Consider the following 57,543-nt stretch of genomic DNA (forward strand, 5'->3'; position numbering starts at 1 on the left):
TTGAGCGCAAACAGGCGGGGCCTACCTGGACACCGACGGCCAACACCCGTAAAGCGTACGCCGATGAGGGCAAAACCCTGCCAGCCTTTGTGCCAGCCGGGCCGGATAACCCGATGGGGCTGTACGCCATCTATATCGGTAAGCTGTATGCCATACATGGCACCAATGCGGATTTCGGCATCGGCCTGCGCGTTAGCCAGGGCTGCATCCGCCTGCGCAATCAGGATATTAAATATCTGTTCGATAACGTGCCGGTCGGCACCCGCGTGCAGATTATCGATGAGCCGGTGAAAGTAAGCCGCGAGCCGGACGGCAGCAGCTGGGTCGAAGTGCACGAGCCGCTGTCGCGCAACCGCGCAGAGTTTGAATCGACAGCAAAAGTGCCTCTGCCCGCCACGCCGGTACTCAACAGAATCGTAAAAGAGGCGGGCGCAGATGCAGGCCAGGTGGCGATGGCGCTGGAGAGACGTTCAGGTATGCCGGTAAAAATCGGCGCGCCAGCTGTGAACAACAGCGAAATGCGAGGTATTGAGCGGATGTAAAAGCGGGCAGCGCAATTGCTCAATTAATTTGAATGTTATTGTTAAATCAATGTTATTTCTTCTTATGGCGTAAAGCGTAGAGTAGGGGGCACTTACGATTTGCTGAACGAAGGACGACGCCATGAAGAAGATCGGCTTTTTATCATTTGGTCACTGGACCCCCTCGCCGCAGTCCGGCACCCGCTCCGGGGCTGACGCGCTGCTGCAATCTATCGATCTGGCGGTCGCCGCAGAAGAGCTGGGTGCAGATGGCGCTTACTTCCGGGTGCACCATTTCGCCCGCCAGCTCGCCTCGCCGTTCCCGCTGCTCGCCGCCGTCGGCGCCAAAACCAGCCGCATTGAGATTGGTACTGGCGTGATCGATATGCGTTATGAAAACCCGCTCTATATGGCGGAGAGCGCCAGCGCGGCGGATTTAATTTCCGGTGGTCGTTTGCAGCTTGGCATCAGCCGTGGTTCGCCGGAGCAGGTGATTGATGGCTGGCGCTATTTCGGCTATCAGCCCGCCGAGGGCGAAAATGAGTCCGATATGGCGCGACGTCACACCGAAGTGCTGCTCGATGCGCTGCGCGGTGAAGGGTTTGCTAAGCCCAACCCGCAACCGATGTTCCCCAATCCGCCGGGTTTGCTGCGCCTCGAGCCTTACGCAGAAGGCTTGCGCGAGCGCATCTGGTGGGGCGCAGGCTCCAATGCCACCGCGGTATGGGCGGCGAAACTGGGGATGAATCTGCAAAGTTCGACGCTGAAAGATGACGAAACGGGCGAGCCGTTCCACATTCAGCAGGCGCAGCAGATCCGCGCTTATCGGGAAGCGTGGAAAGCCGCCGGTCATACGCGCACACCGCGCGTCTCCGTTAGCCGCAGCATCTTTGCCCTGATGAACGATCGCGACCGTGCCTACTTTGGCGGCAGCCGCGACGACGATGACAAAATTGGTTTTCTTGATGAGAAGACGCGGGCGATTTTCGGGCGCAGCTATGCCGCAGAGCCGGACAAATTGATTGAACAACTTAAGCGAGACGAAGCGATTGCCGAAGCCGACACGCTGTTACTGACGGTGCCGAACCAGCTTGGCGTTGACTATAACGCCCACGTTATTGAGTCAATTTTGAAACACGTTGCGCCCGCAATGGGCTGGCGCAGCTAATCAGGACGCTCTGCCGCGCGTGTGCCGGCAGGGCGGTTTTTATCGCGTGACAGAAAGATGTAAAGCGGTAAATGCTTTCCTATTTCATTGATTTAAATATAGATATAACGCCTTCTCGCTCTTCGCTTTTCATGCCAGTTAAAAAGCAGCGTATTACGCGATTAGTCGCCGGTAAGACACCATATTCCTCCCCGCTTCGCTTGAAATGCTTACCACTCAAACTGTTACTCAGGGTTATCTCCCTTGCGATTTTGTGACGGCTGCTACACTTATTGGCGTTATCGGTAACGACATAACGTCATTTCCGCGCGGTGAAACGCTTCGTTTTTTGCAGGCGATTTCGCCCCCACACAAGGAGATAAGGTATGACAGACCGTCCACAAAATCCTCAACACGCGCAACAACAACAGTGGCCCGGCAGTTTTTTAAAGATGGAACCGAAACCCGATCACGGTGAAGCGGATTATCAGGGCTCGGGTCGCCTGAAAGGCAAAACCGCCATTATCACCGGCGGTGACTCTGGTATTGGCCGGGCGGTTGCCATCGCCTATGCCCGCGAGGGCGCAGACGTGGTGATCTCCTATCTTGATGAGCATGATGATGCGAAAGACACCGCACAGTGGGTTGAAAAGGCAGGGCAGAAAGCCGTGCTGATTGCGGGCGATATCACGAATGCGGAACATTGCCGCAATATTGTGGCGCAGACGGTGGAGCATTTCGGCAAGATCGACATTGTGGTGAATAACGCTGCCTACCAGATGACGCGCGAGTCGCTTGATGAGATAAGCGACGACGAATTCGACCGCACCATGAAAACTAATCTCTACGCCATGTTCTATATCTGCAAGGCGGCGGTACCGCATATGCCGGCCGGTGGGTCGATCATCAATACGGCCTCGGTAAATGCCGATCAGCCGAAGCCGAAACTGATTGCTTACTCGGCGACCAAAGCGGCGATTATTAACTTCTCCGGCAGCCTCGCTGCGCTGCTGGCTGAAAAGGGCATTCGTTCTAACGCCGTTGCGCCAGGCCCTATCTGGACGCCGCTTATCCCGGCGACCATGCCACCTGAGCAGGTTGAAAGCTTTGGTAGTGAAGTCCCGCTTGAGCGTATGGGGCAGCCTGCTGAACTCGCCTCATCCTACGTGATGTTAGCCAGCGATGAAGCGAGCTATATCTCTGGTGCGACCATTGCCGTCACTGGTGGCGTTGCAGTTATCTGACAGGCAAGGAGACGTGATGAAGGCTTATCCTCTGGCGCTCAGTGTGCCAGTTGCCACGCATATCTTCGGTGGGCAACGCATTAAGCAGCAGTTGGGCAAAGCGGATCTGCCCGATTCACGCATCGCGGAAACCTGGGAGATCAGCGACGTTGACGGCATGATCGCCTCGGTGGTTAACGGTGAATATGCAGGTTGCAGCCTGCGTGAACTGGTGGAGCGCTATCCCGATGAGATGGTGGCAGCTGGCTGGCGCGGCCCGTATTTTCCGCTGCTGAGCAAGTTCATCGACGGCAGCGGGATGCTGCCGGTGCATCTGCATGCCAACGATAAAGTCGCGCAGGCCCTTGAGCAGCAGCCGAACGGTAAAACCGAAGCCTGGTACATTCTGTGGGCGGCGGAAAACGCGACCTGTCTGCTCGGCGTGCGCGAGGGCGTTGATAATGCGCGCCTGAAAGCGGCGCTGCTGGCTGAGGATTACGATGCGGTGATGCACCGCGTGCCGGTGAAAACGGGTGATACCTTTTACGTGCCCGGCGGCATGCTGCACAGTTTCGGTCCCGATACGCTGATTTATGAAATCGAGCAGACGTCGGATATCCAGCAGCACGCCATGCCGTGGCGCATGGAGGATGGCTCGCGCCTGAGCCTGCAGGAGTGGGAGCGCAATATCGATGCGCTGTTACAGGAGCTGCGCCCGGAACTGCGCTGCCAGCCGCAGCCTGGGCTGGTGCTCGACGCGCCAGATCTGACGCGGCTCTTCTGCTGCGCCGGGCCCTATTTTGCGCTGGAGCGCTGGTCGTTCAGTCAGACGCAACGTTTTCATTTCAACAGCGCGCGTATTCTCACTAACCTTGGTGCGCCGTTAACCGTTGAGGCAAACGGCGTCAGCGTCCCGGTTGGCAGGGCGGCATCGCTGCTGCTGCCCGCGGCACTGGATGAGGTCACTCTGCATGATGCGGGTGATGTGCTAATCGGATATGTGCCGGATCTGATGGCTGATGTGCTGCAACCGCTGCGCGATGCAGGTTACCGCGAAGATCAGATTGCGGCGCTCGGCGATATAGATGGGCATCTGCGTTAACCTGACTGCGCAGAATGCAAAAAGCCCGCTCGGGTTTCCCTGAGCGGGCTTCTTAAATGTGGCTCCTCTGACTGGACTCGAACCAGTGACATACGGATTAACAGTCCGCCGTTCTACCGACTGAACTACAGAGGAATCGTGTGGAGGCTTATCTTAGCGGCGAAAAATCTTTTGTCAAACCCCATTTCAGGGGAGGGGAGTCAACTGCTGATTCCATCAGCGATTTGCATGTATTGACACCAATTTATGCTGAATTGCTTTGCAGGATCACCATTTCTCCCCCATCATTTGAAATGTAATTTCATCTTTTGCGGCAAGGACTATTTTGAACGTCGTCACCCCCCTTCGCCAGGCCGTCATGCGTACCCCCTGGTATAGAAAGCGTAAAAGCTATCGTGTGCTGTTCTGGCGGGAAATCACCCCGCTTGCGGTGCCGATCTTCCTCGAAAACACCTGTGTGCTGATGATGGGCGTGCTCAGCACCTTCCTCGTGAGCTGGCTGGGCAAAGAGGCGATGGCGGGCGTGGGCCTTGCCGATAGCTTTAACATGGTGGTAATGGCCTTTTTTGCCGCTATCGATCTCGGTACCACAGTGGTGGTGGCCTTCAGCCTCGGCAAACTCGACGCCGAGCGGGCGAGGTCAGCAACGCGGCAGTCTCTGATGATCATGACGCTATTCGCCATCGTGCTGGCAGCGGTGATCCACTACTTCGGCCGTGAAATCATTGATGTGATTGCCGGAGCGGCAACCCAGCCGGTGAAAGATCTGGCGCTCACTTACCTTGAGCTAACGGTGCTGAGCTACCCGGCGGCGGCGATTGCGCTGATTGGCAGCGGCGCGCTGCGCGGCGCAGGGAACACCAAAATCCCGCTGCTGATTAATGGCGGCATGAACATTCTCAATATCATCATCAGTAGCGCGCTGATCTACGGTGCTTTTGGCTGGCAGGGAATGGGCTTTGCGGGTGCGGGGCTCGGGTTAACCATTTCGCGTTATATCGGCGCGGTGGCGATTATCTGGGTGCTGATGATTGGCTTTAACCCGTCGCTACGTATCCCGCTCAAAAGCTATTTCGAGAAGCTGAACTTCAATATTATCTGGGAAGTGATGGGCATCGGCATTCCCGCCAGTATCGAATCGGTACTGTTTAACGGCGGTAAACTGTTGACGCAGATGTTCGTCGCCGGCATGGGCACCAATGTGATTGCCGGGAACTTTATCGCTTTCTCCGTGGCGGCGTTGATTAACCTGCCCGGTAATGCGCTCGGCTCAGCCTCGACGATCATTACCGGTAAACGGCTTGGCAAAGGGCAGATAGCCCAGGCCGAACGCCAGCTGCGCCATGTCTTCTGGCTCTCGACGCTGTTACTGACAGCGATTGCCTGGGGAACCGCGCCGTTTGCTGGCTGGTTCGCCGCGTTTTACACCCATGAAGAGGATGTAAAAGAGGTCGTTAAGGTGCTTTTATGGCTTAACGCCGCATTTATGCCAATCTGGGCGGCCTCGTGGGTGTTGCCCGCGGGGCTGAAAGGCGCGCGCGATGCCCGTTTCGCGATGTGGGTGTCGATGCTCGGCATGTGGGGCTGTCGCGTCGTGGCGGGGTATACGCTCGGTATCGTGTTAGGTATGGGCGTGGTCGGCGTCTGGCTGGGGATGTTCCTTGACTGGGCGGTGCGTGGCGCGTTCTTCTACTGGCGAATGGTCAGCGGCCGCTGGCTGTGGAAGTATCCGAAGCCGCAGAAAACGCCGACGGAACGGGCCATTTCTGCGCAAAATGGAGAATAATTCGGCAAACGCGCCAAAATGTGAAATCAGGCTTTGACATAGCGCGGGGGCACCGCTAATATTCGCCCCGTTCACACGATTCCTCTGTAGTTCAGTCGGTAGAACGGCGGACTGTTAATCCGTATGTCACTGGTTCGAGTCCAGTCAGAGGAGCCAAATTTAAGAAGCCTGCTTACGAGCAGGCTTTTTGCTTTTTATATTTCGGTCATCTCGCCGTCTCAGTTTTTGCCCTTCACCAATCACAACCCGCTTTATAGGCTCACTGTCGATATAACCTTTTGTCGCGCTCCGCGCGGGCGAATGGCTTGTGTATTCTCTCAAACGAGCTGTTCACCGCCAGCCGAAACCGGCGGTGAGAGAGGCAGGTTTATCGGAAAGGGGGTTCGTTAAAGGTGCGCAGCTTACGCGAATGGAGACGATCGCCTTCGGCGCGCAGCAGGTCGATGGCGCGAATACCGATTTGCAGATGCTCGGAAATCGCCCCTTCGTAGAAGCGGTTCGCCTGGCCGGGAAGCTTGATCTCACCGTGCAGCGGCTTGTCCGAAACGCAGAGCAGCGTACCGTAAGGCACACGAAAGCGATAACCCTGTGCGGCGATGGTGGCGCTCTCCATATCAATTGCTACCGCGCGGCTCAGATTAAAGCGCAGCGCCGAAGCGGAGTAGCGCAGCTCCCAGTTGCGATCGTCGGTGGTAACCACCGTGCCGGTGCGCAGGCGCTGTTTCACCTCTTCGCCGGGCATCTCGCTCACCTCTTTGGTGGCGTCATACAGCGCGCGCTGCACTTCAGCGATGCTCGGAATCGGGATGTCCGGCGGCAGGACTGCATCAAGAACATGATCATCACGCAGGTAGGCGTGCGCCAGCACATAATCACCAATCTGCTGGCTCTCGCGCAGGCCGCCGCAGTGACCAATCATCAGCCACACATCCGGGCGCAGCACCGCCAGGTGATCGCAGATAGTTTTCGCATTCGACGGGCCAACGCCAATATTGATAAGCGTAATGCCCTGACCGTCTGCCGTGACTAAGTGCCAGGCGGGCATTTGGTGCTTCTTCCACGCCAGATCGGAAATGGCCTGTTCCGGTGCTTCGGTGTCGGCGGTGATCCAGTGGCCGCCCGCGCAGGAGAGGGCGATATAGGGGCTATCGGGATCGAGGATCTGGCTGCAACCCCAGCGCACAAACTCATCCACATAGCGGGTGTAGTTGGTAAACAGCACAAACGGCTGGAAATGTTCGACCTGCGTACCGGTGTAGTGGCGCAGGCGCGCCAGCGAGAAGTCGACGCGGCGGGCGTCGAAGTGCGACAGCGGGTAGAGCTCGGTCGGATGGAATAGGCCATCTGCCGTCTCATCGCCAATCTGCGCCAGCTCAGTGGTCGGGAAAAAGCGTGTCAGGCCAGCACTCATTGAGCGATCCAGCGTCAGCTCTGAACCGTCTATCACATAAGGATAAGGGATCTCGTGGGCCGACAGGCCAACCTCGATCTGCGCGCCATAATCCTGGCACAGCAGCGTGAGCTGCTCGATAAGATAGGCGCGAAACAGCGACGGGCGGGTAATGGTGGTGGAGTAGCGGCCCGCATGGGTAAAGCGTGCATAAGCGCGGGTTTTTGACGGCTTGCTCGCACTGCCGTTCCAGCTCACCGACAACTGCGGGTAGACGAACAGCCCGTTTTCACGCGCTTCAACGTCAGGAAGCTCACCTTTCTCAATATAGACACCAATCGCCTCGCGAAGGGCATTGACGGAGCGGTCATACAGCGCTTCCAGCTGATCCAGCGCCTGTTCCGGGGTCAGATTTGCACCCTCGTTGGTCATTTTTATCTCCTTATCTGCGTTACGGCTCTACCGATAATATGTCACGACTTTGTGAAACGAAAGTTGCCGGACAGTGATTCGGAAGAAACGGGGGGAGAAAAGATCCGGCGTGCCAGCGCACGCCGGAAGCGGGTTATGCGTGGATGTTGACCAGCGTGCGGCCATGAATATTGTTGTTGAGGAATTCGGCGGCGGTGGCAGGGACCTGTTCGAGCGCGATCTCTGTTGCGGCCTGCTGGTAATAGCTCTCCGGCAGCGTGCTCGCCAGCTTCTCCCAGACGGCGCTGCGCTGTTCAGTTGGCACCATCACAGAGTCAACCCCTTGCAGACGCACATTGCGCAGAATAAACGGCATTACGCTGGTCGGCAGATCGAAACCGCCCGCCAGACCGCAGGCCGCCACGCAGCCGCCATAGTTGGTCTGCGCCAGCACTTTTGCCAGCACCTTGCTGCCAACCGTATCGACCGCGCCTGCCCAGAGCTGCTTCTCCAGCGGGCGCGTCTCATCAAACTCACTCCGTGGCAGGATCTCATCGGCGCCAAGCTGGCGCAGAAACGCATGGGTTGATTCGCGACCCGTCACCGCCGCAACGCGGTAGCCCAGCGCTTTCAGCAAGACAACTGCTGTGCTGCCGACGCCACCGCTGGCACCGGTAACCAGCACCGTGCCATCCTGCGGTTTTACGCCCGCCTCTTGCAGGGCGTTAACGCAGAGCATGGCGGTAAAACCGGCGGTGCCGATGATCATCGCATTGCGCGCGCTCAGGCTCTGCGGCAGCGGTACCAGCCAGTCGCCCTTCACGCAGGCCTGGGTTGCCAGGCCGCCCCAGTGGTTTTCCCCCACGCCCCAGCCGGTGAGGATCACTGCCTGGCCTGGCGTGTAGCGCGCATCGCGGCTTTCACTGACGCGACCGGCGAAATCGATGCCCGGCACCATCGGGAACTGACGCACGATTTTGCCTTTGCCGGTGATCGCCAGCGCATCTTTGTAGTTGAGGCAGGACCAGTCGATATCGACTTTTACCTCGCCCTCGGCAAGATCCGGCAGGGCGATCTCTTGCACCGCGGCGAGGGTCTGTTTCTCAGGTTGTTCCAGAACTAATGCTTTCATAACTGCGTTTTCCTCGTCATGAGGGGTGGATTTCGGCGTAATGCCGGCTCTGCAGGTGTTATTTGAATATGTTGGCGGAAGAATGCCCAGAAGTGGTCGAGCGGCTCTGCGCTGCGAAAGAGTTTGGCGCGCATCACCGCGCCCTCCCAGCCGGACCAGAAGAGGCTGGCCAGCGCCCCGGGCGATGCCTGTTGCGGCAGTTCGCCGCAGGCTTGCGCCTCGCGCAGGCACGCTGCCACGCGGCACTCCCAGTCGCTCAGAATGGTTTTTAGCTGCTCTGGAAAGGCATCGGGTAACAGCGGCGACTCTTGCAACAGGTTGCCGACAAGGCATCCGCGGCGGAAATCATACTTCGCCATTCCTTCACCAGCGTGATGGACAAAGGCGTCCAGCCGTTGAAGAGGCGTATGTGACGTATTAAGCAGAAACGTGTCGAGTTTGTGGGCGAAGAAGGCCCCGTAGGCCTCAAGCACCGCCATACCAAACGCCTCTTTGCTCTTAAAGCAGTGGTAAAACGATCCCTTAGGTACGGCGATATTTTTGATTACCGCATCGATCCCGGCGGCGAGATAGCCGGTTTCTGTCAGCACCTCCAGACCCGAGCGGATCAGCGCCTGGCGAGTGTCGGTAAAGTCGCGTGCCTTTTGCGGCGGGCGGCCACGACGCGGCTTTTGCGTCAATGTATTATCGCCATCCATAATTTAGACCGATTGGTTTTAATTGGCTTAAGCCTACGCCGGACGGGGAGAAGAGGCAAGGGATGAGGGGAGAGAAAAATGCCCGCACAAGGCGGGCAAATCCGTCAGGCAGTCGTATTAATGGTACGACCGATAGCCGGATTAGAAGGCAACTGCGGGATCTGTTTGATCAGATCCGTTGCAATAGTTTGTTGCGTATCCAGCGCCTTTTTCAGCACCAGGGTGTTCACCTGGTTATCGAGCTGATAAGAATCAAGGCTGCTGGCTAATGATGCGATCTGAATTGGATCCATGTCGATCATCCTTTTGTTGTCGAGCAACATCGCTCAGCACGGCGAAATAAACGCCGCACTGAGTTATCGGCAAAGTGGCGCAAAACTTTACCCTAAGCCTGCCCGCTACACAGCTTTCGCTGCGGCAGCCCACTGTGCAGGAAAATCTACTGAGCGCAGCCCCGGCTCAACTGCGACCCGCTCTACCGAGACGAGGGCATTGATAATAAAGGGATCGCGCTGGAGATAAGCCTCAATCTGTTTCTCATCCTGCGCCTGCATAAGGATAAAGCCGCCGGCGTTGTCGCTTAGCGGGCCGGCGACAATCACCATCCCTTGCTGAAGCCCTTCCACCAGCCATGTTTTATGCCCCTCGCGCCACAGCTCCAGCCGCTCAGGCGAGGTTATCCAGCGTAATGTCACTGCGTATAACATTTTCGGCTCCTTACAGGTTAATGACATCTGCCACTGAGGCGATAGCGCGCTGAATTTCACGCTCTTTCACTGCATCTCCTTTCGAGATCCCCTCCGCCCGCACAAACGCGACGTTGGTGATGCCGAGGAAACCAAAAAAGGCGTTGAGGTAGCGCTCCTGAAAATCCATCTCCGCCAGTGGCGTATCGTGGTAAAAGCCGCCGCGCGAAGAGGCGATAATCACCCGTTTATCACCGGCGAGCCCGACCGGGCCCTGCGCGGTGTAGCTGAAGGTTTTGCCCGGCTGGGCAAGGCGATCCAGCCACGCTTTCAACTGGCTCGGAATGGAGAAGTTGTACATCGGCGCGCCGATAACAATCAGGTCGCTTGCCAGAAACTCTGCGACCAACGCCTCGGAGAGACGGTGCTCGACGGCGACATCGGCCGAGAGATCGCGCTCTGCCACCGGCCGGAAGCCTGCGGCGATGGGCGCGGTGAGATGGCTTATCTCGTCGTCAACAACATCACGATAAACCACCTCGTCATAGCGTCCGCTTTGCATCAGCCGGTCGACAATCTCCCGGGAGAGCAGGCGCGAGACGGAGTGCGCGTGATTAAAGCTCGAATCAATGTGCAGGATGTTCATACCAATAGCCTCTGGTTCAGGGAAGAGAGCGGGCAGCCCGATCGATAAACTCAGCCACGCGATCGGCATGAGAGATCATCGACAGATGGCTGGAGTAGAGTGAAACGCGCGTCGCGCCGATCGCTTTTGCCAGTGCGTTTTGCACCGTTGGGTTGAGGGCGGCGTCATTTTCGGTCACCAGATACCATGACGGTTTATCGTGCCAGGCAGCATGGGTGAGGGTGTCGGTAAAGGCACGTGCGGCAATTGGTTGCTGTGCGGCGGCAAGCAGTTGCGCCCGCTGGCGGGAGAGGTCGTTTGCCATCACCTGATGAAACAGTGCCGGGTCGTCGAGCCAGATCAGCCCATGCTCGTCGGCAGATAAGCCCGTCATCGGCGCGTGTAAACGCGTCAGCAAGTCCGCGACAGACTCGTGGCTGTCCGGCACTAGTGCCGAGAGGTAGACCAGCCCTTTGACACGCGGATCGTTACCCGCTTCGCTAATCACCGCGCCCGCCCACGAGTGGCCGACCAGCAAAACATCACCATGCTGGCGGGCAATAACTGCGCGCGTGGCGTTAACATCATCCTTTAGCGAGGTAAGAGGGTTTTGCACCGCCGTCACGTGATAGCCCATCGCCTGTAGCCGCGCCATCACTGCCGACCAACTGGAGCCGTCCGTAAACGCGCCGTGTACCAGAACAATATCAGGCATAGTCTGTTCCTTTGCCTGGGCGGCAAAAATGGTCATCACTAGCAGGAGAAAAACCCGCGTGGTTAACAGCATGAAGTTGCGCCACATGGCCAGCCCTTAATCAGTGGAGGAGAAGTTGGGAAGAGTGTGAAAGAATCTGCGGCGGGCGAGTAGTGTCTTATTTGACATCTATAATGCAAAATCGGACAGAGTGATGAGGTAACGTATGCGCGTTGCGCTTCTGGCATTACCCGGCAGTATGCGTTCAGCACTGGCGGGGTTAACGGATATGTTCTGGCTGGCAAATCAGGTTATCGGGCAAAATCAGCACGCCACCGCGCCTTTTGAAACGCAGATCGTAACAGCCACAGGCAAAGCCGTACCGGATGCGCAGGGGCGAATGATTGAGAGCGATGGTGGGTTTGACGAGCGCCCGGATCTGATTATTGCCAGCGGCATGAAGCTGAATGAGGATAAGCACCCCATTGATGCAGAAGCGGTTGCGCAGGCCGCGCAGTGGGTTAAAGGCTGCCATGCCAAGGGAAGTGTGGTGGCGGGGGCCTGTGCGGGCGGCTTTGTGCTTGGCGAGGCGGGGTTATTGACCGACAGGATCTGCACCACCACCTGGTGGCTGTTTCATACGTTTCGCGAACGCTACCCGCGGGCAAAACCGGTGTGGGGAAAAGCGCTGGCTGAAGATCGCAATGTCATCACCACCGGCGGGCCACTGTCGTGGGTGGATTTAACGCTGCATATTGTCGCTAACCACGCCGGAAAAGAGATTGCCCGCCTGATGGCGGATATGGCCGTTGCCGACAGCCAGCCACTCTCCCAGCAGCTCTATGCGCCTAAAGGCTTTCTCAACTCCGTCGACCCGTTATTAACCAAAGCCGAAAATCTGGTGCGCTACCAGAACCCGGCGATCACCGTTGAGCAACTTGCCGCCGCGCTCAATATGACGCCGCGTACGCTGCACCGGAAAATGCGCGATCTGCTGCAGGAGAGCCCGAAAAGTTTCATCACCCGTGTGCGCATTGAGAGCGCGATTACGCTGCTTGAGGTGCCCGGCAATAGCGTCAGCCAGGTGGCCTTTGCCTGCGGATATCAGGATGAGACGGTTTTCAGACGGGCGTTCAGCGCCGTGACCGGTATGTCACCTGCGCGCTATAAAGCGTGGAGCAGAAGCCGACAGAACCTGCCGATGGAGCAGGGCGGCTGATGCAGAAAAGCAAAAAGCCCGCTTAAAAGCGGGCTTTTCTAAATCTGGCTCCTCTGACTGGGATCGCCTTTGCCAGCAACTGGCTAATAAGTAAGCTAAACCTGAATCTTCATCCTGTCAAGACCACCAAAATGACCACCATTAGTTGTGGATTATATCAATCTGGTTATAAGCATTCAATATCCCCTAATTGTGTCGCTGGGAAGCCTACTTGTGCGGTCGTAGCTGCTATAAAAATAGTGCTGACTAAGGCCCAAATGACTCGTTAGCAAAAAGCGGTTTGTTCGCTTTTTGCTCGTAGAGGATTTGTTGCCTGGCTTGCCCACTGCGAGTCAAAACGGCTGGTATTGTAACCGATACATCATGACCGTTCAGAAAAATCGGTGGTCATGACAAGCCTAACTAAAAGCAGCTCTTAACTGAGTGCTTACATTGCAAAATCACAGCGTATGAGTAGAACGTCAATAGGTTGCGAAAGTAGTGTATACAATGATAGAGCAAGTTATAACATAATAAAATTAGTTAACTATATGATATGAAAGGATTTTATTGTATTTAAAATGTATTATTAGTCGTTTCATAGCATTTCGACGTCAATTGCTGAGTCAGGAAAAAAAGATCACGTCTATGAGATTATTCACATTCTGACACATAAAATTGTGTGATATTATTAGCCAAAATTTAATCATCTCAAGAGTAGTAGAACTTGAAAACGTTAGATGGCGTCCAAATTTTGCTCAAAAGTGGCTATGGTTTATGTCACATATCGAATTTTTCTGATGAGCTCAAGCAAGCACTTAAGAATCATCTTACACGGATTTGCCATGGAGAAACTCACTCTAGGAGCGGATATGCAATGTATCGGTATAAACCAACAGTTGAAGCTTTTTTAGAGAGGTATGAAAAAAAACCTGCAAAAACTCAAAAGGGAATGATTGGTGAATTTCTTTCACATATCATTATCAATGAGCTTTTAGATAATTTCGAAACCGCTTCGCCTTTTTTTAATCTTGAAGAGAAAAGTATTAAGAAAGGATTTGATTTGCTTTTATATTCAACATCAGATCATAAAGTCTGGATTACTGAAGTTAAATCTGGTGAGTTACGGAAAGGGAAGGATGTTAATGAGACTTCTCAACTTCTTTTGAGTACAGCGTATAACGATCTAAAAACTAGATTAAATGAAAATGAAATCAATCATTGGGCTAATGCGATGAATGCGGCTAGCATTGCTATTTCTCAGCATAGAAATTATAAGGATGTAGTACTAGATCTTCTTGCCATTGAAGGTGAAAAAACATCTGAAAAGAAATCAACTAGCACTGATAATTATGTATTTTTTATTTCTAGTTTATTCCACGACATAAAATTTAAAACTATCGAAAAAACTGTTATGGATTTTCAAAAAAGTATGGTCGAAAAAGCTGAATTTGCAGATGTTTTTTGTTTTTCTATTCAAAAAAGTACTTTAAATAAGGTTGTCGATTTCTTGATTGAGGAAAGTAAAAAGTGAACAAAAAAAAACCTCAGCCTCTAACTTTACTTCAATTAAAGAAAACAGGAATTTATAACTATTATTCCAAGTTGTTTCTCAGAAAAGAATTAACTATGAGAGAGATACAAACATTACTGTCATTGACGATTGTTTTTGTAAATCAGGAGGATATTCACATAAGAAGGTTTGGTTATAGGATAGCTTTGCTTTATGCCAATAAGACAAAGGATTATATTCCGTTATATGAGATTGCCATTAACCAAGGCCTAATTCCTGTAGCTAAACATCTTAGTGATGATTATTTAACATCTGATAACGATACATTCATTAAAACTTTATCTGATAGTTTCGCTGATAACTTTTTTGAGAATGGAATCACATTGACTCAACAGCAAAGTGATATGAACTTTTTCCTTCAAGAAAGTCCAGATAATAATGTTGCTATTGTAGCGCCTACATCGTATGGGAAATCTAATATTCTTATTGAAGAAATAAAGAAAACCCTTGGTGGAAATAGATGTGTTATCGTACCGTCTAAAGCATTAATCTCACAAACAAAAAATAACATTATAAAATCATATAATACAAAAGTGAAAGTAATAACTCATCCTGAGATGTACAAAAAAGGAGAGGATAATATTTTTGTTTTAACTCAGGAGCGAGCTTCTAAGTTATTATCAAAAAATAAAGATTTTTACTTCGATCTTCTATTAATAGATGAAGCTCATAATCTTCTGGAAAATACAAATAGAAGTAAATTATTAGCTAATGTAATCTGCCGAGCAATTTTTCGTAAAAAAAATCTTAAAATTAAATATTTCACGCCGTTTTTGAATGATGCTAATAATCTTGCATTAAAAAAGATAGACCAAAAAATTGCAGACTATAAAGTAAATGAATATGTTAAAAGTGAGATTATCTATCTTTATGATTACAGAACTCAACATGAAAATTTTCAACGATATGATCAATTCTTAGATAAGTGGAGCAGCATAAAGAAAACTTCAGATAATCATATTGAGCTCATTAAAAATAAGTCGTTAGATAAAAACATTATATACTTTAATAGCCCCAAAAAATTAGAAAATTTTTCTAGAGAACTTTCTCAATCCCTTCAGGATATTACCTGTGCTGTTGTAGATAAAGCTTGTATGGAGTTATCAGAAAACATTGATGAAAACTACCTTATTATAAAATGTCTGAAAAAGGGGATTGTGTATCATCACGGATCAATGACAGATAATGTGCGGCTATATATTGAAACGATATTTAAAAAATCTCGGTATGTTAAATATCTTGTAACTAACTCAACTCTTCTTGAAGGCGTTAATTTACCAGTAGAAAGGTTATTTATTTTAGAAAATAAAAAAGGCCGGACCTCATTAAACCATTCCCAATTCAATAATCTTGCGGGCAGAATCAACCGATTTGGTGATATTTTTAATAATGATAAGCCAATCCAAATTAAAAAACTATTGCCAGCCATATTTATAATCGGAACTGAACAATATACTGGGAAAAAAACGAATTTAGCTGATTTTATTAAAAAGGTTTCTAAAGTTGATAGCAAAAGATTTGATCAGGTAAATAATGTTTTATTAAATGAAACCACAATAAATGAATATAATATAGATGAATTTAACAGATCTATTGATGATTTAGAAAATCTCGAGCAAGGAATAGTTCCGGATTATAAAGGTAAATATGTGGAAACGGAAATTGGGAAAATATTATACGAAAATAATATATCTGAACTAAATATACATGATTGTGAACATATTATTCAGGAAGAGATTGATCATTACCGTCAGAATCAGGATTTAATATCTGATGAGGAATCATTAATATCTTTGATTTCATCATTATTCATTAACAAGATAATTGATGATGGAAAATACAATGACTTAACCAGGTTGAAAAATTTGGATGCACAAAAATTTTACGCGATGTTTTTAACTTGGAAGGTAAAAAACACACCTTTCAAATTAATTATTAGAAACTTTTTAAGTTATTGGAATAGTATTCCAAAAGATACGCAGAAAGAATTCGTATTTGTTGGAAAATGGGGTGATGAAACATACGGGAATGGATATCGTGAACACTGGGTTAACATTAATAAAAAAACAAATGCTGAAAAAATAAATCTAGCTATAGTGAGAATTAAAGAAGAAGATGATTTTTTAGATTATCAAATATTTAAATTTATTGAGGTGATTAATGAGGTTGGTCTTATTGAGGAAACCTTTTATCTCAAGATAAAGTATGGCACTAAAGATAAAAGAATAATTTCATTAATAAATGATGGGTTTAGCCGAGGCTTATCTGATCTACTTGTTAATAAATATGACAGGCATCTAATCATATCTAAAAATGGCGACGTCACTATCGATAAAGAAATGATGAAAGCAATGGTGAAAAATAAAGAGAGTGAAATGTTGTTGCTAGAGGCGAAGTTAAATATTGGAAATTAAAAATTATGATTTTTGGATGTCGTTTTAAAAATCTTCCCAGTACTCAAAGAATAAAAAAACTGGGAATAGTATCCGAAGAGATGGTTAATTAGATTGTATTCTTTATAATAATGGTGGTACTGAAAGTGTTGTGGAATATATAACTCTGGAGGCTGAAAGTAGAAGATTTAATTGCATTAATTCATGAGGGACGGCTATTTATTCCGCGCTTTCTGAAAGTGAATGGTTCTGTAATGGTGGTTTTAGATATTAATTATTCGATAGCTTTGATTTTTCATTTGAAAATTTTTTAATTATAAGCTTAAGGTTAATTTTACGTCGTAATGTAGTTTGTAGTCAAAGGAATTATAATGGAAATGATCCAGTACAAAAACTACTGCTGAGTAGCGAGGGGCTACATATTAGCATTTGGATTTTTTACTCCCGCCGGATTTCTGTCGGTCTTTTCGTGAATTTTGTTTCCATAAAGACCTCTCCGTGCAAGGGCAAAGTACACGTATTCTTTACATTTACGAGACACTACGTATCCGTGAAAAATGACTGTCAGGTGACCTGAAAAGAAATATTATGCTACTGATAAAATAGCTAGATGAAGACCTCTGATTTTACAGTGTACTTATTTTTGGCTAGGGTAAAAAATGGAAATCTCAAAAACGGCATGGAGATAAAATGGATATTCTTACAGTAGGGTCCCAAATCAGCATTAAAAGAGCTTCTTGATGACAACACCATTGTCTGAAACTTATATGCAGGTGTTCCAACATTTATTAACATGCTATAATAAGGTATGTTACATGTTAATCTACTCGAGAAAGATAGAAATTTGTTATCATAATACTATACTACCCCTTCAAAAATAGATATTTAAAATCAATGGATTATATAATGGGTCGCTAATGAACATAACAAAAATTGCAGAGTTTTCCTATGATTTACATAGCGCTTTAGGTGAGTATGAAACACCTGAATTTGATTATCTAAAGAAACTTGGAATGGCAGCAACTCTCGCGGTTCATATTAGAGGGCTTGGCACTATACCATACGATGTTTTAAAGCAGGTTTCGTACCATTATTTTAAAATTCCATCAATGGCTTTGGATCAAGTTTTAAAAATTCTAGATGATCTTGAGTTCATTGAGCTTATAGGTACACGTTCCAAAACAACTGCTGTAATTCCTAAGATTCCACATTTTAAAAGTGTTTATGATGTGATTGGTAATTATGCAGAGGAAAGTGACCTGAGCGAGACAGAATCTGTAATGCTCGCAATTCTGAGTGAGGTTTATAATAAACCTGAGAATAAACAGAAGCTTATAAATACGCTGGGCGCCGATAGTAATACATTCGATATGTGTATGAGGTATAGTGAGGAAGGGGGCTTGCTACGAACTCACAAAGCAAGAGGTAAAGATATTATCCTTAGTCCGTACTATTTTGCAGATAACCTTGATGGATTAGCTGATTTAACAGCGAAATCCGGCTCTTCGAATATAAGCCGCGTTTTGAATAAACTAAAAGCTAACCAAGGATGGCCTCTTTCAATGGTTGTCAATAACCAGGAAATTGGAGGGAATAAGATGGATCCCGTTGAACTTTCTCTTGTACAGGTAATGGCTTCTGAAGGTATATTAAAACCTCCGTCCATACGATTTGGTAATGGGGTGTTAGAGCAATTTGTTTTTACTCCAAATCCTGGGGCTATGCGCTTAAACTCGGCTAATAGAGAGATATATGAACGTGCAATGGCTTTAGTATCTTGTGTACGGAAAGGACAACTTATGCCCGCTCAGTATAGAATAAGATATCCTTTGGCAATTTTACGGGCTCTTCGGGATAAGGGATATCTTAATAGTAATTCTGAGGCAAGCGATCAATATAAAAATCTCGTTTTTATGAAGGTTGCATATCTCAAACCCATATCTGGGGACAGATGCGAATTAGTATTGATAAAAACCGAAGAGAATTTTAATGCTTTAGATATAGCAATTAAGCTACTGTCTACTGGAGAATTGGCTAATTTGGAAGTCAACGTTGAGGCGAGACTATCTTTTTCTAGAGATGAATCTTACATTCAGTCTATTATCTCATCTTCAGATATGAGAAAAAGAAAGCAAGTTCAAATAGTGGCTGAAGCTAAACATGAAATGGATCAGTTACTACTAAATTTGAATATTTAAGGGTTATTTATGGCTGCTTTGGATAAAGATACATCTCAAAAAGAGAAAGCTATACGTTATTGCATATCGAACGGAATTCTTCCTTATCTTGAGGTTGTTGTTAATAACGTCAGAGAGATTTCAGACATTCGTACAGTAATTACTGATCTTGACGTTTTAGGATTGGAGGTTTCTAGGCGGGGGGGAATCCAAAAAACCCTGTTTGATTGTAAAACCGTTGGTAAGATGAGTGCAATTAACAGAGCGTTCTGGGCCGCTGGTGTAATGGCATATATTGGTTGCAACGAGTCGTATGTCATTTTAGCAAAGAAAGCAACTGAAGCGCATCGTGTTAGTGCAAAGACATTAAATGTCCATCTTTTTCAGGAAAGTGATTTTGAAAAATATGCTGAATCTGCAAATATAAATTATTTGGATAGGAAAAATTACTCCACACATATTTCATCTTGGCATTCCTATTATTTGATTTTTGAAAAAAATGATCATCTTAAAAGTTTAGGAGAGTACGTTAATACTCGCATTCCACTCGAAGTTGATTTTGCAAAATCTCTTAGAGAGTTATTGGGTATTGTTAGGCTAAATAAAGGAGAGCTGAATCCTGAGAAAGATGAACACATGTCGGTTTACAGCTCTATCGTTCTAAGTTTTTTATTAGTTATGATTCCAATTACTTCTCAATTAGCTGATGTTTTTGATGTTCAAATGAATCAGTCTGAGTATGAGAAAGTTTTGCGCTATTATGTTTGGGGCGGCCGTGATAGTTATATTCAGCGCAGAGACCTTAAAAATGCAGTTCAGGAAGTTTCTGGAGGAAAAAAAGGGGAGCTTGAGTTACCAGGTTGGGAAAGATTTGTTGATGTTTCCAGAAGCTTGTTAGAGGCACCTGTAGACATAAAAGAGGCACTAATACCATGCCGAGAGCTTTCATTAAGATATGTGTCTGAGAGTGACGGATATAAAGATTTTCAGCTATCCATCTTATTGAGAAGATCAAATAGGATTGTTCAATTTATGATAGCAGCGTCAGGATATTTATACTCATCTGCCGGTTTACCCAAAGACTTTCATGATAAATTTAAACAGGATGTATCCTTACTTTTGGACTTAAAAACCCCCAACACTCTTTAACGTAACGTATTGGGAGGGATTCACCTCCCATTATCGCTATCTAATTTTTTCAAAATACCCTTGAGTTGGGTAACATTATGCGCAATAGTCTTAGACTACTTAACAAATACCTCAACAATTTGCCCATATATTCATTTCTCGTTGCGTAACGTTGCCCCCACATACTATGAGCCCAATGATCGCATCTTTGGGGAGGTTGGGGATTACAGCGACAGCTGCGGGAATAAGCGTCCCGGCTGCTGGCTCAACCCACTGCCTGGCTTGCTCGCCGAATGAAATCATGCCTTGTATGGCGTCGCTATCCGATACGGTGATGACCTTTTCAATGTAGCGCTGCGCGTGTTCAAGCATAAGGCGGTCAATCACAGGGACGCCAAGGGTTGAAATGGAAGAAGTGATATCCACGTTGACGGGGTTTCCTGCCCTCAATGCTTGGTACATCGAACTGGCTCCCTCCGTTTCCACTCCCCATATCCGGATGTCTGGGTTACGGGATTTGAGTACCGTCGCAATGCCTGCCAGCATTGCACCGTCACCCACCGCAACAAATAAATCGGTCAGTGTAGGGCAATCTTCCATCAGTTCGAGTGCAAGGGTTCCGTATCCTTCCGCAACCAGTGTATCGATACAGTCATCAATTATGTGGTATCCCTGCTCTGCAAGCGTCCTTGCCCGTTCAAACGCGGAGCTGACATCTTTTTCAAGAATAACAGTGCTGCCGGAATGGCGTATTTTTTCAATGGATGAGGCCGGGGCGTTTTCTGGCATAATCACGGTCACGTTTATATCAAACGCTTTGGCCGCTTCTGCCACTGCGATACCAAAGTTACCGCGACTGACGGCAGCGAAACGGTAATCTCTCAGATTACCGGAAAAAGCGGAAAGCAGGTTCAGTACTCCCCTGGCTTTAAAAGAGCCACCCGTCTGCAAATTCTCCAGTTTGAGAAACACCTTTCTTCCCAGCATATCCGACAATCCCGGAGACAAAACCGTGGGGGTCCGAATGACCGATTTTTTAATCCTTTCAGCAGCGGTGATAATCGAAGACAGAGTAATGTAAGTGCTCATCAGTATGTCTCTTATTGAAAGCGAACGGGTAAAAAGACCATAAGAAAATGAGGAGGACAATGTCCCCCTGCATGCCATACGTGATAGTAGACTTTTTCTGTTTACGCCCCAAATGCTAACCGATTCGGATGACGATTTTCCCGAATGGTCCTTCTTCCAGATGTGTGAAGGCTGCCTGCGCGTCAGCGAAATTGTATATTTTATCAATCACGGGTTTAATCTGATGGCGGTCAACAGTCTGACATAAATCTTCAAGAGCCCGACGGTGGCCCACGGTAATCCCCTGAATAACTGCTCTTTTAAGCATCAGGGGGAAGGCAGGAAGAATCATCTCATTGCCTTTAAGGAAACCAATCTGAGCAATCCTGCCTCCCGGCGCAAGGGCATCCGCAGACTGGCGCAAATTATCCCCGCCGATAAGCTCCAGAATATGGTCAAATCCACATCCCCCGGTTAGTTCAGCAACCCGCAATGACCATTCCGGTGTCAGACTGGTGTTGATTAAACCTGATGCCCCAAGCGCCTTTGCACGCTGTAGCTTTTCTTCACTCTGGGAGAGAACGGTCACTTCCGCGCCCAGAGCCCGCGCCAGCTGGAGCCCTGCCAGTGCCACACCGCCGGTTCCCTGGACCAGCACCCGCTGCCCCTTTCTGAGATTTCCTGTTTCCACCAGCGCGAACCAGGCTGTCAGGGCCGCAACCGGCAGAGTGGAAACCTCCTCGTCACTCAGCGAGTCAGGAGAGGCGACAGCCACATCTTCGTGGAGTATGACATATTCAGCCAGCATTCCGGGCAGCGGACCGCCCAGTGAGCGGCCATGATGGACCATATCTTCCGGCGCATCGCCATCCAGCCACTGCGTCCAGAAATTTCCAGTGACCCGGTTTCCTGTAGTGAAACGGGACACACCCGGCCCCGTTGCGACAATAACACCCGCCATATCCGAAACGGGCGTGAAAGGCATTTCCGGGAGGTCAGGCAGCAGTTTCCCCTCCAGCACCAGTTTATCTCTGTAGTTAAGGGAGACCGCAGAGACTTTAACCAGCAACTCGTTATGTCCTGGTTCCGGCAAAGGTACTTCTGCCAGGTGGAGGTTTTCAGTGCCGAAAGACGACAACTGCCAGCGTTTCATCATTTGAGCCATAGTGATTTCTCCTGTAAGTCGGAAAAATCATCTTATTGACAACAATACGGCGTGTATCGCGATATAAAGGAAATACATTTCCTCCCTGATGGAGACAATTGAATGGCATTTATCCTGCATTCTCAGTTACTCAGCATGGCCGCTTTTGTGCATACCGTGGAGACAGGCAGCTTTACAGCCGCCGCCGTCCGGATGGGCGTATCAAAATCGGCTACCGGCAAACATGTCGCCCGCCTTGAACAACGGCTCGGTGTTAAACTGCTGAACCGTACCACCCGAAGCATCAACCTGACCGAAGAGGGAGAACTGTATTACCGGAGCTGCCTCAACGTTTTGGATGAGCTTGATGAAGCAGAATCTCTTCTGGCGTCCCGCAAAAAGGTGGTTTCAGGTACGCTGCGCATCAGCCTCCCCGTATCATATGGCAGGATTTGCGTCATGCCTGTCCTTGCAACGCTGTGTACTGAGTATCCGGAGCTCAGACTGGATATCACTTTCACCGATCGCCGGGTAGATCTTATCGAGGAAAATATCGATCTTGCTGTACGGCTCGGTGATACAGGAAACTCTGCCAGTCTTTCCGGGCGAAAAATCGCCACTCAGCGTTCTGTCATTTGCGCTTCTCCTGCATACATTAGTCGTCACGGCCTGCCTGGCAGCGCAGAAGAACTGCTTTTACATGCCTGCCTGGGCTTTTCCAGGGATGGCAAAGTATTACCCTGGAAAGTGCTGGATGAAAATGGCCGTCTAACCCTGATTGAACCCACTATTCGCCACATTGTCAGCCACGGTGAAGCTCTGCGGGATGCGGCTGTCAGTGGTATGGGGATTGCCTTCCTGTCAACATGGCTGGCCGGAGACGAAATCGCTAAAGGGCAACTGAGGATTATACCTGTTACGACCCCCGAGTATGATGCCCCGGTTACGGCGCTGTGGCCTGTTTCAAGAAATCTCTCACCCCGGATCCGGGCGGTGGTGGACAGACTGTACGCTGCGTTCAATGAGGAGACTGCCCGGACCCGGTAGTGATGAATGCCGGAACGAGACAATTTAAGAACAAACCGCCCCCGGTTAGCAGGATCGTCTCGCCCGGCAGAAAAGCATGCTAACACCTACATAAAGTTCCTGTCAGTGCCGGTCTCAGACTCAACACCACAAATCTACTTTTCACCACTGCGGAGTAAGGGGCGCTAGGCCCGGCTATGCAGGGGCAGTTTTTTCTCCTGTGCGCTTTTCGTTCCTCTATCGGCTTCCGGTTAATCGTTTCCCAACACAACCCGTCCCGCAAGGATAAATGGCACGCATGCTGCGTCCTTGCGTGCCGGAACGATGTCGGGAAAGCGAACCGTCAGGCGATACGAAGACGAAAATCACACACTGACGGAGAAAAACCATGACGATATCCCTGCATACCACCCGGACAAGCGCCCCTAACACCGCAGCGGCGACCAGCGTATCCCCGCTGGAGCAGTCAGGCTCCTCAAAAACGAAATTTTCTAAAACCAGAACCGACATTTATCAGACCGTTACTGAGAACATCATTGTAGCACTTGAAGCCGGTGTAAAACCGTGGTCCTGTCCGTGGAAGCGTGTATCCGGCATGTCTGGACTGCCATCTAATTACGCCACTGGCACGGCTTACAGCGGCATTAATATTATGCTGTTGTGGTGCAGCGCATCAAAACAGGGTTTTAGCGATTCACGCTGGATGACTTACAAACAGGCACAGGCTGCAAGTGGGCAGGTTCGCAAGGGGGAACATGGCACTACAGCCATTTTCTATACGACCCTCGAAAAGGAAAACGATGCCGGAGACGTTGAACATATCCCGATGCTGAAAACCTTTACCGTGTTTAACGTTCAGCAAATCGACGGTTTGCCTCTGACAACTGAAACGGGCAGTCCGGAAGCAACCTTTGGCCCGGTGCCGCAGGCTGAGAACCTGTTACGGAAGAGTGGCGCAAACATCATCGAGAAAGGACAAAACGCCTTTTTCAGCCCTTCAACTGATGAAGTCTGGCTACCGGAGCGCCATCTGTTTTCGGATGCTGCTAACTTTTACGCTACAGGCCTGCATGAGCTGGTTCACTGGAGTGGGGGCAAAAAACATCTGAACCGTAAAATGAAAGGGAAGTTTGGCAGTGCGGATTATGCAGAGGAAGAACTTGTCGCGGAACTGGGAAGTGCCTTTCTGATGGCGGATTTGGGAATTGAGGGAGAGGTACAACATGAAAGCTATATTGCTTCCTGGCTGAAAGCGCTGAAAAACGACAAGCGCTATATTTTCAAAGCGGCCAGCGCAGCCTCTAAAGCACATCGTTACCTGATGGATAAACTCTGAGACCGGGATCAGACAACCGCAATGGAATGCGGTTACATGAGTTTTAACGGGCAACGCTGCAAGGCGCTGACTGAGGCGGAACGCAGCACAGCGAGTACCGAACAGTCTGCGCCTCGCAGTGGAATAAAAATCGTCCGCCTGGCGGTAAGCCGCCAGGCCGATGAGGCCATCACGATGGCCTGAGTAAAAGCTTACGTATAGCTGCCTAATGACAGGTGTTTCAGTTCATCAAAGGTATAAATGCGAAACACCCGACGGTGGCGTTCTTCAAGTGGGACGTGCTGATGGTTGATGATGACATGCCTGATGCTGTCAAACAGCAGTTCAAGCGCACGCTTCTTATGTAGATCGGGCACAACATAAAAAACGTAAATCCACTGCTTGCAGGTACGGGCCAGTAAGTGGCTGGCAATTATCGACTGGTAGCGGGCTCGGGTTTTCAGTCTGCGCTCGGTTTCAATGGCAATAACGTTACCGTCGGGCAGCGTCAGTAATCCGTCCGGGCGATGTTTTACCTGACACTGGCTGACAAAGGTGGCCCGGTCGCCGTTAATCCATCCCGAAGCGCCTTTTTTCTCCAGAATAATCCTGGCGGCCTGATTATCAAGGTGGTGCTCCAGCGTCCAGCCGGTGATTTTTGATGGTTCAAATCGAGCAGGAAAGATTTTATCATTCGGGGTTAGCACCATGGCCAGCCCGTCGCTGGTGATCCCCCATAATGAAATCTTCATTGTTCGTGATTCAAGCGCATGCTTCTGTATTAACCCCATTCGCTCTGTTTTTGCCAGCAGCGAATAAAGCGACTTATGATCCCGGAAACCAAATAGCAGCATCAGCGTTTTAAAATCGCTGTAGGTTTCTTCTTTCAGGAAGTTCAGCAGTTGTTTTATTTTTTCTCTGTTGCGTGTCTGGCGCTCTTTATATGTCGAAATCAGCATAAGCGCTCCTTAAAAATCCAGCGGGGACAGGTGTTCTTCCTCATCAGGTTGGGGCTTTGCCGGTTTGACTTCGTTTTCGTCGAAGAAAAGAGCCGGATGCGATGTCATCTCATCCAGCGCGGTTGGTTTATCATCGTCGCCAAAATCCAGTGCGATCTTCACAGGTGCCGCCGCTGCGGCAATATCAGGGGAAACAGAAAAGGTTTTTAACCGGCGCTTTTTGACCTTTATCGGTGAAATTAATGATGCAGAAGGTTGCGTTTTTGTCGTAAAGATAAAGCTGACAAAATCGGGGAGGTTCAGGATCATATTGCTGTCAATAAAGAAACGTTCGGCCTGGCGGATTGTGCGCTCACTGTCGATGGTTTCCGTCAGCATATTATCCGTCTTGGCCTTACGGAGTTCGTCATCCACCAGGATCGTGCCTGACATTCTCGCTACCCAGTCCGCTGTATCCGGGTCCATAACCCGGTAAACCAGTTTGAATTTGGCATTTTCAACGACCGCACCGACAACGGCGTCACCTTTCAAATCTGCCGGGCAGTCTTTTAAATCGGCGATGGACTGGTGGTCCATAATAATGTGTACGCCTTTATCCCGCGCCGCGCCTAAACCTTCCAGCGCTGGCCTGGATAAATGGTATTTCAGTTCGGAAAGATAAATAGCAATGGGGCGGGGGACGTCTGTTACTCGATCGCGCCTTTCTGCCAGCTGGTAAAGGCGAACCAGCAGCATGCGCTGGGCGGTAATAATTTTGCTGTTTCGCATGGACCCGATAACATAACAGCAGCCACCTTCATCAAATATTTTTTTGAGTGAAAAACCCTCCGGTGAATTAATGGCATTGAGTAAGGCCAGTTCCTCAATCTTACCGAAAAAGGCTTTGATTTTTTCGGCGATGCTCTGAACGTAGTCACCGTTATAAACATCACGGATTGTTGCAGATGTGTTATCACTGACAAATTGTGCGGCCATACGGGCGGCTTTTCGGTCATCAATGCGATAAAAGTCCGACTCCTGACCTTTCTCTGCCAGGCTGAAACCGGCAACAAAAAGCTCTTCCAGTTCATCGGCGGTGATCTCTTCAATGAGGTTTAACTGGTATTGGGTTTTACGCAGGTCAATCAGGGCAAAAGGTTTGCCTGCATCCTCGCAGGCTTTGCGGTAAAGGTGGGGTGCCCATTCATCATCCTTGGGGTCCATAACAAACACACCTTCACCGGCCAAAATACTTTGATAAAGCAATATCCCGGTGGCAACCCCTTTACCGGCTCCGGTGGTGCCGATAATATCCGCGTGCTGTTTCTGCCAGTCTTTTAACGGGAGATACATTGGTTCGTTCTCCCTGTCCATGCCGATAAATAGCCCTTTACTCAGGTCGATATAATGCAGCGGGTCATAATGCAGTGTTTCCGGCAAAAGGGATTTTACGGTGCGGACATCAGTACGTAATTCCCGTTCAAGGGTGGTCTTTTTAACAAGGCGTTTCTTTATCCTGTCCAGCTCCGGCGTTAATACCCGGCGAAGCATAATATGAAAAATAATCCCGGTTAAAGTGAAAGCAATCCGTACTGACCACGCCAGTGCTGAATTATCACTGGTGAGTCTGATGTTATACAGCCACTGAAAGGATCCGATAACTATCGGAGCCAGTGTACCGGAGAGAAAACACAGCAGGGAAAAAGCAATAATCAGCTTTTTCCAGAGTGGAGCTTTCTGCCGTTCATCGCTTTTCATTGATACAAAAAACGGCATCGTCAGCCCCGCTAATAACGCCAGCATCAGTTGTTGCTGTTGCACAAAAGCGAGCAGTGCCAGCATCCCGTTCACTATCGGCGAAAGTGAAGCGGCAAGCTTATTTAAAATCATGATGCCTCCTTCGTCAGCGATTCGCCCCATGACATCGCCCCACGTTTTCGCCCCACGGTGTCGGGCGAAAACGTGGGGCGAGCGTATGGGGCAAAGAAGGTGGCCGCTGCGCGGCCATATGCAGGAAAGCATGCTTCCCTGCACGAAACGGTGTGCGCCAGTACATGCGGGCTGGACGCCCTTATTGCCTGTCGCATGGGGGTAATGTCGTGGCTGGACGCCGCGTCAAAACCCCCAGGGGCAAAGGCGGCACACCGTCGCCCGCTACGCGCGACCACCCCCTTTAAGACGGTCGCTTTCGCCTTTTTCTTCCCTTTGCTCGTTCCTCGCAGCGGGAATAAAAGGGAAGCTGACCTTTAAAGAGGGTGGTCGCGCCACGCTACCGGCTTTTGGCCGGAGACTTAGCCGCGACGGTGTGCGGGGCTGTGCCCCCCGGGTAAACCGCTGTCGTGGGCGACAGCTTTTCGCTCGCTGGGGCGGCGAAATTTATCCGGCTCCCCCCGGCCTGCAAAATCCGCGTGGGCGCGGCTGTTTGCAGGTGAGGCGCGGTGCCTGAATTATTTTCGCTCCTTAACCCGCGAAAATATTTCTGTCCGCTGCCTCATTTTTACGGCCCCTGTTTCTTCGCTCCTTAATCCGCAAAAAACAGAAGCCGTAAAAACCTGAAAACCGTCATGCTCTGTTCCGTCTCGCCAGTATTAACCACGAACGCGGCCATATTTACTGATGATTTGACCGATAACCGCCGGGTCTGCCAAATCACATTCACTTAAAAATAATTGTCTGGCATCGGCCGTATGGTCAGGAAGAAAGCCGTGTTTATTCTTTTTCACGATATTAAAGAATGCACGTTCAGCGGAATGACATTTACTGCCGCCGCCATTTCCGGTTGCTTTACCGTACATACATAACACCACTTCGCAGGCATCAGCAGCCAGTACAGTTGTTGAACATGACGCAATAACGCAGAACAATAATACGGAGGATATTGCTTTTTTCATTTCAGTTACCGTTATGATTAATGAAAGGTTACGTATTTTGATAATGTTATTTACCGGATTTATTTTCTGAATGTCTCTTTCATGCTATTTAAATGAACTGCCTTAAAGTAAATATCATGCATCCGGCGAACATCGCCGTGTATATCAATACTGACGATGACATCAATGCTTTTAAGTACCTTGCGTAACAACACATCAAAAGGAATGTTCCGGCAGTCAGAGTTTTCATAGCAGCGGTCAATGATCCCTTCAATACATTCTTCCGGGCTGCCCGCATGCAGGGAGGTGATTAACCCCTCATGCCCGGAGCCGACAATTTTCAGCGCGTCCCACGCTTCCTGCCCACGAATTTCCGCCAGTAATATCCGGTCAGGGTTCATACGATAATTAGCCCGGATCAGTCTGCCAGGTGTGACAATAGCGTTATCCCCGGCATCCGCCGGGTAAAAAAGATGCACATAATTGGCATGGTGATAAAAACGGATTTCGGGATTATCCTCAATCGTTACCAGCCGGAGATGCAGCGGAATATAATGCAGCAGCGTTTTCATATAGGTGGTTTTGCCGGAGCCGGTTTCACCCACAATAAAAATCGTTTTGCCGTATTCCACCGCCTTTTCCATAAAGCGGGGAATATTCCCGCTGTGATATAACCGGACCAGTGCATTATCCTGGCTTTCCGTTTTTTCCTGACCGGCCACGCGCTGATAAAATCCCGCATCAATCCATGACTGATGTGTTTTCTGCTCAAACGAGGGTTTGCGCAGCGTAATGGACACCGTATTACGTTCGCAGGCCGGGGGAATAATCGCCTGAACACGTTCGCCGGATCCTAATGTTGCAGAAAGGATGGGTGATGTATCGTCAATATTATCGTCATGCCAGGACGCCAGCGCTCTGGCAAAAGCATGACACTGACGCAACGTGATGGGGGATGCCTGTTTTTGCCATTTTCCCCGAATTTTTGTATGCAGCTCACCCGGTCGGTTAACCGCAATTTCTGTCAGGCCATCCTGAGCAAGAAAATCACCAAACAGACGGTTTTTCATAAAATCCAGTGACAGGTTTTCAGCGCTCATACCATTTCTTTTTCAGCCGTAGTTGATAAACAGAGGAAAAATCAATATCCGTGCCGGTCATGATGCCGATCACATCGCCCTGGTTCAGGTACATCGTGGGCGGGATACTGATGCTGTTTTCCAGTGTCGTTTTCGCCATTTCCGCCGTGGCGGCGCGGGTGTTTTCGGTATAGTCAGTATTGCGGTCTTTACCCGGCGCGGCATCTGATGCCGCTGCCGCCACGTCCTGCACGGTACTGAGCATCAGGGCGTTGCCGAAACGCTCCCAGAAATGGCTGTCGATCCAGCCCGCGATCCCCGCCTCACCGAGCGGGCCGGTGGCCTGCGTATCGGTGAGCGGGATTTGCAGGCTGCCGGGCTCCGGCGTGCGCAGCTCCGTCCACAGCACAAACATCCGGCTGCGCCCATGTTGCAGTGCGCCGGTGCGGTAGACGCCACGGGCGACCGTTCCTGCCGGGATCAGCTTCACATGGTTACTGGCGCTCCAGACATTCTCACCGATCAGGCAGGAGATATGACCGCCAACATCGGATACGAAGCGCCGCATCATCGAACACGGAATATAACGATCCACGGGGATATAGAGATCAGGATCGAGGCCCAGCCGCCTGACACCAGTGACACGGGCAACGCCTGGATTGCCGTTGTTATTGCTGTCTCCCGGTGCTGTCGTATCCGGGCAGCGCAGACGTCCATTTTCGCCACTGACCAGTACAGACTGACAGGATGTGTACGCCGTGGAGGCAGACGGGCTGCCCGACGTTCCCGCGTTGCTGCGCGATCCGCTTCGGAACGTGCGTGTATCGTCGCCTGACCCTGTGCTGCCGCTGTTCAGCCCGTTTGCCAGTGCTGCCGCCTTGTTCAGGGCGGGCGGCCCGGGCGGCAGAGCTGGTGTGGCCGGGGCGCTCTGACTGGCAGGGCCTGCGCTTTCCTGCCTCCCTGGCCCGAACAGGCCAAACGGGTTACTGTCCATGCCCAGATTCTTACGCTCCTGCTGCACCGCCCCGGAGGAGGGCGGCGGTGCGGTGTCAGATTCTTTCTCATCACCCCTTTTCAGGGCGCTGAGAAGACGATCGCCACCGGATGCCAGCGCGATGACCAGGACCAGACTCAGCAGGCTGACTATCAGTGTACGGTGACCGGACGTCTTACGGAAACGGGTCACTTCCGGCTGGCCGGGCGGCGTTTTCTGCTCCGGCTCCTGATATGCCATTGCCGCGCGGGCGCGTTCGCGGGCTTCTGCTTCCCGTTCTGCGGTGGTTTTTTTCGGTTCGTCCGGGAAAGATTTGTCGGTCATTTTGCCTCCAGCGTAACGGAGGGTGAAACAGTGTCACTGTTGGTCAGCGGGATACGCCCGGATCCGTCGTTTTCGACCCCCACCACCGAGGTGCCGTAACGCAGAACCAGCTGCGTCGATGCCGGAACCACCACCACGGTGTAACTGCCCCGTTTAACCGTTCCGGGCGTGACCGCCTGCTCCTGGCCGTTAACCACCCGGAAAACGGAAGGCAGGGTCTTCGTGGGGGAAAAACCGATATACGCGAAACGACCGTCATCCCAGGTAAAGTCCGGGGCGATGAAGGCTGAGCCTGCTGCCACCCGTTTTGTATAGCGCCAGTTGCGCGGCGTGGTGGCCTGCCCGAATGCCGCCGCTATCCGCTGCCGGTCCAGTGCTTCCTGCTGATGTTGCTGACGGGCGGCGCTGGCGGCGGCAGTCTTTTTTCGCAGTTCGTCGGGATAGCGGTAGCGGATAACAAAGGCCTGAGCGGGCGAGTCGCGGTCCAGCACGTTCAGCTCCAGGCTGTAATCGCGCTTCGAGGTCACCACGAACAGATTGGTTTTCCAGTCTTTTGCCGTCGGCAGAAACACCTGGTTGACGTTGTTGCCGCTGGCATCCGTGACCGGCTGGGTAATCGGGTTCGGGCTGACGCCCACCCGGTTATCGCTTTTCGTCACGGTCCAGCCTCTGGGAAAACCCGCCTGCGCATCAATAACGGTTTCATCGTCGTCAAACATCAGCATGGTGACGTAACCGGGGCGGGTACTGACGACCGTGGCGTTCTGGCTGTTGTATGTGACGTTCTGCATCCGGCTGTCATACGCGCTGCCGCGCGGTGTCGCTGCGCTCCATGCCACGCATGACGCCAGTAAGCCAGAGAGGAGCAGGGTATGTTTCAGCATCATTCCCCCCTCAGCTCTTTATCGCGCTGGTAGCTGGTGACGATAAAGCCCAGCGGGTTGACTTCGCGCTGGCTGTCGGTCAGTTGCCGGTGCGGGACGTAGCGGTAAGTGAGACGGATATTCCACACATCCGTTTTCATAGAATTATCAGCAATACGACGAATTGTGCGCTTGATACGCAGTGTTGCCAGATTATCCGGCCCGGTGGCAGGCGCATGCACATTGGAAATAATGTCGATATAAACGACATATTCCGCCTTGTTAAAAATCACGTCCGGTGCCTGGTCGCCGTTAAACCCGTCCAGATAGTCCCGGTTCACGCTGTCGCTGTTAAATAACTGCACGTCGTCATAATCACGCTGGAGGGAGAAATAATTATATCCCTCGCGGAGTCTGACATAGTGTGCTGCCAGTGAATGCGCCAGTGCCTTTTCAGACGAAATATCCCGTTCCTTCACGCGGGTCATATATTCATAGCGCCCGGTCTGTTTATCCACTGACCATAATTCAGTGTCGGTGGTTTTCAGTGGCAGCAGAATAATAATGGCCGCAATCGCCATTGCGGCCAGAATCAGTCCGGCAGCGGCCACCCGCCAGGCGGTTTTTCGGGAACGCTCTTCCTTTTCCAACTGGATGGATTCAAAAGAGCGGGAAGCATTAAGAATGTTCTGAATATCAGGCATGGTGAGTCAGCTCCTGAATGATGGTGGGGGAATTCACCGGCTCGGGTTCGCCGGATACCGGCGGAAGGTCGCCCTGATGCCGTGCGCAGCCCGTCAGCGCGCACAGCATCAGAAGGATGATGCTGAATTTCATGGAAGCCCCTTATCGTATGGATGCAGAAATGCCGCACCGGTGGCGCTGGCCACGGCGTGACGGGGAAAAGGAAATTAACGGTCGGGAGGATTAACGGTAACGCTGCCGGTTCAGGCGTTTCATGCTTTCGATGGCGGCGGCGCGTTTCTGCCAGGCGCTCACGGTTTTACCCGCGCCTGCGCCGGCGAGCCTGCCGGCCGCCGCGGCGGCGGCCATGCCGCCTTTCGCAGCCAGGCGGGCTCCGCCCTTTACCCCCGGCCCGGCGAGGTCGGCGGATTTGTTCGCCAGTCCGCTCAGGCCACTCATGGCGGCACCCTGCAGCACTGCCTGTACGGCGGCCCCGCTGAGTGCGCTCGCGAGCTTCGCGGAGAACCAGACCACCACACCCGCTGCAATCCCGGCCAGCAGGCACTGCGCCGCCAGTGTTACCATATTGGTTTCAGCGGATGTTTTTGTTGCAGCATCCAGTATCTTATGCAGGTAATTAATGGCGATACGGATGGATAAAGCAGAAAACATGATCGTTAATATTGCCGCGAAAATTGTTCTCAGCCAGTTATCAAACATCGGCTTAAGAAAACCGTACAGCAGGCAGAAAATAAAGAGCGGCGCGGTGGTCGTCATTAACAGGATGGTGATTTCGGCGAGCAGATTGACAAAGGTGGCTGCCATCAGCAGGACAATAGAGCCGCCCCATACCAGGACTTCGGCAAGGCCACCATTCAGTTTGACGTAAGTTGAGGTGTCCATATTAAATAACTTTTGCCCCAGCGCCTGTGCCTTTTCCCAGACGGTATCGAGCAGCGCCCAGACGTTATCATCGCCGCTGATACCGTCTTTGAGTCCCTGGATAGCCGCTACCGCCATATCCAGCCAGCCATCAAGGTTTAACGCAAAGGTGGTGATCAGCAACATGCGGCCCACATCCCAGGCGACATCTTCAACCGGGGTCCGGAGTTTGCCAGCCAGCGTCTGATAACCGCGAAACAGTATAAACAGGGTAAAAGAGCTGACGATGATGACGCTGATCATCGTGCCGTAAGTGGAAGACTGACCTTCCAGTACGGCATTCAGTCCATCCATGATGTTTTTGTCCATACCAACAAAAATACCACCGGACATGGTGCCTCACCTGATATATAAAGAAAGGATATAGAAAACAGGGAGGATTCCCTGTTTTGCTGGAGGAGAAATTACTGTGTCACTGCATTTCGTTTTTCAGCTTCCTGCTGAAATATCGCCTCGAATTTCTCCTTAACCCCGGGCTGGCCTTCCTGTGCAAACATAAGTGCTGCCCGGTGGGCAAATTCGCAGTTATCGCTTGCCTCACCATCCTTCAGGCATTGCGTATAAACCACATAAGTTTCGTCAGGATGCTGCTTATACCAGGCTTCGGATTTGGTTTCCTTGCAGCCGGACAGTAATATCACGCCTGAGAGTGCGCATAAGGTGAATAAGGATCTGAGCATGGATAACCTCCTTATAAATTATTAAGGTCAGCAACAGGTGCCGTTAGTTGCTGCTGTTCAAAGGCTTTCTGTCTTTGCTGTTCCAGCAATGTTGTTCGCTGTTCAGCCTGTCTGACAGACATCTCCCACTGATTCGTCAGCGCATTTAACTGTACGCTTTTCGCCGCGATGGCGTTAGCCAGATCCTGAGACTCTTTCGAGTCCTGCGCATTTGATATACGGTCAGATAAGTCTGATATGTCGCTGAGTGTGCTGTTAATCCTGTTTTCAACGTCAGTGGTATTCTCAATCGCCATTGCCTGATTGAGGATCATCTGTTTACAACTGTCGGCCAGGGCCTGAGACTTTATTCCTTCCTGTTGCTCGCTGCATACGCTGAACGATTTGTATTTATTGTAAAGGTTTTGCAGTTCAGCAGAATATGAACTGTTCTGCGTGGTCAGCAGATCATGCAGTGAAATACCGTTCTTACGGAGATTATCAATATCGGTTTTCAGGCTTCTGGCATCACTGAGAAAACCCTGAATATCCCGCACGCCGGTTGCGGTAGCCAGTTGCTTCTTATATGCATCAAGTTCACTTTTATAATGGGTAACTGTATCCTCCCATTGCTGTAGTTTCTGCATCCACTGGTTAATGGATTCGGTATTCTGCACGGCGTCGAAAACCGGTATTCCGGCGCTGCACGCCTGCGTCGAGAAAAATAACGATAATGCCAGAAGATGATCCCGGGTACGCATTGATATTATCTCCGGTTGGCTTTCAGATTGCCCGCTCAAGGAAAGCGTCTTTCCATTTATCAGGTCGCATACCGTCCTGATAAATGGCATCGAATATTTTCAGGTTGTCCTCACTGGCGCTGAGAAGTCGGGTGAGTTTACCCAGTCCGGACAGATCCATTTTCGCCATTGCCACAAACGGGCGGGTTTCTCCGGCCCGCAGCGGTGTTTTCAGGATGACCATATAATGCTCGCCCGGATCCAGGTTCCTGACCGTCTCATAAACGCTGTCCGGCACTTTCATTTTCTCCACGTAATCTGTATAGCTGGCTTTCGGATTGGCGAGGAAAATCTGGGTACCGCACTGCTCAATAATCGCCGGGGCGATGGGGTGTTTGACGATTTCATCCGGTGACTGTGTTGCCGGGATGAAGATACCGTTCAGCTTGCGGATGACTTTCAGCATATTGAGCGAGAATCGGGAAAATTCGACATCGGCCAGCCAGCGCCAGAACTCATCCATAAACATCACCAGGCGGCGACCGTCCAGCAGGCTGGTCACACGGTACAGCAGGTAAAAGGTCACGGGGCCGCGAATATCGTCATCATCCAGAAATTCGGTGCCGTCGATACCAACGTTATCGACATCGCTGATGGTGAAAGTATCAGCCTCGTTATCAAACACCCAGCCGAACTCGCCCCCCTGCGCCCACTGTTTCAGGCGAATACGCAGCCCGTTGGCGCGGGCGTCTGTGGTCGGCGGCTCCGGCAGCACTTCCAGCAGCCGGGTGATCCCAAACCGGCGGTACTCCGGCGGATAGTCCAGCATGACGGTGTCCACGGCGGCACTGATCCGCTCCTCATCGCGCGGATCGAGCGGCTTACCGTTGCGGCGGCACAGCATGCGCACCAGCCGTTTGATGAAACTGATGTTCCGGCGGGTTGGCTCCAGCGCAAACGGGTTGAATCCGGTGGGCTCGCCGGTACGGATGCGGAAATAACGTCCGCCCGCCTGGCGGATCGCCATCTCCGCTGCCCGGTCCTTATCGAAATACACCGTGGTCAGCCGTTTGAGGGTGGCAGAAGGCGCAAACGACGCCGGGTTACGGTACTTCTGCATCAGTTGTTGCATGACGGTCATCAGCAGGGTTTTTCCGGAACCGGTTTTCCCGATAATCGCCGTATTCCCCGGCGTTTTCTCACCGGTGTCATCCCGTCCGGCCTGGCTGTCGTGCAGGTTCAGGTAATACCCGCCACCGCCGGGAGATGTGAGGATGGCGATGGCTTCCCCCCACGGATTACCGCTGCGCTTGTGGGCATGGAAGTTATGCGGGCAGGCCATATCAGCGAAATTCTGGCTGCTGACGGCCACCAGCCGGGGTCGCAACGTATAGACGCCCGGCAGTTGCGCCAGATATGCGGCGGGCAGTGACAGGGTGGAGAGCGTCGTCATAATACCAAGATCGGCGAAGGGCTGGGCCAGCGCATTAGTGTCTTTTACCACCTGGAGGGCACTGTCTGAGGAGACCAGCAGGGAAAAGTGGAATTTACCGCACGACACATGTCCGGACTGGAGCAGGTCGCGCAGGACAATCAGCTCTTCGCGCTGGGAAGTCGCGTCGTCGTCAGTGGAGTTAAGCCGTTTTTCCGCCAGCCGGATATGATTCTGCGTCTCATCCCGTGCCATGCAGGTAAAGGACTGCGTCAGAACATACTCGCTTTCGGCGTACAGCAGCGCATCCAGCATACCAGTATGGGTTTCCGGGGAATAATCCTTAATCTCCAGGCTGCGGAAGAAGCGGGAACCGCTGACCGTCTGGCATTCACCGGTGTCGGTGGTGAAAAAGACGTCTGGCGTACTGAGCGTTTCATAAAATGGTGAGCGCGTTACGGCCACTTTCTGCCACTGACCGGTAAGCAGACGATGGAAGAACGCCAGTTGTGAGGAATACACCCGCCCGTTTTCTTCATATATCCCCAGCGGCGTTGCCATATAGCGGGATAATGAAGATTCCAGTGCTTCGCGGTATTCCAGCATGATTTTGAGCGCGTCATCCAGTGCTGACTGGCGTTTACCGTGCGACTGCGCTTTCATGGTTTTCTTCTCAATCTGAGAGAACGGCGCGTAGCAGACGGTGAAAAACAGCCGGTGCCGCCAGAACGGTTTTTCTTTTACCGGCTGGTAATACCGCCGGGTCACGTCATCGGAAAAGGGAATACCCGAACAGGCTTCTAAAGAATCATGGTATTTTTCACGAAGCCGGTGAATATAGAATGTTACCGGCAGACCCTCATACGAACGAATAACGTTATTCAGGTGCGTAGCCATCAGGGTCAGGTGATGTTCGTCTTCACATTCAAAGACTGTGCCGCCCAGCTCCCAGGTGGCAACCAAATCACGGTGACGATTTCTGATGACGTAGGGGTGAATATGGGAGGAATACGGAATATATTTATCCAGCGTAATACGCTCGCTTAATTTCATTTTCTGAATAAACTCCGAGATATCAACGTTACCGTACTGGTTTGCCAGCAGGGCATTCGCGCCAAAATGGGTGTTGGTGAAAAGCCGTCCACGGGTTTTAAACGCCAGCCAGAGCAGACTGAAATAATGAATGTCCTTTCGGGTTTTATTTTTCATTTCCGCCCAGGCAGGAATGAGCAGAACCGCCAGGTAATAGCTGACATAGACCGCCAGCAGGACGATGGCCCCGCTGACGAGAACGAACGGCACCAGAGGAATACCCATAATGGCGGCAGGCCGTGTAAGCGCTTTATTCAGCGTAGCCATCGTTGCCTCCCTTATGACGCCCAGTAGGCACCGAAGCCGGATGCACCGACAATCAGGATCGCGCCGATGATGACGTTACGCATGTCGTGCAGGCTCTTGCCGTCGAACAGCACCTTGTAGCCCACCCACATGGTCGCCAGCGTGATGGTGACGGCGGCCAGTCCCAGCAGGCCGGTCGAGGTATTGCTCAGTGTTTCATTGGCCTTGTTAAAACCACTGTCCGCCGCCAGCACCGGGGAAGACAGCAGCGCGGAAGCAACAGCGGAGTAACGGCGTTTACGCATGATCATTTCTCCTCATCAGGGATAACAGGGATAGCGCCGCGAATGACGGAACCGGGATAATGCAGGGAAGTCAGGATCGGCGCAGTGGCACCGGCAGGCTCGCCGCGCAACACAACGGCGGGATAACGGACAGACGGCTGTGCGTTCCGGTTAGGGGCACGCTGCCGGTCTTTCCGCGTGGACGGGACGACATAGCCAATGCGCTGCACGTAGCTGGTCTGGTTAAAGGCGGATTCCGGCCGCTGGCCGGTTTCAAAGTTGCCGGAGTAGTAACAACTGAGCGCCCGTTTCAGTGTTCCGCCGCGCCGGTAACAGTCGGCGAGAATGCGCTCAAATACCGACAGATTGATGCAAGGGTTAAGCAGGTCGCTGGCCGTGACGCCGTAATGGCGGAAATTGATGCTGGTGATTTGCATCAGGCCGACCGAATAGCGTCGGCCCTGTGCAGCCAGCTGTCTGGTGAGGCGGATCGCCTCCGGCAGGCTCGAGGGGAAATGTGAAATCACGCCCCGGCTGTCTGGCAGGATTTCAGCAATGGCGTAAGGGTGGAAACCGGATTCGACCCGTGCCACATCAAGCGCCGTGGACGGGTGAATACTGGCGGCGCACTGCACCGCCAGTGCCAGAAAGGCAGTGGTGGAAAGCATGCTGGCCTCGTAACAGAGAGACCGGCGGCTTACAGAAAAGTACGCCGCCGGGGGAGAAGAAGAGAAAATGGATTAAGCGGCAGAGGCATCCTGTGAAATGTCACTTTCTTCTCTCGGTTCGAGCAGCACCAGCCTGCCGGAGACGGCAATACCGGGTATCAAAACGATATTCAGGCCGGGCTTGCCGTTATGTGCGAAGGCCGCGCCAACTTTTGTCCAATACGTGTTTTTTTCGCCCTGAGCATCGGGCTGGCTTTCCTGGGTAACAAAGACGTGATAAACGGGTTTTCTCATGGAAATTCCTTTCATAAAACAGCAATGGATGAAATAAACGAATCACATTCCGGTTCTGCATTCCGGTTTTAACGGGTCAGCGAGAACATTCAGCGGCACCCTGAATTGTGGTTACGTGACAGCCCGATCCATGTTGTTAAAGAGCAATACCCGATCCGGACGAATTAACGTCCATCAGGGCAACCATGTTGTAATGGCGTTTTCAGAATCGAATATCTGGCGAGGGATATAAATGAGAAACTCAAAACAAAAAGAAGAGAGAAAAATAGCGGAGTATTTAAGATGCAGTGAGAGTAATGAGGATTTAAAAAACACGTGAGAGTGGTATTAACATTCACCGTGAATAATAAAGACGTGCAGAGATATAACATCTCTACACGTCCTTTTTATCCTGTCAGCGGCTACTACGTTCAAGTTTTTCCTGACATTCGGTACAGGTGGTTACACCCGGCAGTGCTTGCCGTCGCTTTTCTGGAATGGTTTTACCACATAAACGACAGTGGAATAATGATGGCCCAGGCCCTGGTTTAAATCGATTCTGCTCAATCATCTCATCCAGTCGCTGTTCATTAAACTCCTGATCGCGGTCAATCTCATCCGGCATGTGGCGTCCTCCTGTCAGCGGCAGCGTCCTGTTCGCACAGTGCGATACGTTTCCAGACCATGGTGAGTGATAGCCCTTCGACCTTAGGCTTCAGGGCTTCCGTTACCTGCATCATGGCAATCAGTGCGTCAGGCGATTCGAGGTTGCCCACCCGGCATTGCTGCCATTGCCGCCAGATCTTGGCATCCGTCTCTTCATCCGGCTCAGGTGTACGTCCATTTGGCACGCTGACACCCAGCAACCGTCGGCGAAGGCAGACGTCATTAGACGTCAGGCCAAAGTAGTGGTTGAGCAACGCAATAGAACCGCCCAGACGGATAGCCCGGTTAATCTGCTGCTGTTGTCGGTATTCCTGTCGGGCCTGCGCCAGCAAATGATGCAGAACATCATGGCGGACACTGACCGAAACAAAGGGAGCCGCCGCCCGGCTGACAGCAAACAGTTCATCGAGTGATAACTCATTAAGAGCATTCATTTCGTCGAAAGTGAATCCGAGGGACTCGCAGTAACGAATATTGCCTTCTTTCAGAGCATGAAGGACGTCGGTTAATACGTCATAATTCAATGTCGGGATCATAATTCTGTACCTCCCTTAAATATTTTCAGCGGTTGGTTAATTTAAGGTTGATCCATTCATCAATTTCAGATTCCAGCCACGCCACGCTGGCAGGGCCAATTTTGATGGAGCGAGGAAAATCGCCATTTTTCATATACAGGTAAATCTGAGAACGTTTAAGACCCGTTTTTTCTTCAACCTGTTTCAGACGCAACAACTGATGTGCTTTCATTGTTTTCTCCTGTAATGGAAATAAACCGGGTATGCCCGTAGATAAAAAAACACGGCGAAAGATGGAGAAAAAGCTAATGAACCCGTATTAAGGGCAGGTAACCCCTTAATACGGGTTATGTATTGGGACGGATAAATATCCAGTTAGTGAGGCAAGGATGCGGAAGAAGGGGAACCCCGCTCCAGCGCATTTTTCAACGTATCGCCACTTAGACGATCAGTGATACCGTCATCCGAAGCCCACTGCTCAAAAATGGATAGAAGTTTGTAGGGTTGCCGGATTAGTGGGCTGATCGCCTGATTATGTTTGCAGGCGAGCCAGAAAAGACGAGATAATGGTGTCGAAATTCGGGTGGACGTTAAAGATTTTTCCTTATTTCCGCAATATATTTCGATGAGTTTTTCCAGTTCAGAATGCCGGATAACAAAGCAGGCATCTGCAGGTAAACTATGTAAAGGGAAATACCCAGTGCGATTATTGATCTGTATTTTGCTATTTTTTATTTTTTCAGTAATATCAAGAGCATTTGCTGGAGGTAATCGTTCAAGTTGATGCTGTATTCTTGATGCCCAATTCGTCTTTTCAAAGAGTTGAAATGTTTCTCCTCCGAAGATAAGAGTTATTCCATAATTTTCATCATTCGCACCTTTAACAGGTAATGGAATACCCAATGCTAAAGCAAGCAATCGTTGCACTAGAACATATTCATAACTAGATAAATCAGTATCGATAACCCTTTGAGAGGGAAGGAAATATTTTCCATTGGTGCTTAAAATTAAATTTCTGCCGCTTGTAAAACTATTGCTTTCAAGCATGCAAAGTTGTTTTATGAGTGAATTTTCAATTGGCCTTAACCTTAATTTTCGATCTTTTTTTTTGCACGACGTAATACTATTAATGATTGAAAGTAGATGGATAGATAAATTCTGCTATTTAATGCATATCGATAAATATCACTCTCTGTAATATGAACGTTTGCTTTACGTTTGGCTACCATTACAGCTTCCCTTACAGTAAACCATTCCTGTGAGCTTTCTCGAATAGTAACGATTTTTTCGTTTTTTGACATGATACATCTCCTTTCACGAAGCACCATATTTTGATGGTGTTGTCAGATATAATGTCTGGTGAAATGTCAGCGTTAATATGTATTTTTTTCGTTGCGATATTTATTGTTAATATGAGTGTGTGGTTTATTTATATATTTTTATGTAGATAACGAAATTTTAAAAACGAGAGTGCGGCAAATCTTTCTGTTTAGAACCGAAGATCGATACTTGAATAAAATTTCAATAGTTAACAGTTTCTTCACTCGCTGCTTTAGCCTGACATCGCTATAAAATGAGAATGGTTCTTTACCCTGTATAACAGAAACACCTGAAACCGCGCTGGGGTGGCAGTTTATGATTTAATTTATTGAAATTTATAGTGAAAATACATGGTCACCTTCCTGCAGAGCAGTATGTCTACCCTGAAAGCCCTATCTGAATATGTAAGTTATGTAAGAAAATTTGTGTTTACATTAAAAAATGTTATGTTATAACATATCATTTATAGCAGCTGTTTAGGGGATTTCAAGTGTTTGTCTGGCGTATGCGGTTCATCAAGAAAGATTGGTTTGATCTGAGAAGGGATTACATATGTCCGTGTGCTTGTTTACTGTGGATCACCTTGTTATCAGTTTGTTGTACCTGCACAAAGCCATTGAAACTGATTTTTAGCAATGAGCCAGAAATTTTAACACTGAATGACATTGTGTTGGATACAAGCAAAACCCCAAACTAGTTATTGATTTTTCTTTTTACTATTACTGGATTTTTCCAATACTGAAAACTGGGGTTTATTATGGATATAAAAGTAGTTGCCTTTACAATCGCATCGTTATTAAGTGCCAATGCTTTAGCAGTCAGTATAGATTATAGACATGAAGTCAAGGATACAGCTGAAAATTCGCAAAAGGATCGTTTGCTTATTTCGCACAGATTCAGTAATGGTTTCGGATTGTCTTCGGAAGTAAAATGGAAAACGGGAGATTCTGACGCTGAGAGCAATAAAGTTTACCATGAAAACGTCAGTGATGGCTATGAAGTGGTCCCCAGTTATTTATATCGCCTGAATAAATTATTTGCTCTAGAGGGCGGTATCAATCTGGCGGTTGACAGCAGTTATACAAATTACAGACCGTACGTAAAAAGCTACGTATATTTTACCGATGATCTTAACTGGTCATTACGCTTGCGTCCGTTTTACAAGCGTTATAGTGGCAATATCAATACAGAGAAGGATACACAGGAAAAGGGGGTTACAGTAACCTCCGTTGTCAGTTATCGTCTGCCGGGAAACTGGGGGATGGAATATGAACTGGAATACCATAAAACCAATTCTGAGTATTATTCGCCGGTTGCAGACAATAAAGATTATCAGTGGACCCACGATATTAAAGTTTCTTACGCGATAGATAAAAACTGGAAACCCTATGTGGCCGTGGCTAACGTCCCGGGCAGTAAATATACGGACGAGCGTCAGACGCGTTATCGCGTCGGGGTAACCTACAGTTTCTGATAATGGTTTCCACTCCTTCAAAAACTGCAATATCGAAGAATTTTAGCAGGGAAAAATTAATGAAAGTATCTGATTACTTTGCACCGCTGTACTTATCTAGTGTGATTGCCAGTACATTGATTTTTACTCCTTTCGTATTTTCAACTGAGACTTCTGCTTAGGCTGGCACTGATACCGTTGTCATCCCGGAGAGCTACGAGCCTGGCCAGTACGATCCGGTGCTGCACCGCGGACGAAGTGGCGAGTTCCATATTTACAGGGACTCTACCGGGTATCCTGGTCAGGCGAATGGCAGACAACTTCAGAGGGCGGCAATGGCAAGGACACTGGCAACGAAGCCTGACTTTATGATTCTGGATGAAATGTCCTCCATGCTGAATCCTGCGACAACGGCAACGTTGATGGATGTGGTAAAACAATCTGTTAATCAAGGCGGTGGCGTGCTGATGATAAGTCACGATCATGAACTTGTTGATGCGGTTTTCGATGAGCTCAGACAGCTTTGACATGAACAATTATTGTCTACCCAGTAGTCCGATAGTTAACCTGTTTACAAAAACTGTTGCTGGTCATGCTGATGGTTTATTCCCGGTTAAGCGGGCTAATTAACCCAAAGTGATGAACCATCCGGGACTGGCAGGTAAAGCTGAAAGAATAGATTTATTGCCATGATTTTCCCCGAATCAAAATACAGATTAGCTTAACCACCTATTGTTATGTTATAACATATCAAGTATGGGCGGAATGAAAAGAAGGCTTAGCATGAATACAGATAATCGTATTCCCGTTACCGTTCTGACCGGGTTTCTGGGATCAGGCAAAACCACACTACTGAACAATATTCTCAGCCAGCAGCACGGCCTGCGGGTGGCGGTTATTGAGAACGAATTCGGTGAAATCGGTATAGATGATGCATTGGTCATCAATGCAGATGAAGAAGTCTTTGAGATGAATAATGGCTGCATCTGCTGCACGGTGCGGGGCGATTTGATTCGTATCCTGAGTCGTCTGATGCGCCGCCGCGATAAGTTTGATCGTATTCTGATCGAAACCACCGGGATGGCCAATCCCGGGCCGGTTTCACAGACTTTCTTCGTTGATGATGAAGTTAGTTCTGCACTTCGTCTTGACGGTATCATCACAGTGGTGGATGCCAAACATGCCGGTTTGCATCTGGACGACAGCAGTGAACTTTGCGAACAAATCGCTTTTGCCGATGTTCTCCTGATGAATAAGGCCGATCTTGTCTCGCCCGCTGAACTGGACGAACTGGAGGTTCGCCTGCGCAGCATGAACGCTCTGGCGCGGATCCAACGCACCGTGAATGCGGAAGTTGATATACCTACGGTGCTGGATGTCGGTGGGTTTGATTTACAGCGCGTCTTACAGGAACGCCCACAGTTTCTGGAACCTGAATATCCGTTTGAGTGGGCAGGCATTTGGAATTTATCGGCGGGCGTAACCGAACTGCATTACACCACCGGGCCTGATCCGTCCATCGATGTTTTGTTTACTGCCGTACCTGAAAGCAACGAACACACCTTTATGCAGCTTATCGCGCAGGCTGATAACGCATTTTCCCGTGACAGTTTGCGGGGGGAAGTGGATGTTGAACTGGTTCCTTCACCTCGGGTTGTATCGCTCCTGGTCCCTGAAACCGGAGCACAGACGCTCAGAATAGCGATCCCCGAAGAGGGAAATTATGCACTGGTAACCGAGCATCTGCCCGAAGAGTTTGAGCTGGCGCTGTACTGCAATAATGTGGCGCAAAAGCCTGTCATATCCCGCGCCTTCAGCGCAGCACACAGCCATGACGAGGAAGTGACGTCCGTAGGTATTACCGTGGACGGTGCGTTATCGGAATATAAATTGAACAACTGGTTACGATTGCTATTGTCATCGCGGGGACAGGATATCTTCCGCTCCAAGGGCATCTTGAACCTGGCAGGAAAAGACCAGCGGGTGGTTTTTCAGGGGGTTCATATGCTGATGGATGTCAATGTTGATCGTGACTGGAAAGTCGGAGAGCCAAGACGCAGTGAGATCGTCTTTATTGGTCGCAATCTGGATCGCCAGATGTTAATCCGGGGAGTACAGGCATGTCTGGCGTGACAGATAGTACTGAATTTCGACAGCAGCTGGTTCCATTATGGGCGACGAATGCTAATGACTATATCAACCTGTTAGCCTGGTCGCCGTCTGGGCGATTACTGGCTTGCGCCAGTGCAGATGGCGAGGTTGCGCTTTACTCGGGGGATGACGGTCGTCTGCTATGGCGGCATTCAGCACATGAATTAGGTACGACGGCGCTGGCCTGGTCGCCGGACGGGCAGAAACTCGCCAGCGGGGGCCAGGATGATTCTATTGTGATATGGGAGCCGGTAACCGGCGAACCTTCCGCATGCTGGAAAGCGGGGCGGGGCTGGGTGGAAAAACTGGCCTGGTCATCTGGTGGTATGCTTGCCAGCATTGCCGGTAAGCAACTCAAACTGTGGGATGACCGGGGGTTACTTAAGCAGGCTTTTGAGCCTGTGGACAGCACGCTGACAGGGCTGGAATGGATGGCTGACGGCAGTATTGTGACGTCGTGTTACGGTCAGGTCAGCCACTGGCAACCCGGCAAAGCAGAGCCAATACGAAATTATTCCTGGAAAGGATCATTACTCAGTCTAGCCACCAGTCCGGATGGTGCGTGGATAACAGCAGGCAGCCAGGAAGGTATCGTGCTGCTTTGGGCGAAATCTGTAGAAAAATCGTGCCAGATGAGTGGTTATAACTCAAAGGTTCGTCATCTCTGTTGGAGCCATGATGGACAGTTGTTTGCTACTGGTGCTGGGGAGGAAATGCTGATCTGGGATTGCAGTGGCGAGGGGCCGGAAGGCACTGAGCCTGATTACCTGCCGGTACATCTGGGAACAATTACGGCGCTGTCGTTCAGTCCCGTCAGTAAGTGGCTTGCCAGCGGTGCGGAGGACGGCATCCTGTTCCTTTATGATGCTGGAACACGGCAGGAACTGGCGATTCTGGCTGATGACGAAGCAGTTAGCGCGCTGTGCTGGCATCCGGAGGGGGAATATCTGACCGCAGGTTATGCGGATGGAACAGTCAAATTGCTGCGGCTGACCGGTCACGACTGAGAGAAGCAAATGAAGAGAGAACTGCTAACGATCCTGAATGGTTTTCTTAGTCCAGGTAAAACCACGCGGTTAAAAATTTGTTAAGGCAGACACCCCAGCTGCAGCTTCGATGTGCGTAATCGTGAACGATTTGAGCGAACAGGATGTCGGCGGCGTCCTGATTGCCAGTACAGAAATCAAGAAGGAACACCGTGAAGCGCAATACCGTAAGTAATCTGATAGAAAAAGATAATTTTGATACGCTGGAAAGTATTCTCAGCGTTAATATCCATTCTCTGTCGCGGCCGGGCGGTGGGACGTTGCTTTCAGACGTCCATTTTGCGGTCAACGCAGGAGAATGTCTGGCCATTATCGGGCCTAACGGCAGCGGTAAAACTTCCCTCGTGAGAGCAATTAGTCAGGAACTGACCCATCTAAACGGTGACATTCTTCTGCGGGGCCGCTCTATGTCTGCTTTATCCCGTCAACAGCGGGCCAGGCTGGTTGCTGTTTTGGCCCAGAATGATACACCTGATACGAGATTATCCCTTGAGGATTATGTAGCGCTGGGGCGTATCCCTCATGCCGGGGATGTACCGCGTAATGTACATGACGCGATTGTAGCAAATGCCATTAAAGAAACCGGATTACAACTGCTACGCAGGCGGTCACTTTTATCGCTTTCCGGCGGCGAAAGACAACGGGCAGCGCTGGCACGGGTACTGGCACAGACGCCCGACCTGGTATTGCTTGATGAACCCACCAATCATCTCGATCCTCCCGGGCGCGAGGAACTGCTTTCCCTTGTAAAAACCAAGGGGATTACCGTCGTGGCGGTGTTGCACGATCTGACACTGACAGAATCATTTGCTGACCGTGTTCTCCTCTTGTCGCAGGGACAATCAGTGATCTGTGACACACCGGAGAGGGTACTGGTATCAGAATACCTTTATCCCGTCTTTGGTTTGACCAGTTTTACCGTACCGCATCCCCATACAGGAAAGGCGTTGCGTATTTTTGAAGTTCCGCATTATGCATAAATTACTTTCTGAGAGTCAGTGATGAAAAAATTGTTTATATCCCTGCTGGCGGTACTGTCTGCTTCAGTAGCCAGTGCTGCTGATTTTCCTGTTACTATTGAAAGTTGTGGGACTCCTGTAACATTCGCCGGCCCGCCGAAAAGGGCTGTGATCAACGACCTTAATATGTCAGAAATGGCGTTTGCACTGCATTTGCAGGATCGTATTTTTGGGCTGACCGGTATTAGTGGCTGGTACAAAATGACGCCGGAATTTAAAAAGGCGATGGGCTCGATCCCTGAACTGGCACCCAAATATCCCACCCTGGAAACATTGCTGGCAGCCGAACCTGATTTCTTTTTCGCTGGCTGGAACTATGGGATGAAGGTGGGTGGCGAAGTGACGCCGGATACGCTAAGCAAATATGGCATCAAGACTTTTGTTCTGAGTGAAAGCTGTGTGTTCACCACTGCGCACAAAAATAAAGCCACCATGGATCTGCTGTATAACGATGTCCTCACGCTGGGTAAGATTTTTGGCAAGCGCAATGACGCACAGTCCCTGGTCAGCGGCTGGAAAAAGAGGTTGAATGAACTGCCGAAGCCAGCGGCAGGTACCCGTCCTTTAAAGGTGTTCGTCTACGACTCAGGCGAGGATAAACCGTTTACCAGTGGTAAATATGCGATGCCTACGGCCATAATTGAGGCGGCTGGTGGTAAAAATGTAATGGAGGCGCTGGATACCAGTTGGGGAACGACTTCCTGGGAAAGCGTGGCCGCTACTGAGCCGGACTTCATTATTTTGTTGGATTACCAGACGGGCAGCGGTGCGGATGCACTGCGTCATTTTCTTGAGAATCATCCGTTAATGAAACTGACTCCGGCTGTTCAGCATCATCGATACCTGAAATTACAATATGCTGAACTGACGCCGGGACCTGCTAACGTTGATGCGGTGGAAAAACTCGCGCGGGCAATGTACCCGACAGCGGCGAAGTGATGCCCATGTCGTACCGTTATCACTGGGCGATGTGGGGAGCCATGGTAGTGCTGATTGGATTAATGTTATTCAGTATTACCAGAGGGACAGTCTCACTGTCGCTAATGCAGGTGCTGGGAGCACTGAAACTGGTGGATGAGCCGGTATCTGCCATGGTCAGCAGAATTGTGACGGATTTACGCGTACCGAGGATGTTGCTCTCTGTGCTGACAGGGGCGGGACTGGCAATGGTAGGGGCGTTGTTACAAACTACCACCCGTAACGATCTGGCCGATCCTTTTTTGTTCGGGCTATCCTCCGGCGCGTCAGCGGGAGCGGTGCTGGTGATCACCCGTTTTGGTGATCGACTGGGTGTATTAACGCTCCCCGTATCGGCGTTTGTTGGTGGTGTGTGTTCCGCCATAGCAGTAATGCTGTTGTTTCATTTTAAAAAGCAACGCGGAGCTGAGCATCTAATTCTCTGCGGTCTTGCCATCTCTTTTTTGTTCGGGGCGCTGACCAGTTATTTCATTTTTTCGGGAGATCAGCGAGCCGCCAGCTCTGTGCTTTTCTGGTCACTGGGTGGTCTGGGATTAGCCACCTGGAATAATTTGCCTTTCGCAGTATTCAGCCTGGTGTTGCTGTTTGCCTTTGTCCTGTTGCGGTGGCGCTCTCTGGATGGTGTGCTGGCAGGAGAACAGACAGCGTTGTCTCTGGGGATAAACGTAAGTCGTCTGCGGATCGAAATTTTTCTCTGTTGTGCACTGGCAACATCGTTGTTGGTGGCATTGACTGGCGTGATTGGATTTGTTGGCTTAATGGTGCCTCATTTGTGTCGGCATTTTGCAGGAGTTAAGCATCTATTGTTGTTACCTTTGTGTGGCGTCTGGGGTGCAATATTACTGTGTGGCGGCGATATAGTCAGCCGGACGATACTGGCACCGCAGGAACTACCAATTGGCATTATTACGGCGGGCATTGGAGGGTTGTTTATTATCATGTTACTCGCACGAAATTCGTCCAGAAATACGGCCTGTTAAGCTCATTTAAGACAGAAAAATCAGGCTCTGATGTCTTTTATTCATTGTGAAGAAAGAGGTTGTTGACGCCAATTATGAGAGCAACCGACAATCCTTGTTGACGGTTATATTTATTATGGAGTCAGGTAATAGTGTGATGACTTTTAGATATTTTAAAATTGATTTACCGCCTGGCTCGATTTCAATAATTATTCGTATTGGTGATTTAACCCTTTCTTCGACAATCAGGGCAAATCACTTTAACTTCAATATCTTTTTTTAGTACAGCACAACCATAGTCTATTGCTTTTTTCTCAATGCAAGTATGAATGAGGTGGTCAGTATGTTGAATTATTGTTCCGCAACTTGAGCAAATCAAAAAAAGAGTTACAATATCAGAGGATAAATTATTTTTTCTGATAAATTTACTACAGCATTCTATTTTTACGATAATCCCTGCCTGTTGCAAATAATCCAGAGAACGATAAACCGTAGCCGGTTTTGCATTCGGCTTATATTTCTTCATTAATTCTAGTATCTGGTATGCGCTAATGCCTTTTTCTTTTGCATGACTGACGAAATTATAAACACTCTCCCGGAGCGGTGTGAGCCGCACCTTCTTACTCTCAATCAGCTCTCTCAGCCCGGCACAATCCGATGACGAAAGCGCAGCTTCCCTTGTAATCAGAGAATAGGGTTTATTGCTCACCGATTCTGGCCTCCTGTCGTTGTCAACGCGATATCTTCTTTTCTTACCTCGGACGGCTGGAACTCTGCTGACGCAGTGATGGTGCGGAATTAAAAAGAAGAACTGGCAAACTCAATTGTTACGTTATAACATAACACATGATAAGTGAGGTTCCAATGTTTCTCTTACTGGAAAAAGCCCATGCAGGTGCAGTTTTTAAACTTGAAGATATCCTGGCATCAATACCCTGGGATTCTCATGGATTGATCGCTGCGATTGCACAGCAATATGACACTGGAGAGGTGTTGATGCTGGCCTGGATGAATCAACAGGCTCTTGATGAAACCTTATTGACTGGCAGAGCCTGTTACTGGTCGCGATCCCGATCATGCCTTTGGCGAAAAGGTGAGACCTCCGGCTGCGTTCAGCAAGTACATGATATCCGTCTGGATTGTGACGGAGATGCGGTACTACTGCTTGTGGATCAAAAAGGTGGAGCCTGCCACACAGGTCGGCGGAGTTGTTTTTACAACGCCATTAAAGGCGATGAGCTAACCGTGCTCAACGATCCTGGTTAATCCGAACACAACGAATATCTGAGGAGATGTAAGGTAATGTCCGAAGTCAGTGCAAATTTTCATGGCGATAAACGCCTGCCGGTTACCGTACTTTCGGGATTTTTGGGAGCAGGGAAAACAACCCTGCTTAACCATATTCTGAACAACCGGGAAGGCCGTCGTGTTGCTGTCATTGTTAATGATATGTCTGAGGTGAATATTGATGCTGCCCTAGTGAGGGAAGGTGGTGCAGAACTCTCCCGGACTGATGAAAAACTGGTAGAAATGAGCAACGGTTGCATTTGCTGCACATTGCGCGAAGATCTTCTTCTCGAAGTTAATCGTCTGGCAAATGAAGGGCGTTTTGATCAGCTTGTCATTGAGTCCACCGGTATATCTGAGCCTCTGCCTGTTGCTGAAACTTTTACCTTTGCGGGCGATGACGGTGAAAGCCTTTCGACGGTGGCCCGCCTTGACACCATGGTCACTGTGGTGGATGCGTACAATTTTCTCAAGGACTATGGTTCGCAAGACAGTATTCAGTCACGTGGAGAATCGCTCGGTGAAGGCGATGAAAGGAGCGTTGTTGACCTGCTGATCGATCAGATTGAATTCTGTGATGTGCTGGTCCTTAATAAAGTTGACCTTATCAGTGAAGCGCAAAAAGAAAAATTGATGGCGGTTTTACGTTCGCTTAATCCACGGGCGAGGATCGTTGTTTCACAGTTTGGACAGGTTCCCCTGGATAATGTACTCAATACCGGTCTGTTCGATTTTGATCAAGCCGCTCAGGCACCCGGCTGGCTGAAAGAATTGCGCGGTGAACATAAGCCGGAGACAGAAGAATACGGAATTTCCAGCTTTGTCTTTCGCGCCCGTCGGCCTTTTCATCCGACCCGTTTCTGGCAGGTGATGGAAAATGAACTGAACGGGGTCGTCAGATCAAAAGGTTATTTTTGGCTGGCCAGCCGTCCGGAATTTGCAGGCTCCTGGTCACAGGCCGGCGGCGTGTCGCGTCAGGGGCTGGGGGGCATGTGGTGGGCAAGTGTGCCGAAAGAACGCTGGCCGGAGGATGATGAATCGCTGAAGTTCATTATGTCTAACTGGATGGACGGCATTGGAGATGCGCGTCAGGAGCTGGTTTTTATTGGCATGGAGATGAACGAAGCAGAACTGCGAAACAGACTGGATTCCGCGCTGTTAACGGATGAAGAAATGGCTGAAGGACCGCAGAAGTGGCGTCATTATTCCGATCCTGTTGAGCCCTGGTTCGAAGAATGAATCGAAGGCACCCGTATTTGTCGGGTGCCTTCTTATGAGAGCGAAAAGGGGACAGATTTACAACAATTCTTCCCCAGCTTTTTTGAACCACTGTACAACACTATTCAGATGATGTTGCCCATATAACGAGACAAAACGTCTGGTTTCCTGATGGTCCTGGGACTCAAGGACTGCCAGACGGGATGCAATAAATGCCTGCGTCAAGGGAATTCCACATTCTTCTGTGATGCACCGGTACCATTGCTGGTAAGTTTTGGGGATCATATTCATGCTCCATGAATGAATAACAGGGATATCACCAGAGCCACAGCTAACGAACTCAGCGCCTGTTTTCCTGCCATTGCCGCGGCGAACCGCCAGTTTATTTCCCGGGCGATGGTAAATACCGTGACAAGGCAAGCCATCAGGGTAGAGGCGAGCCAGACAAGCAATAGAAGCTGAGATGTGCTGAGGGACTGTAATACGCTGCCACCATCCTGATTCAGCACCATGAGGCCATCTTTTCGTAACAGTGAAAAGATGATCCCAGGCATCAGTTCTGCTGGCAATTTAAAAAGATGAAGTAAAGGCGCAGTAGTTTCGCTCAGCCAGCGGGTGATACCTGCATAATCAAGCGTTCCCGCAATAAGGCAGATAATCAGGAACAGCGGCATAGCTTGCATGAGGAACTGACGGAGGATATTTCTCAGCATCCACGCCACGTTTCGCCAGCGCGGCCATTGTAGCCAGGTCAGCTCTGTCAAACGCGGATTCTCGCCAGGCTTTAATGGCCTGTTCCAGAGTCGCGTATGTATTGCGCCTGTGATAAACAGCAGACTGAGATAGGGGATAAAGAGCCAGGGTTGATGGGCGGCATTAAAAAGAGAAAGCGTCGCCCCGGTCTGATAGCTGCAAGCGGACCCAAAGCTAATCATGCTGATACAGGCATGCCGGGTACAGCGCGAACATGAACGGCTCTGAAAAACTGCCACCACGTTACAGCCAAAACCGCTTAATACTGGAATAAGATCCTGGCCGCTGAGAGCCACTTTTCGCAACCAGGGATCCAGCGTCGCGGTAATTCTTTCCTTAAGCCCACTATCGTCTGTCAGTGAAAGAGATATTCCGACCAGTACCACTACAGGAAAAGCCCATACGAAAGAATAGAGTCCGAGGCTAAAAAGACCGTAATTGCCGACAAATAATGCTTTCAGAACGTCGGGCCAGTTGGTCGTTATATTCTCAAGCGGCTGAATAACCGCACTGTCAATGACAGGCTGAATGAAATCTGACAGCAGCCATGCCCCCCATACCGGAACGGCAAACAGCAGGAAAAGGCATACTATTGCAGCAACTTTTCCACACCAACGATGTTCAAATATCGTTTGTTGAGGAGATTCAGCCAGCAGATTAATTACCGGTATCTTTTGATGGGGTAAAGAGACAGCGGAGGGTGCAGGTTTATCCTGCAACAGCAACTGCACTATTCCCTGGCGAACATTGCTGCCAGCTTCTCGGGCATTGACTGCCAGTACAGACGCACCTGATGTTTCACTCAGGTATTCAGTCACTTCCAGAAGGCCCTTTCTGATCTTATCAGCAAAGGTCAGGAGTATAACAACGTGTTTTGCCTGTGGCGGTATGAGGTGACAGAGCGTTTGCCACTCCTGCAGAGCGTGCGTGGCCCGCAGAACCACCAGAATGCCATCATGCTGATTTAGCGCATCAAGGGCGAGTTTCGTTGTTTCACTGTCGCTCTGAAAACGTATGCCTGGCGTATCAACCAGGCAGATCCCTGCATCATCAATGAGACCTTCCCGACATACAACGGTCGATCCCCTGAAATTACGCTCATCACTGGCAGCACTTTCCGTCAGGATATTAAACAGGGTAGATTTTCCTGCACTTTCTAATCCCATTAAAACGAATGATTGCATAAACACGGACCTCAGCACGCACAGTCCTCATCGGCACAGCAGTCAGGCTCTGAAGGCAGAACCCACCAGTCCCGTACTCCTTCAGAGGACAGGCCCAGATGACGCGTGATACTTTCTGCCACGATGGGAAAGCGCTGACGGAACTTATAGATAAAGCAATAAATATTACCGGCATGCCGCACATGAGGGCCGACAAGGTACAAACCAGGAAAAAGGGTTGAGCAGTCGTCGTCCGTTAAGACCGGATAGCCATCATCATTCCATTCGAAAAAAGCAGCCAGTTGCCTTGCCCCCCCGCCACACTGGAAGCCGGTAGCAAGCACAGGCATCTCGTCAGTAGCCCAGGCGCGTCCGTTTGTGGTATGGACTTTGTACGAACTTCCCGGGCCGGGCATTCTGATTACTTCACAGACATCCGCATCTTCATAAATTTCGAAAAGACGGTGATTCATCACTCTGTTCAAACGCTCACGGGTGTAAGGGGAAAGCGATAGACTGGGATCGCTGATGTGGTTAGTTGACCAGGGGGCCGAGCGGGTTAACATTCTTACCGATGAGCCATTTTCCAGCAGGTTTACAGCGGCATCCACTGCGCTTTCATAGCCGCCTATAACAATGTATTCACCTTTCCTGAAATCCTTCCAGCTGGTCACATCAGCGTAATGGCAACAAATATCTGCTCCAGGAAAAATCTGCCGGTCTGGGAACTGGAATTCACCTGTAGCCCATATTAATGAGCGCGTTTCAATTCTCTCCCCTGTTTCTGTTGTCAGCATAAAATGACCTGAACTGAGCAAGGCCACCTTTATAACCCTGGCGGGGGCCATGACGGGGATCTGATACTCATCCAGCACGGCATTGAGGTATTTTGCATACGTGTTTCCCCCGGCGTGTTCTTCACCGCAGAAAAGCGCCAGGGAACTGTCAGGCGTCACAGCATTAAGATCGGCTTGTCCGAACGGATTGGAAAAAAAAGAAGGAGTAATAAAGCGGGTTTCTTCCGGCCAGCGCATAAAGGAGGCACCCACTTCGTGACTATCCACGACGAGGATATCCTGTACGGCGCTCCGACGAAGAAGCGCCGCCATACCTACCCCAGCCGGACCCGCACCGACAATAACGACTTCGCGTGGTTGGTTCATAAAATTACCCTTTCATTATGTTATAACATAACAATTAATGTTGAAATTTTTTACATCCAGAGGGACAACTTATCGGATACGCCATGAGGTATTTTCGCCGACATCTTCAAGCTCAATGCCTTGCTCCGCTAATTCATTTCTTAAACGATCGGCCTTGTCCCATTCGCCCATACGTCGTGCCTCACTGCGCTGGTGAATTAACTTTTCAATAAGTTGCAGTTCTGCAGGATGAAGATCGCTGCGGTTTTTCAAAAAGGCATCCGCTGATTGTTCAAGCAAACCCAGCACATTCCCCAGGTCTTTCAGCGTGGTGGCAAGTGCTGAGGCTTCATCATCATTCGTTCCGCAAAGCCTGTTAATCTCTCTTGTCAGTTCAAATAAAATGGCAAGCGCCTGGGGTGTATTGAAATCATCATCCATTGCCTCACAGAATCTGGCCCGCCATGCATCGTGCTGTTCAGATCGAGACCCGTCAGCGAACTGGCATGCGGTGTAGAGCCGTGTCAGAGAGGCGCGCGCGAGGTGAATATTTTCCTCGCTATAATTCAGAGGCTTACGATAATGTGCGCTTAGCAGGAAGAAGCGCACACTCTGGGCATCAAACCGATTCAGAATATCGCGCAGGGTAAAAAAGTTATTCAGCGATTTCGACATCTTCTCTTTATTCACCGTCACCATGCCGGTGTGAAGCCAGTAATTTACGTAAGGGCCATCATTGGCGGAGGTGGACTGGGCAATCTCATTTTCATGATGGGGAAATATCAGGTCCGAGCCACCGCCATGAATGTCGAAATGGGTACCAAGGTAATGGCAGTTCATGGCGGAACATTCAATATGCCAGCCAGGTCTCCCTTCACCCCAGGGTGATGGCCAGACGGGCTCGCCGGGTTTTGCCCGTTTCCAGAGAACAAAATCCAGCGGGTCGCGTTTATATTCATTCACTTCGATGCGGGTCCCGGCACGAAGCATGGTAATATCCTGTCCCGAAAGCTTTCCATAGTCTTTTGCCGATGCCGTGGAGAACATGACGTCACCATTCTCTGCAATATAAGCAAATTGTCGATGCAGAAGTCGTTCGATCATACTGATGATTTGGGGGATGTGCTCTGTGGGACGAGGTTCGAAGTCTGGTGGCAGGATACCTAACTTCGCAAAATCAATGTGCATTTCATGCACCATCCGTTCTGTCAGGCTGCGCCAGTCCTCTCCCGTATCACGGGCGCGCTGAATAATTTTATCATCTATATCAGTAATGTTACGCACAAAAGTCACATCGTATCCGCGAAAACGCAGATAGCGGACAATCATATCAAAAGCCACAAAGGTTCTTGCGTGCCCCAGATGGCAAAGGTCATAAACCGTCACGCCGCATACATACATGCCGATTTTGCTCTCTTTAACCGGAACTAATAGCTCCTTTTGCATACCAAGCGTGTTTGTCAGTTTAATCATTACGTTTACCTCATTATTTTTAGATAGCAGCACACGAACACACCTGGCGCTAATTAACAGTCGTCCGGGATAAGAAAAAAATTATTTGGTGACAGTACGATTACAGTCCGGACAGATACCATGACTGGAAAGGGTAATTTCCCGTTCGGTCATACCATGTCCAGTGAGATGTGATTTTACCAGTTCAATGGCCGCTTCCAGGGCTGGATCCTGCTCAATAGGAATAACATGATGGCAGTTATCGCATTCAAAAAGTCCTACGGCAGCCCGTTGGGTCAGAGCGAAACGCTGAGTTCTTGCCGAGTCGGTATAACGCTGGACAATACTTACCTGCATTAGCCGCTCCAGTATTCGGTAAAGGGTCACACGATCGGGAGCCTGCTCGCCCAGTTGCTGAGTTAAATCGTCATGGCTCATGGCCTGGCTGGCATGTTCAAGGCACTGCAGTGTAGCAAGGGTGGATGGCGTTGCCCGCAAACCCTGTGCGCGCAACGTTTGCTTCCAGTCATACGTTTTGGCTACTGGTGTTGTCATATTTCCCCTCCGAGTCATGTCATTTGAATTCTGGCAGGAAGCCGGTATTATTGCAACTTGATTGCATTAACGTTTAGCAGCATAAGGCTGGATGCTATGAAAAGAACACCGCTCATTATCCTTAATGGTTTTCTGGGGGCAGGGAAAACAACTCTGTTAAAAAACCTTCTTACACAGGCACACAAACGGCAAATGGCGGTATCGGTCATCGTTAATGACATGAGCGAGCTTGATGTGGATGGCGTCCTGATAGCCAACACAGAAATTGTTGATGCAGCCAGTAACAATTTTGTAAGTATTTCAGCAGACAGTATCAGCAGCAGAAGCGGGATCCAGAAGCTGGATTCGGCGCTGAAAAACCTGCTCGAAAAACGGTCTCCGGATTTTATTTTACTGGAAACGTCAGGCAGCAGCCATCCTCTTCCCCTGGTCCGCTATCTGCGAGAACATACCCAGGTAAGTCTCAAAGCATTTTTGTCTCTTGTAGATACGGTCATGCTTAATGATGACTACGACGGTGGAAAGAAGCTTATTCCGGTTTTCCAGGAGCACCTCAACAAAGGGACCCGGGGAGTGGAAAGCCTGCTGGCAGAACAGATTATGTTCTGTAATAAGCTCTTACTAACCAAAAACGATCGATTGCCCTTCTATGTTGTCGCTGAGGTAGCCAGAGCCATACTTCCACTTAATCCGCAGGTTGCAATTATGGCTGTGCCGTGGGGAAATTTACAGCTGGATGAATTGCTTGCCATGCCGGATTACGATTTTCATCGGGTGGCGTTACTTATCGATGAGCTTCAGGATGCAATTGATGCAGTTTTGCCGGATGAACCCGACAAAAAATATGATATTTCGTGGCGTGTCATTGAGGATGACCGCCCGTTTCATCCGCAGCGGCTGTGGGATACCTGCCATCGCTTTATGGGCGCAGGTGTTTACCGCAGTAAGGGTTTTTTCTGGTTACCGGGAAGGGATGACCTGGCATTACTGTGGAACCAGGCCGCAGGAAGCATCAATCTTGAATTTATAAGCTACTGGAAAGCCGGGGTCCTGACGCACACTGATAATTCACTGACAAAGGAAGAACGCGCAGCTATCCGTGAGCAACTGGCAAAAATGCCGGGCAGATTTGGTGACCGGCGCTGCCGCCTGACGGTTATTGGCGAGAGAGGAGAAATTGACGATTTCGCCCTTGCGTTGCGGCAGTGTTTACTCACTGAAGAGGAGATTCTCTGGTGGCAGCATGGGGGGATTTTCCACGATCCCTGGCCCACGAAAGTGGCCCGGCTGGCTTAACAGGTTATTTTGCAGCGATAGTTAATGTTATGTTATAACGTTTCA

Annotated in this window: 55 protein-coding genes, 2 tRNA genes and 1 pseudogene (1 of these 58 running past the window's edge); 24 read left to right on the top strand and 34 right to left on the bottom strand. The window is 49.9% G+C overall.

Annotated elements, in window-relative coordinates:
- The 4 genes from ldtA to IAE48_RS06620 all read left to right on the top strand — a co-directional run.
- Positions 1-542, top strand: the 3' portion of a protein-coding gene (gene ldtA / locus IAE48_RS06605; protein WP_200133934.1) for a L,D-transpeptidase. The gene continues 415 nt to the left of window position 1, outside the view; only the last 542 of its 957 coding nucleotides appear in the window; its start codon lies off the left edge, out of view; it ends in the stop codon at positions 540-542.
- Positions 543-663: 121 nt separating this feature from the next.
- Positions 664-1,689: an LLM class flavin-dependent oxidoreductase gene (locus tag IAE48_RS06610; RefSeq protein ID WP_200133867.1), complete on the top strand. Its 1,026-nt coding sequence runs from the start codon at positions 664-666 to the stop codon at positions 1,687-1,689.
- A 365-nt stretch (positions 1,690-2,054) separates the two neighbouring features.
- Positions 2,055-2,912 (top strand): glucose 1-dehydrogenase, encoded by an 858-nt coding sequence (locus IAE48_RS06615; protein WP_094420884.1) that lies wholly within the window; start codon positions 2,055-2,057, stop codon positions 2,910-2,912.
- 16 nt (positions 2,913-2,928) lie between these two features.
- Positions 2,929-3,993, top strand: coding sequence for a class I mannose-6-phosphate isomerase (locus IAE48_RS06620; protein WP_200133868.1), 1,065 nt, complete (start codon positions 2,929-2,931; stop codon positions 3,991-3,993).
- A gap of 59 nt (positions 3,994-4,052) precedes the next feature.
- On the opposite strand, the gene IAE48_RS06625 is transcribed toward IAE48_RS06620, so the two are convergent.
- Positions 4,053-4,128 (bottom strand) — tRNA-Asn (locus tag IAE48_RS06625).
- A 5-nt stretch (positions 4,129-4,133) separates the two neighbouring features.
- Between IAE48_RS06625 and IAE48_RS24295 the strand changes: the two genes are divergently transcribed.
- The 3 genes from IAE48_RS24295 to IAE48_RS06635 all read left to right on the top strand — a co-directional run bounded on the left by IAE48_RS24295 (position 4,134) and on the right by IAE48_RS06635 (position 5,935).
- Positions 4,134-4,292, top strand: coding sequence for a DUF5951 family protein (locus IAE48_RS24295; protein WP_219846320.1), 159 nt, complete (start codon positions 4,134-4,136; stop codon positions 4,290-4,292).
- Positions 4,292-5,779, top strand: coding sequence for an EmmdR/YeeO family multidrug/toxin efflux MATE transporter (locus IAE48_RS06630; protein ID WP_094420880.1), 1,488 nt, complete (start codon positions 4,292-4,294; stop codon positions 5,777-5,779). Before IAE48_RS24295 ends, IAE48_RS06630 begins: the two co-directional genes overlap by 1 nt.
- Before the next feature lie 80 nt (positions 5,780-5,859).
- Positions 5,860-5,935 (top strand) — tRNA-Asn (locus IAE48_RS06635).
- 211 nt (positions 5,936-6,146) lie between these two features.
- Here IAE48_RS06635 and IAE48_RS06640 read toward each other — a convergent pair.
- The 7 genes from IAE48_RS06640 to IAE48_RS06670 form a co-directional block, all read right to left on the bottom strand.
- Positions 6,147-7,601 (bottom strand): AMP nucleosidase, encoded by a 1,455-nt coding sequence (locus IAE48_RS06640; protein WP_200133869.1) that lies wholly within the window; start codon positions 7,599-7,601, stop codon positions 6,147-6,149.
- A gap of 133 nt (positions 7,602-7,734) precedes the next feature.
- Positions 7,735-8,712: an MDR family oxidoreductase gene (locus IAE48_RS06645; RefSeq protein WP_200133870.1), complete on the bottom strand. Its 978-nt coding sequence runs from the start codon at positions 8,710-8,712 to the stop codon at positions 7,735-7,737.
- Complete coding sequence (locus IAE48_RS06650) at positions 8,709-9,410, bottom strand: TetR/AcrR family transcriptional regulator (RefSeq protein WP_200133871.1); 702 nt, start codon at positions 9,408-9,410, stop codon at positions 8,709-8,711. The genes IAE48_RS06645 and IAE48_RS06650 overlap by 4 nt, the downstream gene beginning before the upstream one ends.
- Before the next feature lie 104 nt (positions 9,411-9,514).
- Positions 9,515-9,703 (bottom strand): YjfB family protein, encoded by a 189-nt coding sequence (locus IAE48_RS06655; RefSeq protein WP_054803193.1) that lies wholly within the window; start codon positions 9,701-9,703, stop codon positions 9,515-9,517.
- 105 nt (positions 9,704-9,808) lie between these two features.
- On the bottom strand, positions 9,809-10,117 hold the full coding sequence (locus IAE48_RS06660) for a YciI family protein (protein WP_200133872.1): 309 nt from the start codon (positions 10,115-10,117) through the stop codon (positions 9,809-9,811).
- 10 nt (positions 10,118-10,127) lie between these two features.
- Positions 10,128-10,742: an FMN-dependent NADH-azoreductase gene (locus tag IAE48_RS06665; protein WP_200133873.1), complete on the bottom strand. Its 615-nt coding sequence runs from the start codon at positions 10,740-10,742 to the stop codon at positions 10,128-10,130.
- A 16-nt stretch (positions 10,743-10,758) separates the two neighbouring features.
- Positions 10,759-11,508, bottom strand: coding sequence for an alpha/beta fold hydrolase (locus IAE48_RS06670; RefSeq protein WP_370568971.1), 750 nt, complete (start codon positions 11,506-11,508; stop codon positions 10,759-10,761).
- Between the two features lie 133 nt (positions 11,509-11,641).
- Here IAE48_RS06670 and IAE48_RS06675 point away from each other — a divergent pair, with 133 nt between their 5' ends.
- The 5 genes from IAE48_RS06675 (at position 11,642) to IAE48_RS06695 (ending at position 19,905) form a co-directional block, all read left to right on the top strand.
- Entirely contained in the window at positions 11,642-12,634 is a 993-nt protein-coding gene (locus IAE48_RS06675) for a GlxA family transcriptional regulator (RefSeq protein WP_200133875.1), read from the top strand.
- Between the two features lie 706 nt (positions 12,635-13,340).
- Positions 13,341-14,147 carry a hypothetical protein gene (locus tag IAE48_RS06680; RefSeq protein ID WP_064387424.1) on the top strand — a complete coding sequence of 269 codons (807 nt, stop codon included), beginning with the start codon at positions 13,341-13,343 and terminating at the stop codon, positions 14,145-14,147.
- A complete protein-coding gene (locus IAE48_RS06685; RefSeq protein WP_200133876.1) occupies positions 14,144-16,600 on the top strand; it encodes a DEAD/DEAH box helicase in 2,457 nt (818 codons plus the stop codon). Before IAE48_RS06680 ends, IAE48_RS06685 begins: the two co-directional genes overlap by 4 nt.
- An 896-nt stretch (positions 16,601-17,496) precedes the next feature.
- The gene (locus IAE48_RS06690) at positions 17,497-18,777 is read left to right on the top strand and encodes a hypothetical protein (protein ID WP_200133877.1); all 1,281 of its coding nucleotides are present in this window, start codon (positions 17,497-17,499) and stop codon (positions 18,775-18,777) included.
- Positions 18,778-18,786: 9 nt separating this feature from the next.
- The gene (locus IAE48_RS06695) at positions 18,787-19,905 is read left to right on the top strand and encodes a hypothetical protein (RefSeq protein ID WP_014229975.1); all 1,119 of its coding nucleotides are present in this window, start codon (positions 18,787-18,789) and stop codon (positions 19,903-19,905) included.
- Between the two features lie 111 nt (positions 19,906-20,016).
- Here IAE48_RS06695 and IAE48_RS06700 read toward each other — a convergent pair whose 3' ends face one another.
- Positions 20,017-20,973, bottom strand: coding sequence for a threonine/serine dehydratase (locus IAE48_RS06700; RefSeq protein WP_200133878.1), 957 nt, complete (start codon positions 20,971-20,973; stop codon positions 20,017-20,019).
- 115 nt (positions 20,974-21,088) lie between these two features.
- Complete coding sequence (locus IAE48_RS06705; protein ID WP_200133879.1) at positions 21,089-22,117, bottom strand: NAD(P)-dependent alcohol dehydrogenase; 1,029 nt, start codon at positions 22,115-22,117, stop codon at positions 21,089-21,091.
- Positions 22,118-22,219: 102 nt separating this feature from the next.
- Between IAE48_RS06705 and IAE48_RS06710 the strand changes: the two genes are divergently transcribed.
- Positions 22,220-23,143 (top strand): LysR family transcriptional regulator, encoded by a 924-nt coding sequence (locus IAE48_RS06710; RefSeq protein ID WP_200133880.1) that lies wholly within the window; start codon positions 22,220-22,222, stop codon positions 23,141-23,143.
- 367 nt (positions 23,144-23,510) lie between these two features.
- Positions 23,511-24,458: an ArdC family protein gene (locus IAE48_RS06715; RefSeq protein WP_014229971.1), complete on the top strand. Its 948-nt coding sequence runs from the start codon at positions 23,511-23,513 to the stop codon at positions 24,456-24,458.
- A 191-nt stretch (positions 24,459-24,649) separates the two neighbouring features.
- Here IAE48_RS06715 and mobC read toward each other — a convergent pair whose 3' ends face one another.
- The 19 genes and pseudogenes from mobC to IAE48_RS06810 form a co-directional block, all read right to left on the bottom strand.
- Entirely contained in the window at positions 24,650-25,396 is a 747-nt protein-coding gene (mobC, locus tag IAE48_RS06720) for a MobC family replication-relaxation protein (protein WP_200133881.1), read from the bottom strand.
- A gap of 9 nt (positions 25,397-25,405) precedes the next feature.
- Positions 25,406-27,265, bottom strand: coding sequence for a type IV secretory system conjugative DNA transfer family protein (locus IAE48_RS06725; RefSeq protein ID WP_200133882.1), 1,860 nt, complete (start codon positions 27,263-27,265; stop codon positions 25,406-25,408).
- A gap of 698 nt (positions 27,266-27,963) precedes the next feature.
- The gene (locus tag IAE48_RS06730; protein ID WP_058679832.1) at positions 27,964-28,266 is read right to left on the bottom strand and encodes a TrbM/KikA/MpfK family conjugal transfer protein; all 303 of its coding nucleotides are present in this window, start codon (positions 28,264-28,266) and stop codon (positions 27,964-27,966) included.
- Positions 28,267-28,325: 59 nt separating this feature from the next.
- On the bottom strand, positions 28,326-29,345 hold the full coding sequence (virB11, locus tag IAE48_RS06735; RefSeq protein ID WP_200133883.1) for a P-type DNA transfer ATPase VirB11: 1,020 nt from the start codon (positions 29,343-29,345) through the stop codon (positions 28,326-28,328).
- Positions 29,335-30,642 carry a VirB10/TraB/TrbI family type IV secretion system protein gene (gene virB10 / locus IAE48_RS06740; protein ID WP_032454848.1) on the bottom strand — a complete coding sequence of 436 codons (1,308 nt, stop codon included), beginning with the start codon at positions 30,640-30,642 and terminating at the stop codon, positions 29,335-29,337. The genes virB11 and virB10 overlap by 11 nt, the downstream gene beginning before the upstream one ends.
- Positions 30,639-31,529: a P-type conjugative transfer protein VirB9 gene (gene virB9, locus IAE48_RS06745; protein ID WP_200133884.1), complete on the bottom strand. Its 891-nt coding sequence runs from the start codon at positions 31,527-31,529 to the stop codon at positions 30,639-30,641. The genes virB10 and virB9 overlap by 4 nt, the downstream gene beginning before the upstream one ends.
- The gene (locus IAE48_RS06750; protein WP_200133885.1) at positions 31,526-32,209 is read right to left on the bottom strand and encodes a virB8 family protein; all 684 of its coding nucleotides are present in this window, start codon (positions 32,207-32,209) and stop codon (positions 31,526-31,528) included. Before IAE48_RS06750 ends, virB9 begins: the two co-directional genes overlap by 4 nt.
- A complete protein-coding gene (locus tag IAE48_RS06755) occupies positions 32,202-32,342 on the bottom strand; it encodes a hypothetical protein (protein ID WP_032454851.1) in 141 nt (46 codons plus the stop codon). The genes IAE48_RS06750 and IAE48_RS06755 overlap by 8 nt, the downstream gene beginning before the upstream one ends.
- Positions 32,343-32,432: 90 nt before the next feature.
- The gene (locus tag IAE48_RS06760; RefSeq protein ID WP_061069979.1) at positions 32,433-33,464 is read right to left on the bottom strand and encodes a type IV secretion system protein; all 1,032 of its coding nucleotides are present in this window, start codon (positions 33,462-33,464) and stop codon (positions 32,433-32,435) included.
- 71 nt (positions 33,465-33,535) lie between these two features.
- The gene (locus tag IAE48_RS06765) at positions 33,536-33,811 is read right to left on the bottom strand and encodes an EexN family lipoprotein (RefSeq protein ID WP_058679845.1); all 276 of its coding nucleotides are present in this window, start codon (positions 33,809-33,811) and stop codon (positions 33,536-33,538) included.
- Between the two features lie 11 nt (positions 33,812-33,822).
- Positions 33,823-34,551: a type IV secretion system protein gene (locus tag IAE48_RS06770; RefSeq protein WP_200133886.1), complete on the bottom strand. Its 729-nt coding sequence runs from the start codon at positions 34,549-34,551 to the stop codon at positions 33,823-33,825.
- A gap of 22 nt (positions 34,552-34,573) precedes the next feature.
- Positions 34,574-37,321: a VirB3 family type IV secretion system protein gene (locus IAE48_RS06775; protein ID WP_200133887.1), complete on the bottom strand. Its 2,748-nt coding sequence runs from the start codon at positions 37,319-37,321 to the stop codon at positions 34,574-34,576.
- An 11-nt stretch (positions 37,322-37,332) separates the two neighbouring features.
- Positions 37,333-37,611 carry a TrbC/VirB2 family protein gene (locus tag IAE48_RS06780; RefSeq protein ID WP_058679852.1) on the bottom strand — a complete coding sequence of 93 codons (279 nt, stop codon included), beginning with the start codon at positions 37,609-37,611 and terminating at the stop codon, positions 37,333-37,335.
- Positions 37,608-38,252, bottom strand: a complete 645-nt coding sequence (locus tag IAE48_RS06785; RefSeq protein WP_200133888.1) for a lytic transglycosylase domain-containing protein — start codon at positions 38,250-38,252, stop codon at positions 37,608-37,610. The genes IAE48_RS06780 and IAE48_RS06785 overlap by 4 nt, the downstream gene beginning before the upstream one ends.
- Positions 38,253-38,324: 72 nt before the next feature.
- On the bottom strand, positions 38,325-38,546 hold the full coding sequence (locus IAE48_RS06790; protein WP_058679858.1) for a hypothetical protein: 222 nt from the start codon (positions 38,544-38,546) through the stop codon (positions 38,325-38,327).
- 394 nt (positions 38,547-38,940) lie between these two features.
- Positions 38,941-39,150: a TraR/DksA family transcriptional regulator gene (locus IAE48_RS06795; RefSeq protein WP_200133889.1), complete on the bottom strand. Its 210-nt coding sequence runs from the start codon at positions 39,148-39,150 to the stop codon at positions 38,941-38,943.
- Positions 39,140-39,727 carry a DUF2857 domain-containing protein gene (locus IAE48_RS06800; RefSeq protein WP_181404180.1) on the bottom strand — a complete coding sequence of 196 codons (588 nt, stop codon included), beginning with the start codon at positions 39,725-39,727 and terminating at the stop codon, positions 39,140-39,142. The genes IAE48_RS06795 and IAE48_RS06800 overlap by 11 nt, the downstream gene beginning before the upstream one ends.
- A 25-nt stretch (positions 39,728-39,752) precedes the next feature.
- Positions 39,753-39,938, bottom strand: coding sequence for an AlpA family transcriptional regulator (locus IAE48_RS06805; RefSeq protein WP_044173390.1), 186 nt, complete (start codon positions 39,936-39,938; stop codon positions 39,753-39,755).
- A gap of 143 nt (positions 39,939-40,081) precedes the next feature.
- A pseudogene (locus IAE48_RS06810) lies at positions 40,082-41,007 on the bottom strand (hypothetical protein).
- A gap of 776 nt (positions 41,008-41,783) precedes the next feature.
- Here IAE48_RS06810 and IAE48_RS06815 point away from each other — a divergent pair.
- The 7 genes from IAE48_RS06815 to IAE48_RS06845 all read left to right on the top strand — a co-directional run bounded on the left by IAE48_RS06815 (position 41,784) and on the right by IAE48_RS06845 (position 48,653).
- Complete coding sequence (locus IAE48_RS06815; RefSeq protein WP_110223125.1) at positions 41,784-42,500, top strand: oligogalacturonate-specific porin KdgM family protein; 717 nt, start codon at positions 41,784-41,786, stop codon at positions 42,498-42,500.
- A gap of 314 nt (positions 42,501-42,814) precedes the next feature.
- Positions 42,815-43,006, top strand: coding sequence for an ABC transporter ATP-binding protein (locus IAE48_RS06820; RefSeq protein ID WP_117128447.1), 192 nt, complete (start codon positions 42,815-42,817; stop codon positions 43,004-43,006).
- 256 nt (positions 43,007-43,262) lie between these two features.
- The gene (locus IAE48_RS06825) at positions 43,263-44,612 is read left to right on the top strand and encodes a GTP-binding protein (protein WP_117128449.1); all 1,350 of its coding nucleotides are present in this window, start codon (positions 43,263-43,265) and stop codon (positions 44,610-44,612) included.
- Positions 44,600-45,637 (top strand): WD40 repeat domain-containing protein, encoded by a 1,038-nt coding sequence (locus IAE48_RS06830; RefSeq protein WP_117128451.1) that lies wholly within the window; start codon positions 44,600-44,602, stop codon positions 45,635-45,637. The genes IAE48_RS06825 and IAE48_RS06830 overlap by 13 nt, the downstream gene beginning before the upstream one ends.
- Before the next feature lie 191 nt (positions 45,638-45,828).
- Positions 45,829-46,656 (top strand): ABC transporter ATP-binding protein, encoded by an 828-nt coding sequence (locus IAE48_RS06835; protein ID WP_110223129.1) that lies wholly within the window; start codon positions 45,829-45,831, stop codon positions 46,654-46,656.
- Between the two features lie 21 nt (positions 46,657-46,677).
- Entirely contained in the window at positions 46,678-47,634 is a 957-nt protein-coding gene (locus IAE48_RS06840; RefSeq protein WP_110223130.1) for an ABC transporter substrate-binding protein, read from the top strand.
- Positions 47,634-48,653: an iron ABC transporter permease gene (locus IAE48_RS06845; RefSeq protein ID WP_110223131.1), complete on the top strand. Its 1,020-nt coding sequence runs from the start codon at positions 47,634-47,636 to the stop codon at positions 48,651-48,653. The genes IAE48_RS06840 and IAE48_RS06845 overlap by 1 nt, the downstream gene beginning before the upstream one ends.
- Positions 48,654-48,858: 205 nt before the next feature.
- On the opposite strand, the gene IAE48_RS06850 is transcribed toward IAE48_RS06845, so the two are convergent.
- A complete protein-coding gene (locus IAE48_RS06850) occupies positions 48,859-49,341 on the bottom strand; it encodes a Fur family transcriptional regulator (RefSeq protein WP_117128455.1) in 483 nt (160 codons plus the stop codon).
- A gap of 155 nt (positions 49,342-49,496) precedes the next feature.
- Here IAE48_RS06850 and hisI point away from each other — a divergent pair, with 155 nt between their 5' ends.
- Both hisI and zigA read left to right on the top strand, forming a co-directional pair.
- Positions 49,497-49,898 carry a phosphoribosyl-AMP cyclohydrolase gene (gene hisI / locus IAE48_RS06855; RefSeq protein WP_016530997.1) on the top strand — a complete coding sequence of 134 codons (402 nt, stop codon included), beginning with the start codon at positions 49,497-49,499 and terminating at the stop codon, positions 49,896-49,898.
- 36 nt (positions 49,899-49,934) lie between these two features.
- A complete protein-coding gene (gene zigA, locus IAE48_RS06860; RefSeq protein WP_117128457.1) occupies positions 49,935-51,158 on the top strand; it encodes a zinc metallochaperone GTPase ZigA in 1,224 nt (407 codons plus the stop codon).
- 266 nt (positions 51,159-51,424) lie between these two features.
- On the opposite strand, the gene IAE48_RS06865 is transcribed toward zigA, so the two are convergent.
- The 4 genes from IAE48_RS06865 to IAE48_RS06880 all read right to left on the bottom strand — a co-directional run bounded on the left by IAE48_RS06865 (position 51,425) and on the right by IAE48_RS06880 (position 56,202).
- Positions 51,425-53,074 carry a nucleoside recognition domain-containing protein gene (locus IAE48_RS06865; protein ID WP_200133890.1) on the bottom strand — a complete coding sequence of 550 codons (1,650 nt, stop codon included), beginning with the start codon at positions 53,072-53,074 and terminating at the stop codon, positions 51,425-51,427.
- Positions 53,075-53,085: 11 nt separating this feature from the next.
- Complete coding sequence (locus IAE48_RS06870; protein WP_200133891.1) at positions 53,086-54,216, bottom strand: NAD(P)/FAD-dependent oxidoreductase; 1,131 nt, start codon at positions 54,214-54,216, stop codon at positions 53,086-53,088.
- A gap of 69 nt (positions 54,217-54,285) precedes the next feature.
- Entirely contained in the window at positions 54,286-55,668 is a 1,383-nt protein-coding gene (gene cysS, locus IAE48_RS06875) for a cysteine--tRNA ligase (protein WP_200133892.1), read from the bottom strand.
- An 81-nt stretch (positions 55,669-55,749) separates the two neighbouring features.
- A complete protein-coding gene (locus IAE48_RS06880; RefSeq protein ID WP_110223136.1) occupies positions 55,750-56,202 on the bottom strand; it encodes a Fur family transcriptional regulator in 453 nt (150 codons plus the stop codon).
- A 96-nt stretch (positions 56,203-56,298) separates the two neighbouring features.
- On the opposite strand from IAE48_RS06880, the gene IAE48_RS06885 reads away from it, so the two are divergent.
- On the top strand, positions 56,299-57,498 hold the full coding sequence (locus tag IAE48_RS06885) for a GTP-binding protein (RefSeq protein ID WP_200133893.1): 1,200 nt from the start codon (positions 56,299-56,301) through the stop codon (positions 57,496-57,498).
- Positions 57,499-57,543 lie beyond the last annotated feature (45 nt).

It is taken from the genome of Kosakonia sp. S57 (assembly GCF_016516575.1).
Taxonomy (GTDB): Bacteria; Pseudomonadota; Gammaproteobacteria; order Enterobacterales; family Enterobacteriaceae; genus Kosakonia; species Kosakonia cowanii.

Bases quoted from the DNA above. Each gene is read 5' to 3' on its own strand.
- IAE48_RS06655 (WP_054803193.1), bottom strand. From the start codon at position 9,703: ATGGATCCAATTCAGATCGCATCATTAGCCAGCAGCCTTGATTCTTAT.
- IAE48_RS06730 (WP_058679832.1), bottom strand. From the start codon at position 28,266: ATGAAAAAAGCAATATCCTCCGTATTATTGTTCTGCGTTATTGCGTCA.
- IAE48_RS06880 (WP_110223136.1), bottom strand. From the start codon at position 56,202: ATGACAACACCAGTAGCCAAAACGTATGACTGGAAGCAAACGTTGCGC.
- IAE48_RS06645 (WP_200133870.1), bottom strand. From the start codon at position 8,712: ATGAAAGCATTAGTTCTGGAACAACCTGAGAAACAGACCCTCGCCGCG.
- IAE48_RS06750 (WP_200133885.1), bottom strand. From the start codon at position 32,209: ATGCCTGATATTCAGAACATTCTTAATGCTTCCCGCTCTTTTGAATCC.
- hisI (WP_016530997.1), top strand. From the start codon at position 49,497: ATGTTTCTCTTACTGGAAAAAGCCCATGCAGGTGCAGTTTTTAAACTT.
- IAE48_RS06650 (WP_200133871.1), bottom strand. From the start codon at position 9,410: ATGGATGGCGATAATACATTGACGCAAAAGCCGCGTCGTGGCCGCCCG.
- IAE48_RS06755 (WP_032454851.1), bottom strand. From the start codon at position 32,342: ATGAAATTCAGCATCATCCTTCTGATGCTGTGCGCGCTGACGGGCTGC.
- IAE48_RS06760 (WP_061069979.1), bottom strand. From the start codon at position 33,464: ATGTCCGGTGGTATTTTTGTTGGTATGGACAAAAACATCATGGATGGA.
- IAE48_RS06775 (WP_200133887.1), bottom strand. From the start codon at position 37,321: ATGGCTACGCTGAATAAAGCGCTTACACGGCCTGCCGCCATTATGGGT.
- IAE48_RS06885 (WP_200133893.1), top strand. From the start codon at position 56,299: ATGAAAAGAACACCGCTCATTATCCTTAATGGTTTTCTGGGGGCAGGG.
- IAE48_RS06815 (WP_110223125.1), top strand. From the start codon at position 41,784: ATGGATATAAAAGTAGTTGCCTTTACAATCGCATCGTTATTAAGTGCC.
- IAE48_RS06785 (WP_200133888.1), bottom strand. From the start codon at position 38,252: ATGCTTTCCACCACTGCCTTTCTGGCACTGGCGGTGCAGTGCGCCGCC.
- IAE48_RS06715 (WP_014229971.1), top strand. From the start codon at position 23,511: ATGACGATATCCCTGCATACCACCCGGACAAGCGCCCCTAACACCGCA.
- IAE48_RS06825 (WP_117128449.1), top strand. From the start codon at position 43,263: ATGAATACAGATAATCGTATTCCCGTTACCGTTCTGACCGGGTTTCTG.
- IAE48_RS06820 (WP_117128447.1), top strand. From the start codon at position 42,815: ATGGCAAGGACACTGGCAACGAAGCCTGACTTTATGATTCTGGATGAA.
- IAE48_RS06705 (WP_200133879.1), bottom strand. From the start codon at position 22,117: ATGGCTCAAATGATGAAACGCTGGCAGTTGTCGTCTTTCGGCACTGAA.
- IAE48_RS06845 (WP_110223131.1), top strand. From the start codon at position 47,634: ATGCCCATGTCGTACCGTTATCACTGGGCGATGTGGGGAGCCATGGTA.
- IAE48_RS06710 (WP_200133880.1), top strand. From the start codon at position 22,220: ATGGCATTTATCCTGCATTCTCAGTTACTCAGCATGGCCGCTTTTGTG.
- IAE48_RS06830 (WP_117128451.1), top strand. From the start codon at position 44,600: ATGTCTGGCGTGACAGATAGTACTGAATTTCGACAGCAGCTGGTTCCA.
- virB9 (WP_200133884.1), bottom strand. From the start codon at position 31,529: ATGATGCTGAAACATACCCTGCTCCTCTCTGGCTTACTGGCGTCATGC.
- virB11 (WP_200133883.1), bottom strand. From the start codon at position 29,345: ATGAGCGCTGAAAACCTGTCACTGGATTTTATGAAAAACCGTCTGTTT.
- IAE48_RS06665 (WP_200133873.1), bottom strand. From the start codon at position 10,742: ATGAACATCCTGCACATTGATTCGAGCTTTAATCACGCGCACTCCGTC.
- IAE48_RS06790 (WP_058679858.1), bottom strand. From the start codon at position 38,546: ATGAGAAAACCCGTTTATCACGTCTTTGTTACCCAGGAAAGCCAGCCC.
- IAE48_RS06840 (WP_110223130.1), top strand. From the start codon at position 46,678: ATGAAAAAATTGTTTATATCCCTGCTGGCGGTACTGTCTGCTTCAGTA.
- IAE48_RS06695 (WP_014229975.1), top strand. From the start codon at position 18,787: ATGGCTGCTTTGGATAAAGATACATCTCAAAAAGAGAAAGCTATACGT.
- IAE48_RS06660 (WP_200133872.1), bottom strand. From the start codon at position 10,117: ATGTTATACGCAGTGACATTACGCTGGATAACCTCGCCTGAGCGGCTG.
- IAE48_RS06870 (WP_200133891.1), bottom strand. From the start codon at position 54,216: ATGAACCAACCACGCGAAGTCGTTATTGTCGGTGCGGGTCCGGCTGGG.
- IAE48_RS06690 (WP_200133877.1), top strand. From the start codon at position 17,497: ATGAACATAACAAAAATTGCAGAGTTTTCCTATGATTTACATAGCGCT.
- IAE48_RS06795 (WP_200133889.1), bottom strand. From the start codon at position 39,150: ATGCCGGATGAGATTGACCGCGATCAGGAGTTTAATGAACAGCGACTG.
- IAE48_RS06640 (WP_200133869.1), bottom strand. From the start codon at position 7,601: ATGACCAACGAGGGTGCAAATCTGACCCCGGAACAGGCGCTGGATCAG.
- IAE48_RS06610 (WP_200133867.1), top strand. From the start codon at position 664: ATGAAGAAGATCGGCTTTTTATCATTTGGTCACTGGACCCCCTCGCCG.
- virB10 (WP_032454848.1), bottom strand. From the start codon at position 30,642: ATGACCGACAAATCTTTCCCGGACGAACCGAAAAAAACCACCGCAGAA.
- mobC (WP_200133881.1), bottom strand. From the start codon at position 25,396: ATGCTGATTTCGACATATAAAGAGCGCCAGACACGCAACAGAGAAAAA.
- zigA (WP_117128457.1), top strand. From the start codon at position 49,935: ATGTCCGAAGTCAGTGCAAATTTTCATGGCGATAAACGCCTGCCGGTT.
- IAE48_RS06805 (WP_044173390.1), bottom strand. From the start codon at position 39,938: ATGAAAGCACATCAGTTGTTGCGTCTGAAACAGGTTGAAGAAAAAACG.
- IAE48_RS06780 (WP_058679852.1), bottom strand. From the start codon at position 37,611: ATGATCATGCGTAAACGCCGTTACTCCGCTGTTGCTTCCGCGCTGCTG.
- IAE48_RS06770 (WP_200133886.1), bottom strand. From the start codon at position 34,551: ATGCGTACCCGGGATCATCTTCTGGCATTATCGTTATTTTTCTCGACG.
- IAE48_RS06670 (WP_370568971.1), bottom strand. From the start codon at position 11,508: ATGCTGTTAACCACGCGGGTTTTTCTCCTGCTAGTGATGACCATTTTT.
- cysS (WP_200133892.1), bottom strand. From the start codon at position 55,668: ATGATTAAACTGACAAACACGCTTGGTATGCAAAAGGAGCTATTAGTT.
- IAE48_RS06800 (WP_181404180.1), bottom strand. From the start codon at position 39,727: ATGATCCCGACATTGAATTATGACGTATTAACCGACGTCCTTCATGCT.
- IAE48_RS06725 (WP_200133882.1), bottom strand. From the start codon at position 27,265: ATGATTTTAAATAAGCTTGCCGCTTCACTTTCGCCGATAGTGAACGGG.
- IAE48_RS06765 (WP_058679845.1), bottom strand. From the start codon at position 33,811: ATGCTCAGATCCTTATTCACCTTATGCGCACTCTCAGGCGTGATATTA.
- IAE48_RS06615 (WP_094420884.1), top strand. From the start codon at position 2,055: ATGACAGACCGTCCACAAAATCCTCAACACGCGCAACAACAACAGTGG.
- IAE48_RS06700 (WP_200133878.1), bottom strand. From the start codon at position 20,973: ATGAGCACTTACATTACTCTGTCTTCGATTATCACCGCTGCTGAAAGG.
- IAE48_RS06675 (WP_200133875.1), top strand. From the start codon at position 11,642: ATGCGCGTTGCGCTTCTGGCATTACCCGGCAGTATGCGTTCAGCACTG.
- IAE48_RS06620 (WP_200133868.1), top strand. From the start codon at position 2,929: ATGAAGGCTTATCCTCTGGCGCTCAGTGTGCCAGTTGCCACGCATATC.
- IAE48_RS06865 (WP_200133890.1), bottom strand. From the start codon at position 53,074: ATGCAATCATTCGTTTTAATGGGATTAGAAAGTGCAGGAAAATCTACC.